Genomic DNA, 45,255 nt, shown 5'->3' on the forward strand with positions numbered 1-45,255 from the left:
GCGAAAAAAGCGCGCGCGGATCGCTTATCGGCCGCCCTCGAACGGCTGGGCCCATCGTACATCAAGCTTGGACAGTTCCTGGCCACGCGCCCCGATCTGGTTGGCATGTCCGTCGCCCGCGATCTGGAGAAGCTCCAGGACTCGCTGCCCTCTATCCCGTTCGAACAGGCGCGGGCGCGCATAGCTGAGACCTTGGGGCAACCGGTTGACCAGATTTTCGAGAGCCTTGATCCAGCCTTGTCTGCAGCCTCGATTGCACAGGTCCATAAGGCCATGGTGCGCGATGCCGAGACGGGCGATCTGAAGCCGGTCGCTGTCAAGGTGTTGCGGCCTGGGGTCGATGTGCGCTTCGCACGTGATCTCAGCACCTTCTACATTGCCGCGCGGCTGCTGGAGACAACAACGCCGAAACTCCGGCGCCTGCGTCCAATCGCCGTTGTCGACACACTGGCAGAAAGCATGCGCCTTGAGCTCGATTTGCGCATGGAAGCGGCCGCACTCGCCGAAATGGGCGAGAACACTCGCAATGACGACGGGTTTCGGGTGCCTAAAGTCGATTGGGACCGCTCAGCCGCGCAGGTAATGACCATCGAATGGATCGACGGGCGCAAGCTATCGGACATAGACGGAATAAAGGCGGATGGTCATGATCTGGAGGCGCTTGGCGCGCTGGTCATGCAGTCCTTCCTGCGGCACGCGATGCGCGACGGCTTCTTTCACGCCGACATGCATCCCGGTAATCTGTTCGTTGAACCCGATGGCACGCTTGTCGCGGTCGATTTGGGGATTACCGGGCGGCTTGGGACGGCAGAGCGGCGCTTCCTCGCAGAGATCTTGTTCGGCTTCATCAGCCGCAACTACAAAAGGACAGCCGAAGTGCATTTCGAGGCCGGTTACGTGCCGGCCCACCATGATGTGGAGAGTTTCGCGCAGGCGCTTCGCGCGATCGGCGAGCCCATCCATGGCCGCAACGCCTCCCAGATCTCCATGGGGCGCCTGCTGACCCAGCTGTTTGAGGTGACCGATCTGTTCGACATGCGCACCCAGCCGCAGCTTATCCTGCTGCAGAAGACCATGGTGGTGGTCGAAGGCGTCGCGCGCACGCTCAATCCCAACCTCGATATCTGGAAAACCGCCGACCCAGTGGTGTCCGATTGGATCCGGGGCAATCTTTCACCCGTCCGCCAAGTCCAGGATGTGGCGCAGTCAGTGGTCACAGCCGGGCGGCTCCTGTCGGAAGCGCCGGATATGATGCTCAAGCTGCAACGCATCGCCAACGAGTTCGATCCGGAAAACCCTCAGGGCCTGGATGCCAAACAACGGACCGGCCAATGGCTCTGGCCGGCAGCCTTTGTGCTGTCAGCGGTGGTTGTCGCTGTGGCGATTGTGGTCAGGTGATGGGCGGCATTGTTTCTAAGCCCATGAACCGTCACCCTCGGGCTTGTCCCGGGAGCCTATGCAGTGCTTGCCAACGCATCACTCGCTTCGAGATCGCATGGATCCTCGCCATAGGGGCGAGGATGATACCCGGTGGATAGCGCACACCCTTAGCCGCTGATGACACCCAGCCAACTTCCCCCTAAAACCCCTCCATGCTGATCGAACAAACCCTCTCTGGCCGTACCATTCTGCTGATCATCACTGGTGGGATTGCGGCCTACAAAACGCCTGATCTTGTCCGGCGTCTGCGCGAGCGCGGCGCGCGTGTCCGGGTGGTCATGACGAAAGGTGCGCAGAGTTTCATCAGCGCGATGACGTTGGGTGCGGTTTCGGGCCAACCGGTCTTCACAGAACTCTGGGATCGCGATGCCGAGCAGGATATCGGCCATATCCGCCTCGCCCGAGAAGCCGATCTGATCGTGATCGCCCCTGCGACCGCCGACTTCCTTGCCAAGATGGCGAACGGGCTCGCGGACGATCTCGCGTCAACGGTCTATCTGGCGGCAAAAGCACCCGTCATGGTCGCGCCGGCCATGAACCCGGCGATGTGGGCCCATTCGGCGACGCAGCGCAACGTCCGGACCCTTCGAGGCGATGACATTCATTTCATTGGGCCGGAATCCGGGGAAATGGCGGAGTCCGGCGAAACGGGCCTTGGTCGGATGGCTGAGCCGATGGATATTGCCCTAGGTGTCGAGGCGCATTTCGCAAAGCCACGCGAAGAAAGCCCCTTGTGGGGCCAGCATGTGTTGATTACCGCCGGTCCGACGTATGAGCCGATTGATCCGGTCCGCACGATCGTCAATCGCTCGTCGGGCAAGCAGGGTTACGCGCTGGCTCAGGCCGCTTATGCGGCGGGCGCGACGGTAACGCTGGTATCCGGTCCCACCAGCCTCGACGCGCCCCACGGCGTGACCGTGCGAAGCGTGCAGACAGCGCGCGAGATGCTCGTGGCGGTGGAAGAAACGCTTCCCGCCGATATCGGGATTTTTGCAGCGGCGGTTGCCGATTGGCGGGTCGCCGAAGCGAGCTCCAGCAAGATCAAGAAGGATGGGTCTGGCACACCGCCAACGCTGACGCTTGCCGAAAACCCCGATATTCTGGCGTCGGTCGCCAAGTCCGCGCAGCGCCCGAAGCTGTTGATTGGTTTCGCCGCAGAAACGGACGATGTTGAGGCCAACGCTATGGCCAAGCTCAAACGCAAGGGCTGCGACATGATCGTCGCCAACGATGTGTCTCCGGATACGGGAATCATGGGCGGGGACGCCAACACCATATCCCTCATCACGCCTGACGGCGTCGAACGCTGGCCGACCATGGGAAAATTGGATGTGGCCGAGAAACTGATCGGCATCATGGCGGGTCAGATTGCCCATGGTTGAGGTCCGTCTCAAAAGACTGGCGCACGCTGAGGGCTTGCCTGTGCCCAGCTACGAATCTGACGGCGCTGCGGGGGCCGATTTGCGCGCCGCCATCGACGGCGACTTATCAATCGATCCTGGAACGCATACGCTGGTGCCAACCGGTTTGCAGATCGCGCTACCGCCTGGTTACGAGGCGCAAGTTCGGCCCCGGTCAGGGCTCGCCGCAAAACACGCTGTCACCGTGCTCAACACGCCGGGCACCATCGATGCCGACTATCGTGGTGAGATACACGTCATCCTGATCAATCATGGTGCGCAGGCATTTATGGTCACCCGCGGTATGCGCATCGCCCAACTGATCGTCGCGCCCGTGACCCGAGCGCAGTTCTCGGAATCGGACAGGTTAGACGAAACGGCCCGTGGAGCCGGTGGCTTCGGCTCGACGGGTCAGACATAGCGCCTAACAGCAGAGATAAAGTTGCGCGCCGACCGCCAATATGCCGGAGTGCGCGCAAGTTGATGCGACACTTAAGCTGTATCTAAGAATGAGATTGGCCGTATGCGCCGTTTCACAAAATGCCATACCTCGATCTCATCGTTCGGCGAGCGTATGATTTTTGCAAATTCCTCATTCGCCTAAGGATACTGCTATGACCGCTTTTGAAGCCATTCAGACCAAGGACCAGCGCACGCCCGGCCGGGGCCAAATCTTTGGATCGATCACCGATACCATTGGTGATACGCCGCTTGTGCGCCTCGACAAGCTTGCCAAGACGGAAGGCGTCCACGCCAATCTGATCGCCAAACTGGAGTTCTTTAATCCCATCGCGTCGGTCAAGGACCGGATCGGGGTAGCGATGCTGAACGCGCTCGATTCTCAAGGAAAGCTGAACGACGACACCGTCCTCGTAGAGCCGACCTCCGGCAACACCGGTATCGCGCTGGCGTTTGCCGCCGCGCAACGGGGCGTTCGTTTGATCCTGGTGATGCCCGAGAGCATGTCCATTGAGCGCCGCAAGATGCTCGCGCTTTTGGGTGCCGAGCTTGAACTCACCGAAGCTGCGAAGGGCATGAAGGGCGCGATCGCACGCGCCGATGAGTTGGCAGCATCTATTCCCGGAGCGATTATCCCGCAGCAGTTCGAGAACCCTGCCAACCCGCAGATACACCGCGATACGACCGCAGAGGAAATCTGGAACGATACGCGCGGCGAGATCGATATCCTGGTCTCCGGCATCGGTACCGGGGGTACGATCACCGGCGTATCGGAAGTTCTCAAAACGCGCCTTCCGAACCTCCACGTTGTTGCGGTTGAGCCGGAAGATTCGCCCGTGCTGTCAGGTGGCAACCCTGGTCCGCATAAAATCCAAGGGATCGGCGCTGGTTTCGTGCCGGGCGTTTTGAATACCAGCGTCTACGATGAAGTTGCACAGGTCTCGAACGATGAGGCGCTCGAAGCTGCGCGCAAGATAGCGCGCCTGGAAGGTGTTCCGGTTGGAATTTCATCGGGCGCGGCGTTGGTTGCGGCGATCCGCCAAGGTCAGAAGCCAGAAAATGCGGGCAAAAACATCGTAGTGATTATCCCGAGTTTTGCCGAGCGGTACCTGTCGACAGCGCTTTTCGAAGGGCTTGCGTAAGGTTGATGCGACCACTTCAACCCCAATCTGGGGTTGACGCGCGATGGCCTATACGTAATTTTGCGATCCTACCAAGCGTAGCCGTATCATTGTAACGCGCTTGCGCCCTTTATGGGATGCTTTCCCGTTGAGGGAATACACAAGACGGCGTCAAGCCGCATCAGGGAGGCCGCGCGCATTTCGCGCGATGCAGCCGTTTAACTGGAAAGCCCGCGTAGCTTCTGGCTGCCGCGGGTTTTTTATTGTCCGATCGGGTGTGGTGACACGGTCGGAACGGCGCGCTGACCGGTGTTTAATCACCCCATCTGCCCCATCAGCCAAAAGCCTGCAGGAACCGGCGCTACGGCAACGCACACGGTGGCGATGAATGCCACGGGGCTGACAACCCGGCTCATGCCAGCGGCAAGGGCGATCCCGCCACCTCCGCCGACGAGTGTGCTACCGGGCGCGTTGATGATAAGACCGAGCGCGACGCAACGATAGCGCCATAGCGGTGCCAGCCAGCGAACATGCGCGGTACCCTCAAATGACAAGCGGCAAGCCGTGGCCTCGTCGGAGGTTGCGAGCTTTTCGGCAATTCGTGCGGCCTTCTGGAGACCGCAACCGCGTAGGAACGTGGTAAGCGTTGCCGTCGGGACGGCCCGTCCGGTCATGTACGACACGGTCATACCGCCGACCGTTGCGCCATAGACCGCCGGGGCGACATCAGAACCGAGCAAGACAAGCAGCAACAGTCCAAGCTCTGCGCCCGGCACAAACGGGATGGCGAGCAGGAGCATGTAGGCAAGCAAAACAATCAGCAGCATCGGGTGCGCCATCAGGAACGCGGCGGCGTTTTCCTGCATCTCGATGAAGCTCGCCAGCAGGTCGATCGCGTGATGACCCGAAAAAAGCACCGCAGCGGCGATGGCTGCCAAGGCGAGAGCAAGCGCAAGCCCCTTGCCGGACGGGCGGCTATCGCCTGGGCCGCTCCGACCATCCTTGGCGTCTGTGCTGGCCTTTGCCCTTGCCGACCCGTTGGACCGCGTGCTGTCCGATGAACTCATTGAAAAGATCATGCGCCCTGCCTCCATTTCCTGCAGGATGCGAGCGTGGGCAATGTGAGGCTGTGTTGCGGGTCACAAAACCGCCGCAACGCCCGTAAGTTGTCCCTCCATGATCATCGACATAAAGATATCTTTATATCCGCATTGCATCCGTCGAGCGTCAGTGCTACGGAGCGAGCAGGATCGGCGCATGCGCAAGGCTGCCCCGCCGGTCAAACCGTTTCGCAGACCGCGCAGCCCTGCCTTTCGAACACTGACATCCGGATTGTTAGGCGAGCCGCGGCTTCCAGAACATGCCAAGGAACCCTCAAAGGAACCCCTATGACCGATTACGTCGTCGCCGATATCAACCTGGCCGATTGGGGCCGTACAGAGCTCGATATCGCCGAAACCGAAATGCCGGGCCTGATGGCCTGCCGCGATGAGTACGCTGACGCCAAGCCGCTCAAAGGCGCGCGCATCTCCGGCTCGCTTCACATGACCATCCAGACTGCGGTTTTGATCGAAACGCTTGTTGCGCTTGGTGCCGAAGTCCGCTGGGCCTCATGCAACATCTTTTCGACCCAGGATCACGCAGCCGCCGCCATTGCTGCCAAGGGCATCCCCGTCTTTGCCAAGAAAGGCGAGTCGCTCGAGGAATATTGGGATTATTGTGACCGCATCCTCGACTGGGGTAATGGCGAAACCTGCAACATGATCCTCGACGATGGCGGCGATGCCACCATGCTGGTTCTGCTTGGTTCCAAGGCCGAAACAGATCCTTCGGTGCTTGATAATCCGGGTAGTGAAGAGGAGGAATTCCTTTTCGCGCAGATCAAGAAGCGCCTCGCCAAGGAGCCGGGCTTCTACTCCAAATGTAAGGCAAACATCAAAGGCGTCTCCGAAGAGACCACCACCGGTGTCATGCGCCTTTATCAGTTGCAGGAGCGCGGTGAACTGCCGTTCCCGGCCATCAACGTCAACGACTCGGTCACCAAGTCGAAATTCGACAATAAGTATGGCTGCCGAGAAAGCCTCGTGGATGCGATCCGCCGCGGTACCGATGTGATGCTTGCCGGCAAGGTTGCCATCGTGTGTGGTTATGGCGATGTCGGCAAGGGGTCGGCAGATTCGCTTGCTGGCGCCGGTGCCCGTGTTCTGGTCACCGAGGTTGATCCGATCTGCGCCCTGCAGGCGGCCATGGACGGCTTCGAAGTCGTTACCATGGAAGATGCCGCCCCGCGGGCTGACATCGTGGTCACGGCGACCGGCAACAAGGACGTGCTGACGGTCGACCATATGCGCGACCTCAAGGACATGGCCATCGTCTGCAACATCGGCCACTTCGACAATGAGATTCAGGTCGCGGGCCTTAAGAACTTCAAATGGAAGAACGTCAAGCCGCAGGTCGACCTCATCGAGTTCCCCGATGAAAAGCGTATGATTCTGCTGTCCGAAGGTCGTCTGGTGAACCTTGGCAACGCAACAGGTCACCCATCCTTCGTTATGTCCGCAAGCTTCGCCAACCAGACGCTGGCGCAGATCGAGCTGTGGACCCGCGGCGACCAGTACGAGAACAAGGTCTATGTCTTGCCCAAGCATCTCGATGAAAAAGTTGCCATGCTGCATCTGGGCAAACTCAACGCCGAGCTTACCAAGCTCTCCGAGGAGCAGGCCGCTTATATCGGCGTCAGCCAAAAAGGTCCGTTCAAGGGCGAGGCTTACCGCTACTAAAGCTGCGGCTTTGCCCAGATATTGAGGCCCAAGACGAGGGCGGCCACGAAATGTCGTGGGCGCCCTTTTTGTCTTTCTGAAGCCTCGACGGAGGATTGCCACTGGCACGATATGACAAGGAAGGCGCTGCGCGGTCCTTTACCATCCACTGTCCTCAAAATGCTGTGTGACTTTTGAATCAGCATTCTCAATGTTGCCGTTTCGTTCACTTTCATCGCGACTCCGCGTCCCTCTATGGTGCCGGTGATTCGGTGCGCCGGTCCCGCGTATTCGGGCCGCCACCCTCAGCGCTCGCTCGCGCTGTGCTCCGCCGCTTCCCATCTGCGTCTTGCGTGGGTTCGGGAAAGCGGCAGTTTCAACGTTTCAAGTGCGTCATTGTTCGGCCCCACTGTCCTCGCTTGTGGATGAGGCGGAGCCGCGGGAATCAACACGAGTTTGGGCGGGCAGGAGCATGTGCACGTGACGGAGCGGTATGGCGCACATGAACGGCCTTGCGACTACACGCTGAAACCGGGCGTGTCTGCTGCCTCCGGGCCACGCGCTGTTTCGCTCCTCAGCTTCCCGTTCAAGCCTGCCTTTGCAAGCGCCGGGCTTGTGTTGGGGACCGCGAGCGCTCACGCCCAGACGGCGTTGCCCGCTCAAGCATCGGTACAGGGTCTTATCGATGGCGTATCGGCACCAACACTGATTGTCGCCTCCTCCGTTGTGGCCGGTGTTTGCATGGTCGCGCTGACGGGCATGGTCCTTGCGCTTGCGGCGCTGCGCAGGCTGACCCGTAAGACCGCGGACGTTCAGCAGGCAGCAAGTGTCTTGCGCAACGACCTCGACTTGGCAGAAGCAATGGTGGAAACGTCCGGCGATGGTCTGCTGGAACTCGTGGACGATGGCGCGCTGCGCGTTGTGCACGGTCCGGTCGATCGCACCGCGCTTCCGGCCGACCCTGCCGTTCTGCGTGATTTCTCCCGCTGGATCGAGCCCGCGGACGGCCGAGCCTTGCGGGATGCTATCGCCGAACTTCGCGGTTCGGGCAAAGGTTTCAGCACTGACGCGCGGACCCTGTCAGGAACATTAATCCACGCCGAAGGGCGGCCCGTCGGAGCGCGGCTTGTTGTGCGGTTGCGCGATCTTTCGCGGCTCCAGCGTGACTTTGCGGAGGCGCTGCATCTGAGCGCCAATCTTGAGGCGGAAAGCCAGCGGCTCAAGCAGCTTCTGAACGCGGTTGATTTTCCCATATGGACGGCAGATGCGTCCGGGCTTGTTTCCTGGTCTAACGAGGCCTTCAAGGCTCGTGGCGCAGGCACCGATGGCAATTCAAGCGGCTTGGTCAAGGCGCATGCGGTCGTCGGCCAACAGGCGCAATGGTCAGATGTCGAGGCGATGCATGCCGACGGGCAGGCCCTTGTTCAAATCACCCCGCCTGTCCCCGGCGGTCGCGACGAATTGGGTGATGTCGAACCGGCGGGCGATCAGCTTGTTCATCTTCGCCTCGACGGTGGTGACGGCAGCGTTCTGACCGCTGGCTTCGCGCGGCCCGTCTCCGAGAAAGCGCGCTTTGAGACTGCCCTTGAGCAGGTTCACCGCAATCAAGCGCAGATCCTCAACACGATGCGCACAGCCGTCATTGGGTTTTCAGCGGAAAGGCATGTCAGTTTCTACAATGAAGCCTTTGCGCAGCTGTTCGGCTTCCAGCGTCGCGTTCTCGACGAGAAACCCCATGAATCCACCGTTCTTACCTACATCAAGTCCACCCGCCAGATGCCCGAAAGTGGCCACCATCGCGGCTGGCGAGACCCGTTTGCGGCGGTGTATCGTGCGGAGAGGCCGCTTACGGAGGACTGGGAACTGCACGATGGCCGCTATCTGCGCGTCATCCTTGCCCCCAGCGGTGACGGCGGTGCGATCTGGCTGTTTGAAAATGAAACTGAAAAGTATGATCTGACCAGCCGTTTCGCCGCTGAAACGCAAGCAAGAAAAGCCTCGCTCGAGGCGTTGCGTGAGGGCGTTGCGGTGTTTGGCTCCGACGGGTGCCTTCAGCTCATCAATCCCGCATTCGGCGCGCTTTGGAGCTTGTCGGACGGAGAAATGGCGGTTGGTAGCCATGCCAAGGTCACGACGACGCCGATCCGTGAGGCTGTGCGTGATCGCCATGTCGTCGACCGGATCGTCGGGATGATCGGCTCGCTGGGTCATGCGCGCGAAGAGTTCTCAACGCGTATGCAGCTCACCGATGATCGTGTTGTTGATCTGCTGGTCACGCCATTGCCGGGCGGTGCAACCATGCTGACCGCTGATGATGTGACCGCAGCGATTGCCGTTGAGGACACGCTGCGCGAATCAAATGCTGCGCTTGAGGAAGCCGCCCGGATCAAGACCGCTTTCATCAAGCATGTCTCCTACGAGCTTCGGTCGCCGCTGACCCCGATTGTTGGGTTCACCGAACTTCTTCTGACCCCTGATACCGGGCCACTGAACGAGCGTCAGAGTGAGTATCTGGGCTACGTCCGGGCGTCGACCAACACGCTCAAGGTGCTTGTTGATTCGATCCTCGATCTCGCAACCGTTGACGCGGGCATGTTGGCGCTGTCGTTCGACAAGGTCGATCCTGATGCGTTGATCGATGAAGCCATGGCAGGCATTGAGACGCGCATCTCCGATGGCCGTATGCACGTTGACCGCAAGCTTGATCCCTCGGTGCCACACCTTATGGGTGACCGGACACGTTTGCGCCAGGTGCTGTACAACCTGATGTCCAACGCGATCAGCTTTTCCAAACCTGGCAGCGGTATCCGTGTGCGCACGCGCGCGCTGGCGCGTGAAGATGGGCAGTGGATCGAGTTGTTGGTGATCGATCACGGCCCGGGCATGAACGCCAAGCAAGCCGCGGCAGCGTTTGAGCCTTTCGAGACCGGCAGCAACCGTCATGGAACCGGAGCCGGGCTGGGGCTGACCTTGTCGCGCGCTCTCGTCGAGCTTCACGGTGGTTCCGTGGAGTTGTGGTCTCGCGAAGGCCTGGGCACCGTCGTGCGGTGTCTTCTGCCCGGTCCCGCGCGGGTCAAGAGCGCCGCCGAATAGGGCAGGCGAGTTGATGCTGTCTGTAGCTGATCGTCCACGCTTTGAATTTGACCTGCCAGACGAAGGCGCGACGGAGCGTTTCGCGCAGGATATGGCCATGGTGGCAAAGCCGGGCTGGACCATCGCCCTGCATGGCGACCTTGGGGTCGGAAAAACCAGCTTCGCCCGTGCCTTCATCCGATCGCTGGCGCGCGACCCGGTCCTGGAGGTCCCCTCGCCAACCTATACGCTGGTTCAGCCCTATTCCGAGCCCGTACCCTCCGTCATCCATGCAGACCTTTATCGTCTCAGTGATCCCTCCGAACTGCAGGAACTGGGTCTTGATGACCCGGATGATCCTGCCATTCGGCTTATCGAGTGGCCGGATCGCGCAGGGGACGACGCGTTTGTCGGCGCACTGCACCTGACACTGTCCATTTCGCCATCCGGTGGCAGACTGGCGCGTCTTCATGGTCCTGATCCCATGCTCGAGGCGTTGGCGCATTCCGCCCGTGTCCGGGCTTTTCTCGACGGTTCAGGCTACGCCCATGCTGACCGCGTTCGGCTTGCGGGGGACGCATCCGCCCGACGCTATGAATGCCTTGGTTGGACGCCAGACGCACCAATCGTGATGGACGCGCCGCGGCGCCCTGACGGGCCACCGGTCAGGGTCGATCTCGGTCCGGCGGGCATTGTCGAAAAGCCTTACAGCCAACTTGTTCATCTCGCCGAGGACGTGGACGCATTCATTGCAGTCGGAACCGCCCTTCGCGCTAACGGTCTGGCCGCACCCGCCATCCACGCTGCGGACCGCGATCACGGTCTGCTGGTCATCGAGAACCTTGGCAGCGACGGCGTTCTTGATTCCGACGGTAAGCCCATTGCCGAGCGCTATTGTGCTGCTGCCGATGCGCTCGCCGAGATGCATGCAAAGGACTGGCACGCTGAACTGCCGATCTCGACCGATGCGTGGCCCGGCCATGACGGTTCCAATTCGCGACAAAAACCCGGACGAGGGCTCGATGGGTCGGCCATAAGGGCGGACGTGTCGAAACCGCACCAAAAAGGCGACTGGCATACCGTGCACGCCTACGACACGGAGGTATTTCTGACCGAGATATCGCTGTGCCCCGACTGGTACATCCGGCACCGTGCCAGCGCAGGCGCACCGATCGAAGCTTTTGATCGCCATGCGTTTTTTGCATCGTGGCAGGCGCTTCTCGACCCCCTCGAAACGGCGCAAAGAACGCTGGTTCTCCGCGATTACCACTCGCCCAACATCATCTGGCGTGGTGAACAAGAGGGCGTTTCCTGTATTGGTATCATCGACCACCAGGACGCTTTGATGGGTCCGCCAGCTTATGACCTTGCCTCCCTGATCCATGACGCACGGGTCACCATAAGCCCAGCACTGCAGGACACTATGTTGTCTCACTACAGGACAATGCGGCAAGCGCTTGAGCATGGGTTTGATGAAACAGCTTTGAGACAATCCCTCGCGCTCATGCAGGCCCAGCGCGGAACCAAGATTTTGGGAATCTTTGCTCGACTGAATGAGCGCGACGGCAAACCGCAATATCTGGCGCATCTGCCGCGCATCGAAACCTATCTGCGACAAGCGCTTACCCATCCAGCCCTTGCGCCCTTGCGCCCGCATTATGAAGCGCTTCTGCCCGGCGACGTTGATTAATGTCCAGCCAGACCATGCCGCCTGTGATGGTTCTTGCAGCGGGTTTGGGAACCCGCATGCGCCCTTTAACCGACACAATCCCGAAGCCTTTGGTTCGCGTGGGTAACCAGACCATGCTTGACCGTGTGCTTGATACGTTTGCGGATGCTGGCGTAACGCGAGCGGTCATCAACACCCATCATCTGCCTGACCAGATTGAAGAACACATTGCGCGGCGTCCCGCGCCCCCGACCGTGGCGATCTCTACCGAAATCAGCGAACGCCTTGAGACCGGCGGCGGCGTCAAGCGAGCGCTGCCCCTTTTGCGGAAGCATGGCGATGTCTTTTTTACCACCAACGCCGATAGCTTCTGGGTCGGAGACGCAACCGCTTTGCGGCGGCTCCATGACACCTACGATCCCACACGCATGGACCTTCTGCTCCTGCTCTCCCGGCGCGAGCAATCCATCGGATTAGGCGGGCACCCCGGCGATTTTACGATGGATGATGAAGGGCTGCTGAGACGCCGGTCGGAGGCTCCCGCGCCCTACAACTACACCGGAACGGCCATCATGCGCGCCGATCTGTTCGAGGGCACGCCGGATACGGCGTTCTCTCTCAACCTGCTGTTCGACCGCGCCCTCGAACGGAAGCGGCTTTTCGGCCTGCTTCTTGAAGGCTTATGGCTGACCGTTGGAACAGCCGAAGCCATTGAAACAGCTGAACTGGCGCTCGCGAAGGCTGGACACTGGTAACGTCGCCCGCCACCCTGCAGCTATGGATGATGTGGCGCCCAGTCTCTTCACAATCGCTCCCAGCACGCCTTTTTTGCGCCAATTGGCCAAGAGTTGGCTGTCCGGCGATCTGTCACAGGACGGAGCGGACCCGCGCAGCGATCCGCTAACGCAGCTCGATACCATCTTTTACTTGCCCACGCGCCGGGCAGCCCGTGCGTTCGCCGAAACCCTTACGGCCGAAATGGGTGGAACTGCGCTGCTGCCACGTATTCGCACCCTTGCCGATATGGATGAAGATGAGCAGTTCACCGACCTCAGCGATGAGCCTCAACGCGATCCCATTACCGTCCCACAGGGCGCAACCCCCCGCGCGATGTCGACGCTCCGCCGCAGGCTGCTCCTGACGCGCATGATCGATAAAGCTGGTGCAGCGCTCGCGGGCGCGATGCGCAACGCTTCGGTTGCCGACTACCCGGTTTTCCCTCAGTCAAGCGTCGAAAGCACCCATTTAGCTAGGGCATTGGCGGCCTTAATCGATCAGGTGGCGACCGAGGAAAGCGACTGGCAGAAACTGTTTGATCTTGTTCCGGAGGACCATGCTGCCTACTGGCAGGTCACCTCGACCTTGTTGACGGTGGTCACGCAGAACTGGCCGGCTCTGCTTGCCGAGGAGGGTGCTGTTGATGCCGCGACACACCGGCGCCTGATCCTCGATGCGCGAACACATCACCTCATTGGTCATCCACCAGACGCGCCGGTGATCGCAGCTGGTTCGACCGGGTCAATTCCGGCTACAGCCAGGTTTTTGGCGGCGATCGCGCGTGCGCCCGGAGGTGCCGTTGTGTTGCCCGGGCTAGACCTATCTTTAAGCGACGAGCTGTTCCGACAATTGGCCGATGACGGACCGGCATGCGCCAGCCATCCACAGCATGGCCTCGCGCGGTTGCTCAAAACAATGCGCGCGCGCGCAGATGAAGTTGTGCAGCTCGGTCCAGCCCCAATGGCTCGGCGGGCAACCGTCTCGCATGCGCTGCTTCCTGCGTCGGCCACCCACACATGGTCAGACGATCGGCCATCCGCAGAACCGGCTGCCGCTGCGATCAATGGCGTCCAATTTATCGAAGCGCCCACTGAAGGGGTGGAAAGCCTTGCGATCGCGATGCAGATGAAGGCGAGCGTGACGCAGGGGCAAAGGGTTGCCCTGGTAACACCCGACCGGGATTTGGCCTTACGCGTTCAATACGATCTGCAGCGCTTCGGCATGACAGCTGACGATTCCGCCGGAACTCCGCTTCGCGAAACCATGCCAAGCCGACTGATGCTGGCCGCAGCTGAGGCGCTCAGCAGCGGATTTGCAGCGGTTCCATTGCTGGCGTTGCTCAAGCATCCTTTGTGTTCGCTGGGGCAGGAACGGTCGCAAACCCGTGCTGATGCCCGCTTGCTGGAGCGCCTGGCGCTGCGCGGCCCGGCCCTGCCGCCCGGTTTGGATGCCATCCGGCAGGTGATCGCGCAGCGCGCCGCCGAACGATCGGAGGCACAGGATGACGGCAAACATCATATCCCATCGCTTCGTAAGCGCACGGATCCGCAGGATGATAGACGAGCGCTGAACCTGTTGAAGCGTCTCGAGGAGGCGTTTGCGCCGCTCGCCACCTCTGTTGAAGCCGGCTCACCAATCAACATCGCTGTGTTTGGCAGGGCACTGTTTGCTTGCTGTGAGAGCCTGTGTGAAGGCCCTGACCCTGAAGCGCCTAACCCACTGTACTATGGACCAGCGGGAGAAGCGCTCGCCGATCATCACCTGGCATTGGCTGAGACGGAAGACATCGCGCTCGCGCTTGATCCCTACGAGGCGAGCGCCGTCTTTGAAGCGTTGCTGGACGAGCGCACGGTGCGGCCACGTGGTATCGGAAGTGCCCTCGCGGTTATCTGGGGGCCGCTTGAGGCGCGTTTACAGCCGGTGGACCACATCATCCTCGGCGGTCTGAATGAGAACAATTGGCCGAGCCTTCCGCGTGCGAACCCGTTTGTCTCCCGTGCCATGATGGCAGGGATGGAGCTAGCGCTTCCCGAACGCCGCATCGGGCTGTCGGCCCACGATTTCGAGCAGGCGCTGGGAACGCCCGAAGTCACGTTAACCCGTGCCCTTAAGGTGGATGGAGCACCGACCGTTGCATCACGCTGGCTTCAACGGTTGCTGGCGTACCTGCCAGAAGCTGCCAACGAGACATTGCGCGCCGAAGCAGCGCCGCTGCTGGAGATGGCAAGCCGATGGGACGACGCCGACGGTTTTCAGCCCGAGGAGCGCCCCGCACCGCGCCCCAATAAACCGCCGACGCGTCTGTCGATCACCGACGTTGAAACACTGATCCGGGACCCGTACGCGATCTTTGCCAAACGCGTTTTGCGACTGGAATCTGCGCCAGGTCTTGCTGAGCCCCCAGGCGGTCGCGAACGCGGCGAAATTGTCCATGCTCTCCTGCAACGACTGGCCCACGATCTGGATCGTCTGCCCGTCAGTGCATGGCCGCAGGCTTACGAAAGGCACGCGCGCTCGCTGCTTGAGCAGGTTCAGGCGTTTCCAGCCATTGCAGCCTTTTGGCAGCGTCGCTTGGCCCTGATGGAGCGCGCTTATCTTGATCATGAAGAAACCGAACAGCCGGACATTGCCCGCCGGTTTGCGGAGGTGTCAGGGCGAATGGAACTGGCGTTCGTGGGCCACGACTGTGTCCTGAGCGGTCGGGCCGACCGGATCGACCTGCACCATGACGGCAGCGCGGTACTGACCGACTTCAAGACCGGTGATGCACCGAGCGAAAAGCAGGTTGATGCCGGGCTGGCGCCCCAATTGCCGCTGTCGGCAGCGATGCTTCAAGCCGGTGGTTTCGAGCAGCTGGCCTCACCGCCGGTCGCGGTTGGGCGCTACTTGCTTCTGGGCAAAGCCAAAGAGGCTCTGAAGCCGAGGGCGTTTGACGCGGACCGGCTGCGACCTGCTTACGCGCTGGAACAACTGGAGGCACTGTGGTCATCGTTCTTGCTGGGCGCGCCGTTCAGGCCCCTGGTTCGCCCGATGACCACGCGCTTTGAGGGCGACTATCATCACCTGTCCCGCGCCAAGGCCTGGCAAGTGTCGGTGGACGTTGAGATGGATGGGGCAGGGCGGCGATGACCGACGTTGCAAACCACGAGCTCCCGCACGCCTCCCGCGACCCGAGCGCGCTTTACCAGGCTCGCGCATCGGACCCCCGTGCATCCGCCTGGGTGAGCGCAAACGCCGGTTCAGGCAAGACCACCGTTCTGACGACCCGCGTGCTGCGCCTGTTACTGGCGGGTAACGATCCATCCAACATCTTGTGCCTGACCTTCACAAAGGCCGCCGCTGCTGAAATGGCAAAGCGCGTGTTCGACGCACTGGCAGCCTGGACCCGGCTTGATGATAAGGCGCTGGCAGCCGAACTTGCCGCCTTGGACCCGTTACAAAAGAGGCTCTCGAACACCGATTTGCGGAGCGCACGCACGCTTTTCGCACGCGCTTTAGAAACGCCGGGCGGTTTGAAAATCCAGACGATCCACGCATTCTGTGAAAGTCTGCTGCACCAGTTTCCGCTTGAAGCTGATGTCTCAGCGTCTTTTACCGTTCTTGATGACCGCGACGCGGACGAGTTGAAAGCGCAGGCGCGCGACGCTGTGATTATGCGTGCGGCGCGCGGTACCGACCCCGCGCTGACCGCTGCGTTTGAAGCGGCTTTGGAAACCCGCGCCGAAACCACCCTTGAGGAGCAGCTCGACGCTGTTTTGGCCGAGCGTCACGCGCTCCTGCGAGCATTTGATGAGGCCAGTCTGCAGACCAAGGGCCAAAGGCTGGAGACAAAGGACCAAAGGCTAGAATTTCTGCTCAATGCCCATGGCGCACATGTGGCTCTATCAGACGCCGACATCGGAGGAATGCCGCTTGAAGCGCCGCTCAACGCCTCACCGCATTTGCCAGAAAACTACGTCGAAGCGCTCTTTGAGTTTGCGGAGGTCGGTGGAACAGATACCGATCGCAAAAACGCGGCTCACTTGCATGACGCGAGGCACTCACAGGGTGCTGCTGGCCGGCTATCGGCTTACCAGGCAGCCTTGTTCAAGAAGAACGGTGAGGCCCGCAAATTCGGCAAGTATTTCGGTAAGGATTTGCAAGCACGCTTCCCCGACGTTCTTGAGCGGTTGGAGCGCGAGCAGCAGCGCGCGTCGGCTTTGTTTGCGCAGAAGGGGTATGCCGAGCTCATGACGCTTGCCCTGGAGGCATTAGCGGCTTTCGAAGCGCTCAAGGTACGCGCGGGCGCGCTGGATTTTGATGACCTGATTGCGCGAACGGTCGGTTTGTTGAAGCGTTCTGAAGCGCGCGACTGGGTGCGGTACAAGATGGACCAGCGTATCGACCACATATTGGTCGATGAAGCTCAAGATACCTCGCCCCAGCAATGGTCCATCATCAATGCGCTTGCTGACGAGTTTTTCGCGGGCGAAGGCGCTCGGCAGGGCATGCCGCCGACCTTCTTTGCCGTCGGCGATGAAAAACAGTCCATCTTCTCGTTTCAGGGGGCGGACCCCCGGCATTTTGACGGGACGCGCCGCGCGCTTGAGCGCAAAGCTGCCGCGACGGGTGCAGCTTTTCACGACCGGGTGCCGCTGCGCAGGTCCTACCGGTCGTCGCCCGATATTCTCGGAGCTGTCGATTGTGTTTTCGAACAGTCAGACGCCCGCGACGGGGTCGGCGGAGCTGATCAGCTTATCCATGAGGCCAACCGGCATGATCCCGGACTGGTGGAACTCTGGCCGGTTATTGTGGGTACCGACAGCGATGAGCCTGAGGACTGGACGCAACCGCTCGACCTTCCCGATCCGCCCAACCAATTGCTTGCACACGCAATCGCGAGCCGCATCAAAGAGCAAATTTCGGCCGGTGCCGAGCCGTCTGACGTCCTGATCCTGCTACGCCGTCGCGGCGATATGCTCGACACCCTCAACCGCGCTCTGAAACGTGTGGGCATCCCGGTTGCAGGTGCCGATCGTCTGACCTTGACCGACCACATTGCCGTTGAAGATGTCATAGCGCTCATGCGCGCGGTACTCCTGCCTGAGGATGATCTGACGCTCGCGACGCTGCTGAAGAGCCCCTTGCTTGGGCTTGACGACAAGCATCTAGAAGCCTTGTGCGCCGAGCGAACCGGCTTCGTCATTGATGCGCTGAACGGACCCAGCGACGATCCAAATATCCGGGAGGCGGCCGAACGATTCGCGCGCTGGCGCGCGATGGCCGACCAGGCCACACCATTCGCTTTTCTCAGCCTTGTCCTGGGCCGAGACGGTGGTATGCGAGCCTTCATGCGGCGGCTCGGTGAAGACGCTCGCGACCCCCTCGAAGAGGTTCTTCGGTTGGCACGATCCCAAGAGGCGCGCGCAGGAACTGGGCTCGCCAGTCTTCAGTCCTTCACAGATGACCTCGCCCGGTCGGAGATCACCATCAAGCGAGACATGGAAGCCCAAGGACGCTCCGTGCGCATCATGACGGTGCATGGCTCGAAGGGGCTGGAGGCAAAGTGCGTGTATCTTGTTGATACGTGCACCTTGCCCAAGGCGCCGACTGGTGTTGTCAGGTTCGACGAGGAACCGGCATCGGCTGGCAACAACCGCAAGTCGCCCCCGATACTTGCGCTTAGCGGCGGTGCTGCGGGTTTGGCGTATGCAGACGACAAGGCCCGCCTATCGCTGCTGCAGATGCAAGAGTACCGGCGTCTCCTTTACGTGGCCATGACCCGTGCTCGCGACCAACTGATCGTCACTGGGCACTTGAGCGGCAAGAAAGGAAACACGGAGCCGCCGCTCGAAAGTTGGTATGCGCTGGTGGACCGTGCTCTCGGCGAGGATGCGCGCGATGTCGGCCCGTTGATCGAGGGTAAGGACGGTTCGATCAGGTTATGGCGCGCATCGCCCTGGCCGGCAGAGACGACAACCCTTGATGAAGCGCTGCGCTTGATACCCGTGGCGTCGGAAAAGTCCGCTGTCGCGCGTCTGCCCGACAAAAAAAAGATGGCGGCGCTGCGCGCGGAGATGGATGCGCCATTCCAACCCCTCAATCCAAGTGCGCCGCTGCGCCCGTCGTCTGCACGGCGCGACGCACAGACGGGTGCGGATGCGTGGCTGACGACCAATGAAGCCGACCGTCACATCACCACCATTTCGCGCGTCGAACCCGCGAGATGGGGCGATGCGCTGGCCTTCGGAACTCTTGTTCACAGTTTGCTGGAAAGCTCATCATTACCCACAAGAGGGCGTGCCCGATCCCTGGCAGAAACACTTTCAGGGGACCAAATCGATGGGTCTGCGGCCCTAAGCGAGGCGCGGGTGGGTGAAGCGTTGGCTCAAGCCCTTGGTGTGCGTGCCATGCCGGATGCGTCCCAATTGTATCCGACCGGAACCACCGCCGTTGCACGCAGCGAGGTTCCGTTGCGCGGGCAGCTTCGCGATGCCGAAGGCGCAATCCGCACGATTTCCGGATCTATCGATCGGCTGGTGATTGTGCCCGATCGTGTCTTGGCTGTGGACTTTAAAACCAACGCAAACGTGCCTCCGGCGGATCAGCTTGGGGATGCGGCGCCTGATTACGTGGCTCAAATGGCCGTGTACGCCGCTCTGCTGTCTGGCCTCTATCCAGATAGATCGGTGCAATGCGGACTGCTTTGGACAGCAGCGCCGCGGATCGACTGGCTACCGAACCATTTGCTGCGGTCAGCTTTTCAGGCACTCAAACTTCAGGCACCAAACACAGCTGCGTGAGGGGGTGGGGAAAGCGCCCGACTTTGCTTGACGGCTCTCGCTGCCATTCCTACTTTCGCGTCAACTGACGAAACCCTGGCGCGCCCGTGCGTAGAAGCTTGTTGCGCGCCGTTCTTGGAGAACTGGCATGGCCACCGTTACCGTTACCGATGCAACCTTCGAAGCAGAAGTGCTGCAGTCCGACGTACCCGTTATTGTTGATTTCTGGGCCGAATGGTGCGGCCCCTGTAAGATGATCGCCCCGCATCTGGAGGCAATTGCCGAGGAGATGGGCGACAAGGTAAAGATTGCGAAAGTCGACGTCGACACCAATCAACAGACCGCTCAAGCACTTCGGATCATGTCGATGCCAACGCTTGTCGCCTTCAAGGGTGGTCAACCTGTTGCTCAAAAGGTTGGGGCCGGATCGAAGACAGATCTTTCCAACTGGATTTCGAGCGCCGTTTAACGATTGAGGGCATTCAGCTTGAAGTTACGAACGCCGACACGCCCGTGTCGGCGTTTTTTGTATGACACAAACCGCCTATTCCACCGAGCGCTGTCGTCGCGTAACGCACTGGAAATTCTGAGGAATCGGCTTTCGCATTGACCGTTACTAACGCTCTCCTAACGTAACGGACAATTCGTGATCCCAATCGATAAGATTTTATAAGTTTTCCGGTTCAGTGTGCCGAGCTGATTGTCCCCACGCGGGGCCACGCACAAGGCACCGAACCATGACCGTTCTTCGTCGTCTCTACGAATCCACCACCGCACTTTCGAGCGCCGCCATTGGCGTGACACGGCGCGCTATCGACCGGATGGCTGGCGATCGCTCCGGCGCAGTTGCCGTGATCTTTGGTCTTGCGATGATCCCCATCGTCGGCCTTGCTGGCTCCGCTGTCGATTACACCCGCGTCAGCCAGGATCGATCAACCACACTCGCCGCAGCGGATTCTGCCGCTCTCGCGGCGGTGCGATCGCTGCGTTTGTCGGATGCACAGGTCAACCAAGTTGTCCGTGACTATCTCGATGCCAACTTGCCCACGGACCTGCGGGGTATCCCTTTCACATTGACGATCAACGCAGACCGCTCCGGCGTACGGGTGGATGTCAACGGCGAGACGGATACGACCGTCTTGCCGATTATTGGCATTGATAAGCTGAATTGGGCCGTCACGTCCGAAGCGGTCAACAACTCGATCTTCACCGATATTGCGCTTGTTCTTGACGTTACGGGGTCGATGCGCCCGAACATTGGTGCGTTGCGAACAGCAGCAAATGACTTCGTCGATATCATCTTTGACGGTCGGAACCGCATCGACGATGCCCGCATTGCGTTGGTGCCCTACCGCTATACGGTCAACATCGGTAACGGCCCGACGCAGCTTAGCTGGATGGACACCGCCGGGAACGCGCGCCATCACGGCGAGAACTTTGAAGGCCGGACTTGGAACGCAGGCTGCAGGCCGCCGCCCCCTCCGCCGGGGCCGCCGCCACCCCCGCCGCCGCCGCCAGGCCCGCCGTCGCCACCACCACCTCCGCCGCCGCCGGGGCCACCGCCACCGCCACCCCCGCCGCCGTCACCACCACCTCCTCCTCCGCCACCGCCACCTCCGCCAAGTTCGGATTGGGGTTACATGGGTGCGCCGGTTGAAGGCGAGGTATTGACCGCGCAGCACGATGAAACGGTTGCATCGTCCAACGCGTCCGTCCTCGACATGGTGATCGACCGCTCGCAGATGGTTGGCGAGATCGTCGGTGAATTGATCGGTGTTGGACAGGCCCACGCTGTTGGTCGCTGGCCCTATGGTAATGGGCCGCGTCCGGGCGACCCCCGACCGGCTTGGGGTGATCCCGAATGCAATGGGCAGACACCGAACCAGGTGAACCACTTCGATCTTTTCAACGCGATGGGCGAAGCATGGGAGGGGTGTGTTGAAGCACGGCCGGAACCATTCGACACCCGCGACACGCCACCAGGCGCCAACCCCGATAGCCGCTGGGTGCCTTACCTGTGGCCGGATGAGCGCGATGATGCTGGCGGTCAGACAAACCCGCTTGCGCACTCGCGTAACGACTACCTGCAGACCAACTTGCCGAACTGGCTGAGCTGGCCAAACGCCAACGATCGCGAGGATGGTCGTCACCAGGCTTGGGTTTGGAAGTATCGCGACGAGGCGCTTGATTCCGACTATGGCTCGTTTATCGAACAGGGTCCAAACGCGGCCTGTCCCAACCCGATCGTCGCTCTGACCGGTGACATAGGGCCACTCAATGCGGGCATTGCTGCCCTTGAGGCAAAGGGTGCCGCCGGAACCAATGCCGCGTTTGGGATGGCTTGGGGTTGGCGCGTTCTGTCACCCGCAGTTCCGTTCACCCAGGGTCTTCCCTACGACCCCGACAACAGTCGCAAGATCATCATCTTGATGACCGATGGCATCAACGACGTTCAGCCTCAGGACAATGATTACAACGAGGCCGATTTTGGAGCGTATGGCTATCTGGGTCGAGGACGTCTGGGCGGCACGCGATTGGCAGCCATCAACCGGCTTGACAGCAAGTTGCGCGAAGTCTGCAACTCGGTGAAGGCCAATGGTCGTGAGATCATTGTGTACACGGTGATGTTCGATCCTGGTGGTGGCATTCCAGCCAGCCTGCGCAATCTCTACCGCAATTGCGCGACCGAGGCGGACATGTACTTCGAGCCAAGCGACGCCGACGCACTTGTTGAAAGCTTCAACGATATCGCTGCCGATATCCGACGTTTGCGCTTGACCCGATAAGAACGTGTCCATCTGACAGCAAAACCCGCCTCCCCAGCAGGAGGCGGGTTTTCTCGTTGGGCGTTTGCAACCTTTACAGGCTCTTGGGCGCCTTCAGCTTGCGTTTGGTTGCATGCTTGACCGGCGCGGGCGCGCCATCAAGCATGCGGCCGTGCATGTAGTTGCGCTGCCAGCCCTGTTTCATGGCTTCCGGTTCCCGAGCGTGCAGCTTGGCATTGAAATCGGCCCGCGCTTCGGACCAGCCCTCGTATTCCGCGCGCAAATGCGGATCGCTGTCGAGAGGCACCATCGTTGGCTCGATGGCCTCAAGCGCGTGATGCGGCGTAGGGGTCACGAAACAGTAGACGTCGCCCTCGTTAAAGGTGACGATTCCGGGCCGCGTGAATTTCCAGTTCATCGTGAAAGGAAACGGTAGCCAATCGGTTTCGATGAGCCCGTCGAGCGCCGCGATACCATCTTTCAAGGTGTTTGGCGCGCCTCGCGCCCACAAACCCCAACCTTCTGACGTCCGCATAACATAGCCCGTATGGAAGGTCAGAACACCGGACCCAAAATGTGACCCTGCGAGCCGATCAACGCGCGGCTGCTCCTCCGGTTTCAGCGCTTCGACGCGCATATCGTCGATTTTATCACCGCCGTTCCAACTGACGCGCAGCCCTACGGGCACCGATACTTCCCAACCGGTGGCGTTGGCGATCGACAGCGGCAAGCACCGATACGCAAAGCGGTCGGGCGTGTTGTCCATCCAGAGACGCGGCGCCCGTGCAGGTCGGATTTCAGGCGCATCGCTATGGATGCGGTAAAAGGTCAATCCGCAGGGCGCAGTCCCGCTGGACGCAGGCAAAGGAAAATCTTCACTGCGCATGGTGCGGGCCGTTTCCCCGACTGGCGTGTTGGCGTGAGCGGGGCAGGTGTCGGGTTTATTCATCACCAAAGCTGTCTGTGTGAGAGCGCTTACGATGCGGCCGGGCCCGCAAGGTGCTTTCAAAGAGAATCACAACCGAAACAATGGTGGCGCGGCTGCCAAAGGCCGTCAATTGCCCGCTGCAAGCAGCGGTCGTCGGACGGACCTCACAACGGTTCAGATCGCGCAGGTTGGCCGCTGATACGCCATTGAACGGCAACCTTAACTCCGCTACACCACCTTGGCTCGCACCCGTAGCTCAGCTGGATAGAGCGCTGCCCTCCGAAGGCAGAGGTCACAGGTTCGAATCCTGTCGGGTGCGCCAATGATTTCAATAACTTGGATGCTTTCCAGCGGACGCGAGGCTATTCTTGTCCGCAGAATGTCCGCGCTACGCCCATTCTCGCTGGGTGTGGGGTGGCGTAATGCTTTCGGAAATCAACACCCTTGCTGCGCACATGATGCTTGGCTTGCACCCCGAACTGAGTGCTGCTGACAAGCGGGTCGGCATTGCAATCATTGAGCACTTCAACCGGAAAGACGGTCGGTGCAATCCCAGTATCGCGCGGCTGTCAAAGCTCTTGGATCTGCCGGACAAGACGGTCCGCCGCGCCACGGCGAAGCTCCACAGCCTGAAGCTGATCTTGAAAGTCAGCCATGGAGGGCGATCTGGGACCGCTAGATATATCCCGCAATGGGATGTTTTCGCGTCTCTGAAGGCGGACTGGGAAGCGAAGTTTAGCAGCAAACCAGCTCGTACTGACCGGACAAAATTGACCGGTACAACCGGACAAGAATGTCCGAAACAACCGGACAAAAATGTCCGACAAACCCAGAGAACTAACCCAAAGAAAGAACCCAAGCCCACGAATGTGGAGAAACGGGCGCGACCCCGCATACGCCAAGCCCAAGGTCACTTCCTTCTTCCTGTCGATGGAGGTCTCTCGATCAGGCGGGAACAGCAAGCAAGCAATCAAGCCCTGAAGCGCGTCGATGCTTACCTTCAGCGCATAGCTGGCGCTTATGAGGCTTTCGCAATGCTGCCGACACAGGACCAACAAAGTGCTTACGACGCTGAGCGCCATAAGTCTGGTGAAGGATGTGCCTTGGCTTTGCGCCTCATCCAAGAGCAGCCTCACAACCAGGCAATCGCGGTGGCTTCGAGATGAGAACTTCATCGACCGTTTTACCGCTACCCGAACGGCAACGAGCGTTGTCTCGGGTAACCAGGGCCGACGCCTGCGCGCTCAAGCAATCACTCATTGCCATCGCTGACCGTTTGGCACGGCTTCGCCCAAGCCATTCGAACCCGGAAGCATTTCACGAAGAGAAGTCCGAGCTTGTCTATGAGCTGATGGACGCAGCGAGGCGGCTACCATGATCAGGGACTTTGGGTCCTTCCGCACGCCTGCCATGCGGGTAATTCGCGCCCCTACGGTTTGTTAGCGGGGGCGAAAATGGACGCTAAACTTTTTGACGAAAGCATCGACTGCGGAACCGCCGAAACCCTTTCTAAGCGCGGGTTTGCCGAGCAGTTGGGGATCTCAGCGACACGGGTTTCACAGATGATTGCTGATGGGCTTCCAACCGAACCAAATGGCCGGATCAGCCTTGAACGCGGAAGGCAATGGTACGCTCAAAACGTCGATCCGAACCGCAAGAGGCTACTGGGATCCTCCGGCGATCAGATGCCCTACAAGTCGCAGCGTGCCGAGGCAGAGGCGAAGATAGCAAAGCTTAAAGCGGACCGGCTGGAAGGCACCTTGATTGATCGCCAGGCGGCCTTGCTGGCGATCGAAGCTCAAGCGCGGACCGAGCGTGATGCATGGATAGGATGGGTGAACCGCGTTGCACCGGAGATTGCCCGCGAGACGGATTCCGAACTCGCTGCCGTTGTCGGCATCTTGGGCAGGTTGGTTCGTGAACAGCTGGTGTCGATCGCAAATCTGTCGAAGGTGGTGACCGATGAGTGATCTCGCATTGCGGACAGAGCAGCTGGTGCGCGAGGCGAGGCTGCGAGGCCTTCGACCAGAACCACAAATGACCGTGTCTGAATGGTCGGATCGCAATCGTTTGCTCCCCGCATCAAATGCAGAACCCAGGCCATGGCGAACCGATCGTGTGCCCTACCTTCGCGAAATCATGGACGCGGCATCTACCGGCTCGCGGATTGAGCGAATTGCTTTTATGAAAGGCGCCCAAATCGGCGCAACCGAGGCTGGTTTGAACGCCATCGGTTATTGGATCGACCATGCGCCTGGCTTGATCCTCGGCGTCTGGCCATCGATCGATATGGTACGGCGGAACTCGAAAACCCGCATTGATCCATTGATCGAAGATACGCCAGCGATCAGCGGAAAGATTGCACCGCCGCGATCGAGAGACAGCGGAAACACTGTTGCGCTGAAAGAGTTTCCCGGGGGTGCCTTGATTCTTACCGGCGCCAACTCTGCCACAGGACTTCGATCAACGGCAGCGCGGTATCTCCTGCTCGATGAGGTGGATGCCTTCCCTCATGACGTCGGCGACGAAGGCGACCCTGTGGCTTTGGCCATACAGCGCACCGTTACGTTTGCCGGCAGGCGGAAGATCCTCATGATCTCGACACCAACCATTGCAGGCGTCAGCCGTATTGAGAAAGCCTACCTTGAGAGTGATCAGAGGCGCTTCTATGTCCCGTGTCCCCAATGTGGAACGCACCAAACGCTGAAATGGTCGGGCGTGGCATGGCCAGAAGGACAGCCCTCAAAGGCCCACTACGTTTGCCAGAACGGTTGCGTCATTGAGGAACGGGACAAACCTGAAATGCTGCGCCGTGGCGAATGGCGCGCGACGGCGGAGGGTGATGGCCGAACAGCGGGTTTCCATCTTTCAGCGCTTTACAGTCCCTTTGAGCCTTGGTCTGAGATTGCCGCTGACTTCCTCGCATCTAAGCGAGATCCAGAGCGGCTGAAAACTTGGACCAACCTCAAGCTAGGCGAAGCATTTGAGGATCGCGATACAGCTCCTTTATCAGCGGAATCGATCGCATTGCGGGCAGAAGAGCCGGATACGCCTTGGTTCGATTTGCTGCCTGATGGTGTTGCGCTCATCACGGCTGGCGTGGACGTGCAGGATGATCGGTTGGAACTCGAGGTCGTGGGTTGGGGTATAGGCGAAGAAAGCTGGTCACTAGACTACCAGATTATCGCTGGCGATACCTCAAAACCTGGTGTTTGGGATGCGCTTGACCGGCATCTGTTACGGCGGTTCCGCCACCTGCGAGATGTGCCAGAATTGCCGATAGCCGCAACGGCAATCGATAGTGGAGGGCACCGAACAGGCGAGGTGATGTCGTTCTCAGCTGCGCGTCTCAACCGACGTGTGTGGGCGATTAAGGGCCGCGGCGGCTCTGGTGTTCCGCCATGGCCGCGCCGTCCTCCAAAAGCACGCAGGGCGTCGGTTGCGCCAATCCATATCGTTGGAGTGGACAACTTAAAGCACACCCTCATGGGACGCCTTAGGATGGAGGAAGGTGTCGGGCCGGGCGTCGTTCATGTGCCAGTCACAAGAGATCATGACTGGTTCGCTGGTCTGGTCGCAGAGCGAGCGGTGCGCAAGTACGTCAAGGGTGTGGCGCGCCTTGAGTGGATCCATGATCGGGGGGTGAGAAACGAGCCCTTAGACTGTCGCGTGTACGCCATGGCAGCGCTAGCTGGCTTGCGTGCGCATGGCGCAGACTTGAGATTGCTTTGCGAACAGATTTCCGGAAAGAAACTCAGACTTCCGTCCGATAGCGACAGAACTTCAGCGCCAGCAAACTCTCAAAGAACAAGGAATCGTGTACCCTCGCGGTGGATGACCGATAAGAGCTGAGCAGAGATTTGTATTTCCTGTACATTGATGATTCCACAGATCGCCCAACAAACGTTTTTTCAGCGCTACTTGTTCCACATGACAAATGGAATGAAGCTTTCGCCTACATAAAGCTGTGGCGGGGTCACCTCCGGGATACTCATCGAATCCCTTTATATGCGGAGCTCCACGCAACCGAGTTTCTAAGCGGGCGCGGATCCCGCGGGGTGCTTGGACATCTGTCTCGTCGGATACGTTCGCAGATTTTTCACAAGCACTTTGAGGTGGTCGAGCACATGAAGACCAAATTCGGTGTTCGGATGATCAACGTCTGCAACGATGATGATGATCAGTTTCGTGCGTTTGAACGAATGCTGAACCGCGTTAACCGCACGATGCAGAGTTGGAATAGCTACGCCTACCTGATCTGCGATGAGGGAAAAGAGCTTCAATACACGCGCATGGTTCGGCGCATGCGGGTCCATAATTATATTCCAAGCGATCGCGGCGTTTGGGATTCCGGTCTCGCAACAAAGAACATCCCTATTGACCGCATCATTGAAGACCCGAGGTTCAAATCCTCCGTTGGAAGCTATTTTATTCAGCTTAGTGACTTCAACGCGCACGGCTTGTTGCGAATGCACAAGCCAACACCACGCGCCAGACAGTTTCGCTATCACCGCTCGTTCAATCAGCTTGAAAATGTATTGGTAAAAGAATGCAATCGACGTGATCCCAAAGGGATCATCAGATGACGAGGGGCGGGGTGATACCCCGCCCCTTAAGCAGGACCTACCCTGGCTCATACCACCAGCTCAGTCTAGCAATGAAACAATAGCGAAATTGAAGAAAAAATTCAAGTGAATCATGATCTTAAAGAGCTTTGCAAAGCTAAGTGATTGATCTTGATTCGCTTTTGCCTTCCGGTTGGGAAAACCGAACTCCGGCCCCACCACCATTCTCCGCAATGAAACGAATGCCTGCTTCTTCGAGCGCATTTCTCAGTGCGCCCATTGTGGCTGCGTCGCCGGCGTATCGCCCGGTTTCAATGTTTGAGATCGTGTTTCGATGCACCCCAGCCTTTTTGGCGAGAGCTTCAAGGGTGAGACGTAGCGCGCCTCTCGCCATCCTTAGTTGTGCAGGGTTCACAGGTCACCTTTGTTGTGATAATTTCACAAGTGCAAAAATCACCTGTGACAATAGCACAAGGAGGCCTAACAATGAATTGCCACGTGAACCCGGACGCTTTGACCCATGATCTTTCCGACGATCTGCCGACGGAGGATGCGAACTGCCCAAGCGCCGCGATAGCGGAAGAGATCCTGCTGCTCGAGGACTGCCTGGACGGCTTATCCGAGGCTCGCCTTGCTAAATCATGCAATCTGGCGTGGTTGGATTCGGCCGAGAGGCACATCTACGACAAGTTGGATGCAAGACGATTGCAGCTATCGTTCTCTCACCCAACATCCCTACGCGGTGCTATCGCGTGTCTGGATCAGGCCTATCGCTTCACTGAGAGCGCTCAGTCTACTGAGGAACCCAGCATGGCCGACGAACGTGCAAGCAAACGTTGTCATTTTGCGGCTGTCCGTTTTTTGAGTCAGGTGCCCGGTTCAGTCGTCCACAAAGACACGCTCCGGCTCGATCCATTCCGATATTTGGACTTAGCGGAGAGCGCTGCCGACATCGTTGCGCTCATTGAGCGCGAGGTCCCTGTGAAACGAGTCGAGATCCACGGACCAGTTTTGGCGGCCTGCGACTGATGAATTCGTTGCATTTTTGAAGTGCGATGAGCCTTGGAATTCAAAGCCAGTTTAGCAGCGTTGTGAATTATTGCGATACAGGCGTAACGCTAAGATTGACTTCGGAGCGATACGTCTGTATCGGTAGCTGAACATTCACCGTCATAAGCGTCCCAATGGCAAAACATTCAAAATACGATGCGTCTGTTCTCTGTGCCGTTGCTGGTATCAAGCCCGTAACTTGGAGGGCGTGGCGCAACCGCCATGGGTTCATGGCGGACGCGGAGGTCAGGGACGGTGCCACCGCACAAGGCCAACGCTCTCTGTATACCGCCAAGGAGATCATGGTCGCCCGGATGGCCGTCGACCTTACAACCATGGGCATACCGGCGGCCGATGCCATTTGGTTTGCGGATTCACACGGCCATTTCTTCTTCGAAAATTGGCTCGACTGGTGTCAATCAGAAGAGAGTGGTGGAGGCTCCAACGCCGACAAACGTCCGACGACTGTAGTCGCCGTACGGTTCGGTCATGGCGAGAAGCCGATGATGAGCATGCACTTTGCAGAAGATGCGATTGGACACCTGTTCAATACCGACAATAGGCCGGCTGCCGTCATCTACATCCCAATCATCGCACAAGAGGTATTCGCAGCTCTCAAAGAGCTGGGATGGCCATCGATAGCCACGGCTGAAGATGCAAAAGCGATCATGCTTGATGCGCTTGTGAAGGGCCTGCGTGGCGAAGGCGAGGGCCCTGAAGATGCTTGAGCGCTTGAAACAAGCACTAGGGTTATCGAAGAGGTCGCTCGATGCGGCCGGTGGTGGTCGAAGGTGGGCTGATGACCGGCGCATCAACAGCGTCGGTGATCTGCACCGCGAAGCCGCGACGATCAGTGCACGGGCAACCCACTTCGCCCTGAACACGCCAACCGGCTCTCGCATCATTGATAGCCTGACGGCAAACCTTGTCGGTGCCGGCATCGTGCCGCGTTCTGAGCATCCGACAGAGCGGACGAGGCAGCGCTTACAGGTCGCTTTCAAAGCTTGGACCGATAAAGCAGATGCCGATGGTCGATCCGACTTCTATGGCCTTCAGGCGCATGCGGTCCGCGATCTCGTGACCCACGGCGAATTTCTTTTCAACGTTGTTGTCAGCGAGGATCAAACACCGCGATTGCGTCGGCTACATCCTGACCAACTCGATCGCAGCTATACCCGCAACACAGCGACTTCCATTATTCACCAAGGCGTTGAGCTCGACCGCGACGGTCGCGTGAGTGCTTATTGGATACGCCCTGACCTCCAGGGTGTAGCGTTGGCCGGGGTGTCGATCACGCCCGTTCGTATCCCGGCCAGCGATATCATCCACGGCTTTAGGCAGCTGGTACCCGGCCAGCTTCGCGGGATTTCTTGGTTCGCGCCGGTTCTGCTTGCAGCAAAAGAATTGGATGCGCTCGCTGATGCTATGTTGGTTCGCGCCAAGGTGGCCGCACTTCATGCTGGCTTTGTCCGTGATGCGCGCGGCGAGACGCCCTACACCGGTACACAAACGCAGACCGAGCTCAACGCGGGCCTTGAGCCTGGCGCTCTTATTGTCTTGCCAGAGGGGAAGGACGTTGAGCTTCCCGCCGTACCCGATCAGGGCGGTGCAAATGAACTCATGATGGCCAGTTACCGATTAATTGCGGCCGGTGTTGGCGTTCCCTACGCCGCTGCAACGGGTGACTACTCGCAAGCCAATTATTCAAGCGAGCGGGCTTCGCAACTCGAATACCGCCGTTTCCTAGAGATGGTTCAGCACCACGTCCTGGTATTTCTCTTTTGCCGGCCAGTTTGGGCGCGCTTTATCCGGTGGCAGGTGCTGCAGGGAACCATCACGGCGCGGTCCTATTTGACGGATCGGAGTGCGGTACAAGCGGTGAAATGGCTACCACCAGCATGGCCGTGGGTTGATCCGCAAAAAGACCTTAAGGCGGTTGAGACCGAGCTGTCTCTTGGTCTGTCCTCCAGAGCTCAGAAGGTTGCTGAGCGCGGATATGACATCGAAGACGTTGATCGCGAGCGCGCTGCTGATCAGGCAAGGTCACTCGAGCTGGGCTTGGCGCCACAAGTTGAGCTAGCCGTGGCGCCGTCCGATCCGGTCAGTGATGATGACGAAGTAAACCGCACGCGGGACGCTGCGGCAACCATTGTACGGGCTGCGTTCCGTCCGTCGACCGCCAATGACGATGACCGCACGGTTGATCTGGTCGCCAGTGCTGGGGCCGATGTTCCGCGAATGGACTTTGATGGCCCCTACCTCGAGCGCTTGGTGGTCAGCAAAGATGCCGTCGACCTTTCGCGTCTTGATGGCATGCCGCTGCTCGATACGCATCGGCAGGATGGTTTGGAACGCGTTCTGGGCGTCGTGCTCTCGGCCCGCGTACAGCGCGGGAAGATCCTCGTGTCTGTTCAGGTTTCCCAGCGTCACACAGCGATCTGGGAAGACATTCGATCCGGAATTATCGGCAACGTTTCCGTCGGCTACGTGGCTCTCCAGTGGCAGGACAAGGACGACCCGCGAACGGGCGTGCGGGTCCGAACTGTCACGAAATGGGAGTTGCGTGAGGTTTCTCTTGTTCCAGTGGGTGCCGACCCCGCTGGCAAAGTCCGATCAGGAAAGGAAGCGGCATGAGCCGTAACAAAGAAGCGGTGGCCCGACCGCAAATGACCCGGGCCGACGACAGCGTCGCGACGACGCAGGCACCTCCGACCAACAACCGAGCGGAGGCTGAAACAAGCGTCACGGAAACGCCGCCGCTTGTCACCCCGATCCCAGACCGCACGGCGGTCAACGCTGAGATCCGCTCGCTTGCCACGGTGCATGACCTGGGCTCGGATTGGGCAAACGGTCTTATTGATCGCGGCGCAACGGAAAACGAGGCGCGCACGGCAGCTTTGCAAGCCTTGAGCCAGCGCCAGGCACCGACGAAACCACTGACGCCCCGCCTACAGGTATTGGCCAACAATGATGATCCGCAGGTGATCACGGCGCGGATGGCTGAAGCCCTCTATGCAACACGCGCCAATCCCAGGCACGAGCTTTCCGAAGCGGCGCGGCCCTACGCCGGCATGACGACGCTGGACATGGCGCGCGATTGCCTAAGCCGGAGCGGGGTATCGATCACCGGGATGCAACCGCACCAAGTGATTACGCGAGCCCTGCACACCACATCTGATTTTCCGACGATTTTTGCCGACACAGCAAACCGGGTTTTGCGTGATGCTTATGCGGCGGCGCCCGCTGTTCTGCGGACCGTGGCACGGCAGACAACCATGCGCGACTTCCGAGCACGCACCCATGTTCAGGCCGCCGATCTCGCAAAGCTCGAAAAGGTCAACGAGTCTGGCGAGTACAAGTATTCCGGCTTCGTGGAAGCGAAGGAAAGCTACGCGATCGGGACCTATGGCACGATTATCGGACTTACCCGACAAGCCATCATCAATGACGATCTTGGTGCCTTCAACGACGTTGCTGGCCAGTTAGGGCGAGCATCAACCGAGTTTGAAGCGCAATTCATGGTCGACTTGGTGGTCAGCAACGCTGGATCTGGGCCGATCATGGATGACGGCGACGCCTTGTTTCATGCCAACCATGGAAACCTGGCGGCAAGCGCATCCGAGATGACGGTTACATCGATTTCGAGCGCTCGATTGGCCATGCGTCGCCAAAAAGGTATCAACGGCCGCGTCATAGCCGCGACCCCGAAGTACCTGCTGGTACCGCCGGAGCTGGAGACTAGGGCGGAATCGCTTGTGACCATCGTGACGCCCACCCGTACCGATGACGTAAACCCGTTTGGGGGCCGTCTCGAAGTGCTTGTCGAGCCCCGACTGACCGATGCCGAGCGTTGGTACCTCGTCGCAGACCCAACGCAGGTTGAGGGCCTTGAGTATGCCTATCTTCAGGGTGCTGAGGGTCCGCAAACGGAAAGCCGGGCAGGCTTTGAGGTTGATGGTGTCGAAATCAAAGTTCGCGTGGACTTCGGTGCTGCATTCCTCGACTGGCGTGGCTGGTATGCGAACGATGGGTCCTGATGATGCCCGAAACGGTTCAGCAGCTTGAAACTCAGCTTTCTGCTCTTCGCGCCGCCCGAGCCGGCGGCGTGAAGTCGGTCTCTTACGGCGATCGAACAATCGAATACCGGTCCGACCGCGAGCTCGCCGCTGCTATCGCAGACGTCGAACATCGCCTCACCGGTCTGGTAGGGCCAGGGCCTACCAGGACCGTCTACATCACCTCTTCGAAAGGGACTTAGGATCCATGAAGAACTTTGTTCAGCAAGGCAATGTCATCACAACTGAAACCCCAGTTGGTGGGATCTTAAGCGGCCAGGGATTGCTCTCTGGCTACTTGTTTGGCGTGGCTGCGACCACCCAAACCGAAGGAGATCACGTTGCTCTGCACACGCAGGGTGTCTTTGATCTCGCGAAAACCAGCGGGCAGTCATACGCATTCGGAGACCGGATCTATTGGGATGCGACGGCTAGAGCGGTGACGTCAACATCGAGTGGTAACCGGAGAATTGGCATTGCTGTTGAGGCAGCCGCCGCCGGCGCAACAACCGCCCGCGTTCGGCTCGACGGACACGCCGTTTAAGGCATTTGCGCCAGCCTCCTTCGGGGTGAGCGGCCCACCCTCAAGATCGTCTAGCGCTGGCGCAATGGCCTGCTTGGCGATTCGGCCGCATACAACCTGGAGCGAATGCCATGTCTGATGATGCCTTGAGACTGCTGACCGTTCGAGAGTTCGCGGAACAGGTAAATCTCAAGAGATCGCAGGTTGACCGGCTGATCCGTGATGGCCAGCTCGCGTATGTCAGGGTCGGCCAGAGGAAGATGGTTCATCGTCAAGCGTGGGAGCGGTTCCTTTCAGAGAATACGGAGACAGCATGCCCCGTCGAAACCAAGGCCCCCGTCTACACTTCCTCGAGAAGCGAGGCGTCTACTACATCGTCTGGACGCAAAGCGGTCGAAGCAAACAGCGCAGCACGGGCACTGCAGACCGCCAGCAGGCTGAAATCGCGCTCGCGGAGTTCTTGCACCAACGGCAGCGAAAGGCTGGTCCACGTGCTCCCGATGAAGTCCTGATTACAGACCTTCTGGTTGACTACGCCGAAGCGAAGGCCGCCACCGTCGTCGCGGTCGATCGCATAGCCTACGCGCTTGTGCCACTTGCCGAGTTCTGGGAGGGCCGGACAGCCGCGAACGTAACAAGCGAAACCACAGCTGCCTACGATAGGTGGCGCGGTCGATCTGCGGGAACGGTGCGGCGCGAGTTGGGCGTGTTGCGTGCTGCCATCAACCATGCCCATCAGGAGGGCAGACTCACGCGGACCATCCATGTCAAGCTTCCGGACCGACCAGAACCGAAGGATCGATGGCTCACAAAGCGTGAAGCGGCCCGTCTATTGAATGCTGCCCTGCGAGAGCCGACGGTGCGCCTATATCTGCCGCTGTTTATCGTGCTCGGGTTGCGTACTGGCGCGCGCAAAGAGGCCATCCTGAGTCTTCGCTGGTCACAAGTTGACCTCGAGAGCGGACGCATCGACTTCAACCAGCCAGGGCGCAAACGCACCAACAAGCGTCGATCGCGAATACCCATTCCGCGAAAGGTGCTGCACCAGCTTCGCCGCGCCAGGCTGCGCGGAAGCGAACTGGGGTTCGTAATTAACCGAGATGGCAAGCGCATCAAGGACATCAAAAAGGGCTTCGCCGCTGCATGCCGACGGGCTGGCCTGCAAGACGTGAGTCCCCACACCTTGAGGCACACCTGCGCGACATGGCTCATGCAAAACGGCGTTTCCATGTACGAGGCAAGCGGCTTCCTTGGCATGTCACTTGAGACGCTTGAGCGCACCTACGCCCACCAGCATCCCGATTTCCTAAGAAGCGCTTCGGAGGGGACCTGATGTTGTCCGCAGATTGTCCGCGCAATCATGGCGTCGGAGGGGTAAAACCGGGTGGAAGAATGATAGGTAATCCAATGAAATCAGACTACTTAGAGCCTGTCCGCTCTTCTCCGAAGGCAGAGGCCAGAGGTTCGAATCCTCTCGGGTGCGCCAGACCTTCGAGCGCGGCAACCAAATTCAAAAGTGGGTCCGAGCGTTGTTCGAACCGTTGCGTCATTATATCAATGACCTAAGGGAACTCGGTCTCGGGGCAGAGCTACGGAAACAACCATACAGTAACCACCGATCAGGTCACTTTGACACCGGTCGCGCCTGCTTCGGGTGAGACTTGACCTCGATCATCACTCCGCCTTCGATCCTTCGCACTGCTTCATCAATCGAGGCAAGCGGAACCAGAAACCATTCGCGCGGACTGACGGGAGGGCGAAACCGGTCCTTAACTTTGATGTCAAGACACGCGGGCTCAACCACCCGAAGGATGAGCATCTCTAACTTGCTTCGGCCGATATTAAAGAGCTCGTGACGGGTAACGGTCTCGACATCAGCTAGAAGAAAAGTCGGATCATTCCTGGCGTTGGCAATCCGCCTTTCGACCTTGCCACTGGCGATGCCAACCTTGTGCAGCACGTCGCGGTGCTCAGTGACAACCCGTCGAACGGCCTTGCTGTGCAGAACGCAGATCGTGCCGCTGGCCTGATCATCTTGATCCGCCGCATGATGCGCAAGCCTCTAACCAGCTCGTCCTCGACCTGATCAAAAAGCGGTTTGAAGGTCTCGAAATCCTCGCGGTAGTCGTGGTTGGCCATTTCCTCGACGTCTTGAAGCAAGCCCATACGATCAAGTTGCATGACGAGATCGCGGCATTCTTCAAGCTGGCGGATACGGTCCAGGCGCAGCATAAAGGCGCTCAAAGGAATCGCGAACTTCACCGTGTTGCGGTGGGCGCCCATGTTCCACTGACCCCGCTCATTGGATCCGTTCTTGCAAGGGCGATCCCGGATAGATGAGGACCGGTTTGATGCCCGCCTGTCGAAGCCAGTTCTGCATCGCTTCTGCAGCATACTCATGCGGCGGCTTACGCGGCCTTCGGCCACGGTCCCCCTCCTCAGTGTCTGAACGGATGAATGTGGGCGAACCATGCTTGAGCAGCGGCGGCTGGAGGACTTTGAGGACGTCGTCCGCTCCGATCTTGAGGCGAACGGTCACTGCCAAGGCCTGCCGGGTGTACTCATCGAGAACCGTGAGTATCTTACAGCTGCGACCATTGCTGGGCTTGTCGTGGACGATGCCGATGGCCTGACGCCTTTCCTGTGTGGTCAGGCCCCGGGCTTTTGGTGGCAGAGGGTTTGCTTGAGGATCAACTTGTCCAGTTCGAGCTCCGCAACGATCGTCTTCATTCGTGCGTTCTCTTTCTCGAGGCTCTTCATCATGGACAGCTGAGACCGCCCCATCCCGCCAAACCTCTTGCTCTATATTTAAGACGTCGCGTCGCTGATCCGGACGCTCCGGCAACCTGAGGTCACCTCATCGCCGGCTGGCAGCTGCAGCTCAATTTCGCGCAGCAGCTTCAGAACGCTCTCCGCCGAATGTCGCTTCCTCGCCCTGGCAAAGTTCCCTCTCGCTGCCAGTGTCATGGCCCAGTTCTAAGCGGGGGAGGGAGAGCTGTTTAGCAGAGTAGCCTACGCACCCCCACCTCAAAAAACACGTGCCAAAAAACCATTCTTGGTGCTTCCAAAGCTGTGGGGTCAGGGAGCGTTCCGCGACGCTGCGAACGTAGGCTCTGAGCCCATTTTTGCTGAATGCTTTGGACCGTGCGAATGTCTGGTAAATGGCGAAGCAAAGAGTGCGTATGGGCTTGAAAGTTGCTAGGTTGGAACTCTGAAGATGGATGGCAGTTCAGCACTCTCGGCGCAATTCTAGTGGTCGGCGTTATCGCCTTCACGCTCTATCGCAACCGGGTCCGTCGCAAATCACTCCGCAAACGAGAAGATGGAACTTACGTCTGGGTCGAATGGCATGGGGGCGTGCGCACTTCAGACCGAGACCCTCGGGAACCAGGTGGTGAGTGGGCTAGCGACGGCGATGGGGACGGTGGCGACTGAACCAGTTGCCTAAACAGCGGTCTTCAAAATCTAATAATCTAAGGCAGCTTCGTCCGCATAGGCGACCTTCGGCTATGCCCGCTTTGCTACCAGTTCTCTTGTCGCTCGATAGACGCCGGTGAGAAGCACGGCGCCGAGAACGTACATCCCGGCTACAGCGAGGTAGCTGGCGTCGTCACCAAAAGTACGGCCAAGGAACAGAAGCAGCGGCGTACCAAGCAAATTGCCAATGTTGCCGGTTTGCGCGAGGCACCCATAGCTTAAGGCACGGTCCGGCACGCTCTCATTGAGCTCAGGAACCGCGGCGAAGCTTGCGCCCTGGACAAGGCCTAGAATGGCGAACAACCCGACCGCAAATGCGAGCTGCAGATCAAGCGCCACGTTCGCCACGATGAACGCCGCCGCAAGCGCGAAGCCCAGTGCAACGACGAGAAGGCTCGAGACGAGCCTGAGAAGTATGGGCACGAAGAACAGCGATACACCAATGCTGACCAGCGGCATCAAGCCAGCCGCGAGGTTGGCAACGTCACTGGGCAACTGCGCAGGTAGCACCGCGATGATCGAGACGAATGTCAGCGTGTAAATCAGCCAACCGAGGCCCGGACCGCTCAGCTTGACGGAGCTGTAGACCCGTCGATGCAACTCGAGGATTGGTGAACGTGCAGCCGTGGCGGTCGTGTTGGATTGAATTGGGTTCCGCACACTCACGACAATCAGAGCAGCGATAAGGAGCATCAAGACCCCATGACCGACGAACAGCGCTGAAAGAGAGCCAGCGCCAATCAGCGGGAGTACGATCCAAGCAACAATGGCAAAGGCAACGCCGAAAAATGTGCTCCACAGCGTCATGGCAGCGCCCATGAAGCGCGGATGCGTGAGCTGGCTGATCAAGGTGGGGGCGGAAACCACAATCGCCAGGTGAGAACCGCCTTCCAGCAACCGGCTAATCAGCATCGGGGCGAACGCAGGAATGGACGCCTGCCAAAGTGACAGGCCGCTGCCGAGGACGAGACCGCCAAGCAACAGACGCCGGGCCCCAAGGCGGTTAACCAGGTTGCCGGCAACGATACCGAACACTGCACCGACCAAGCTGATGAGAGACAGCAGCCAGCCAACCTCGCTACCGGCGTCCGGGTAGAGGTCCTGGAAGGATGCAAAAGGGATGGCGATTTTGGCGAACTGCGATGCAGCTGCGATCCCGGCCAAATAAAGCAGCAGGACCCTGTAAATCGCAAACAGTGAGACCATCATTCGGTTGGAGTACCGCCCGACGACCTCGCAGGCGACGCATAAATTATGCGCGGTGCTAGATGCCCGTCACCAGGCGGGCTGGTGTGCCGTCAGACAGGTAAATGCGCTCCCACATGATCCCGCCAGCACTGATGTTGATTTCAGGGTAGCTGCGGCCTGACGTCTTGAATGACTTGGGTTGCGGCATCAATTCATCCCACCAGCCAGTCTCGTTGAGTTCCCTCTCCGCCTCGCGGATTTCATCTGTGGCGAACTGCCAAAGCGAAACCCCAAGAAGTTCTCGCTGGTTGGCCCTCCAGTCTTCAGCGCGGGACATCGAGTAGGCCAGACAGACATGGCTTGCTTCATCAACGAGATGCACGCAATCACGTGTGTTTTCGACTAGCCTCTTCAGTGCGGCATCGTCAGCGCGCAGGTTTGCAAGTTCCTCAAAGACACGTACCTGCGTTTCCCAGTCGGGAAGTTGCATGCCCTGTTCCCAGCGCGAGACTGTTGTCTGGTTGATACCGATGGCTGTCGCCAGAGCGTCTTGCTTCAATCCAGCCGCAACGCGCTGGCGTTTCAGGCGCTTCCCAAAAAAGGGAAACGGCTCCGACTTAGCTGAAGGGACCGGACACCGCCCATCGGTCTGACGCTTCAATGCGGCGCCTGTGCATCCGCCAGTAGGTGCATCTGTCGGTTTCATGCGATCTCCAAGTCGCCTGTTAGGCCTTTTTGCGGTGTTCCATCCAGTCAGGGTGAAAGCGTTGATTCCACGATGACACACGCGCTTTATCGCGGCCTTCATAGATGGAAACCATGTCGTGTAGGTCGCGAGCGTCCTTCAATGGGGTTCCGGCTGCCAAATGGGTCATGCCCATCGTGTACCAGGCAGTGACGCCGCCTTCCGGGGGATCAGCGAAGCGTGGAAACGTCGGGCCTCCTGTCCGCCCGGCCCGCCATTTGTTTGGCAGCTGGGGATCAAGGATCAGCGCCCGAGCGAGGCCGATGGCATCAACGCCCAAACCGATGGCATCGCGAGCCTGCTCGAAGCTCTTGAAGCCGCCCGTCGCCATGATTGGGATCGATGTTCTTTTTCGCGCCTCAAGCGCGAACGCGAGGAAGTAAGCCCCTGAGCTTTGCGTATCGGACGCGGAGCGCGCACCTGGGAAATAGGTTCCCCCACTGACATCGACGAGATCGACACCGCTTCCGTCGATTGCCGTAATCACCTCCAATGCTTCGCTTTCCGTGAAGCCACCGACGAGATTATCTGTCGCGTTGAGCTTCAGCCCAATTGAGAAGCTCGCCGGAACGGCATCACGGATGGCCGCTATCACGTCCATCAACAGCCGCATTCGGTTGGCCAGCGAGCCGCCATAGGCATCGGCCCTCTTGTTGAAGAGCGGCGACAGGAACTGGCTGAGCAAGAACCCGTGGGCGGCGTGTACCTCGACACCTTCAAAGCCAAGCGTACTCGCGAGCCTCGCGGTCTGCGCAAACGCTGCCGGGAGCTTTTTTACTTCTGCAATCGAGAGCGCATCACAGGCGAGGCCAGGTATGTCGAGTACGCTTGGTCCCTTGGGCGTGCTAATTGGCGGGTGCGCCAGCGCGCCAGCATGACCCAGTTGCAACCAAAGCTGGCAGCCATCAGCGGACCCTGCCGCTGCAAGTTTTCGGAAGCGGTCAAGATCGGCGTCAGCCCTCAGAACCAGATTGCCTGGTTTCTCAGCAAAGTTCGGATCCCCCTGAACCTCGCCTATGATGCATAGTCCAACCCCGCCGAGGGCCCACGTTTCATAGAGACTGAGTTGCTCGTCGGAGGGGTTGCCGCAACCGTCGCCAAGGGAGTCCGACATCGCAGACTTGGCGATGCGGTTTTTCAACTTTGCACCGCTCGGTAGTTCAAGCGGCGAGAAGAGTGTCTTGGGTGGATGGCTCATCGTTCGTCCCTCTACGCAGGGTTGCCAGATAGGGGCGGTGAAGCAAGAAGAAAGTGAGGTACTTCTGACTCAAGCACCGATCGACTGAACCTCGGAGCAGGCGCTGTCTAGAGGGCTTCGCGCAGCGTTTTCGAGCATTGCTGGAGATTTGCTCGGCGGTATCGTGGTGATGGCGGTCGCCTATGCGGGTCTGGGCTGATGGCGACGAACTGAGTTCATCAGCCCTATGCGTGCAGGCCTGATGCCAAGCCAAGCATGCCCTCACGAAACGATACGTTATCGAGTTAGCCCGACCATCACGGCTGGACAAAACGCGTTTTTTATTAGATAGACCGATATGTCTAAAACTGTCAAATCTACGCCCCAAGATCGCCTCCTCGCGACAGCCCGACAGCTTTTCTTGGCACAAGGCATCCCTCAGACCGGCATAAACACCGTGACGGCGAAGGCCGATATTGCGCGGATGACGCTCTACAACAACTTCGCCTCCAAAGAGGAGCTGATCCTGGCGGTGTTCGAGAAGGAAACAGAACTGCGGCGCGCCGCGATTGAGAACGCGCAAAACGCTTCCCATGAGCCGCTGGATAAGGTGAGGGCGCTCTTTGCGGTCGCGTTGGAGCAGGCATCAAAAGCGGGCTTTCGAGGGTGTGCTTTTGTCAACCTCGCGATCGAAACGGCGGCGCCTGATAGCAAGCTGCACCACCTTGCGCGGCAACACAAAGACTGGATCGCGCAGAACATTCAGGACGCTTTGGGTGAAGGGTACTGCGACGATCCCAAGACCCTGTCCCAACAAATTGCGCTGCTGTGGGATGGAGGGGTCGTCGGGGCATACATCCATCAATCTGACAAACCTATCCATCTGGCCCAAAGCGCGGCGGAATCCCTTGTGAAGTCGAGCCGTCGGTGACGGTGTCGCGCAATTGGTGGATCGTCCTTGGCTTGGCTCTTGGGGTAACCGTTAGCAACGCCTTCGCCCGCTTCGCCTACGGGTTGATCCTTCCTGCCATGCAAACTGATCTTGGATGGAGCTACACGCAGTCCGGCTGGATCAACACGGCAAACGCGCTGGGCTACATTGGCGGTGCGTTGCTGGCCTTCGCAATCATTGGTCGAGTTTCTGAGCGCCGGATGTTTGCGGCCGGGCTCCTTGTCACTAGTACGAGCCTGTTGATGTGCGGCTTGAGTGATGGGTTCTGGTACCTGACTTTTTGGCGCTTTTTTGCTGGCGTTTCGGGCGCCCCGGTATTCATTGCGGGTGGTGCCATGGCCGCAACGCTCTTCCCCGATGATGCAAGGAAGAACGCCGTGGCCATAGCGGGTTACTTTGGCGGGGCTGGCCTTGGTATGGTTCTCAGCGGCGGATTATTGCCCGGCCTTTTTCACCTTCACGGTCCCGCCCTGTGGCCGTTGGTTTGGATCGGTCTTGGCGTGATCAGCCTTGGTTTGGCGCCGGTCTCTATCTGGGCAGCGAGCCAGGCGCATGTTTCATCGCACATGGTTGACTGCAAAGCGCGTCTCCCGACCAGAGAAATGCTGTTCGAGTTGCTCAGTTACGGCCTGTTTGCCACCGGTCACACTGTTTACCTGACCTTCGTCATCGCCTGGGCGCAATCCATCGGCTTAAGCGTGGCAGTCCTTTCATTGGGCTGGGTTTTGATCGGTCTGGGTATCATCTTTTCGCCCTTCGCATGGCGTCCAATCCTGGCTCAGAACGCGTCTGGGTTACCATTAGCCATGGCCTGCGCCATCACGGGATTGGCAACTCTCGGTCCGGTAATGATGCCTGACGCTCTTGGATTTGTGCTTTCCAGCTTTTTGTTTGGACTGGCGGTTTTTGTCGGGCCTGCCGCGGTGACTGCCTTCAGTCGAAAGAACTTGCCAGAGCCGCAATGGAGAAAGGCGGTTAGCCTGTTCACCCTGGTCTTTGCAGTCGGGCAGACGATCGGCCCGGTCGCAGCGGGTCTTATTGGAGATGCCACCGGTACACTCAGCTCTGGCATTGTGGCTGCAGGGATTATCCTTTTGGGCGCTTGTCTGTTGGCTTCCTTTCAGAAGCCCTTGGCGGGAAAAGTGGCTCGCTGATCGGTCCCGCTGAGCGAAACGATCCATCTTGTCATTCGATCCGCTGTGGAAGCCCCTTACCGTTGTTCCACCAACGGTTTGGGTTGTCGCTGCGGGCGTTGTAGGCAGCCCTGCTCGCCCAATCCTCTCGAACAAAGATAACGGGCTCTTCATAATGGTGAGCATGGATGATCGCATCCATCACTTTGCCAAGTGCGGTCAGATCCCGCTCAATCGAGATTTTGAGCTCCACCATGGGGTAGGTCTCAGTGGCACCCGCTTCAAAACCATCCACATGTGTCGTCGTGGTTGAGTCTGGCTCCGGCTGGGAAGTCTCTTTGCCAACAGCGGAGATGCTGGCGTTTCGTTGGTACCGGCCAAAGTTCAGAAGATGGACCTTCATCACCTCATCAAGGATGCGATTGGTGTCCTCCGGCAAGGTTTGTACTTCGATTGTAAAGACCGGTACCAGAGTGCCGGAATTTGCGTTGTACTTGCTTAGATCGGTCATCTCCGCCTCAATCTGGTGTGGGCCCCGTAATTGGACAGCAGCCGGCATTTTCCGAACTGGTTGCAGGGCTTAGGGCAGCGGATCGTGCGCGTCTTGGCTGTCTATTGGGGCCTGTGTCCGGTCGAACATCCCATAGTCCCGGACAACACTGGCAATGCGCAGCTTGTAATCGTCGAACACACCGCGCCGACCCTTGTCTTGGGCACCCCGATGGGCCTTGAGATTGCGCCACTCTTCGATGGCGCGCTCATCTTCGAAGAACGATAGTGACAAGATCTTGGAAGGGTCGGACAAGCTCTGGAAGCGCTCGACGGAGATGAACCCGCTGATATGATCCAATAGGGGCCTCATCTGGGCTGCGATGTCCAGATAGTCACTCTTTCGGCCGTCTGCCGGTATCACTTCGAAGATCACTGCGATCATGGCCGCCCCCCGTGCGGCGCAGAGGCTAGTTTGAGGAACGTGCGGTCTTCGCGGAGCAGGAATTTCTCCCGCTGCGCAAGGGCATAGTTCTCCTGTCCTATTGGGTCTGAAGCCAGCCTATCACGGTAGGCCTCATAGGCAGCTAAGCTGGCGATGTTGTAGACGCCATAGGCAAGGGTGGAGGATCCCTCGTGTGGTGCGAAATAGCCAACCAGATCGGCGCCGCAGCGGGGGATCGCTTGCCCCCAGTTGCGCGCGTACTGCTCGAACTGCGATTTTTTGGTCGGGTCGATCTGATAGCGGATGATACACGTCAGCATGAAGACCTCCTACTCATGTGATTTTGCGAACTTACCCGTTTGTTCTGCGCTGATGTTTCGATTACGGTCGAACTATGAAAGAAGGTCCCAACATTGCCCATGTTGCCGCGCTGATCGGCGATCCGGCGCGCGCAAACATGCTGACCGCTTTGATGAGCGGGAAAGCGCTCACCGCCAGTGAGCTTGCGGGAGAGGCTTGCGTCACAATGCAGACGGCAAGCTCGCACCTTTCCAAGCTCGCCAATGCTTCGCTTTTGCGGGTGCGAAAGCAGGGGCGGCACAAATATTTCAGCCTTGCAAGTGAGGACGTCGCCCACGTCTTAGAGGGGTTGATGGGCCTTGCGGCTGGAGCAGGGCATCTTCGCAAGCGAACCGGCCCAAAAGACGCCGCGCTGCGCCGAGCCCGGGTCTGCTACAATCATTTGGCCGGCGATATGGGGACGCAGATGTTCGACAGCATGATTGCTCGCGAGCATCTTATCATCGTGGCTGGAGAATTGGCGTTGACGGAAGCCGGGACGGCTTTTGTTCGTGAGTTTGGCATCGATATCGACCGGTTGCGGAATGCCCGGTCTCCGGTGTGCCGCGAGTGCTTGGACTGGAGTGAGCGCAGGTCGCATCTCGCAGGCAGTCTTGGCCGCGTTTTTCTTGCGAGGTTTGAAGAGCTCTCATGGGCCAAGCGAGAAGAGACGAGCCGCGTTGTGACGTTCTCAAAGCAGGGCGCAGATGCCTTCGCTGAACTTTTCGCGCTCTAGACGTCTGAACGCGCCAAGATGGCGGTGACATGCACCTGCGCCGCGTCGACCACAGGATAGTCAGTCGCTTCACCCTTGAAGGCTAGGAACAGGTCGGTGCCGCCAAGCAAGACCGCGTCGGCACCATTTGCAGCTAGCTCTTGAGCAGCGTTCACGAAAACCGTTCGTTGTTCATCGGTGTATACGCCGGTTCGCGCCAACTCCGCATAGGCTTCGCCGACACGCGATAATTGCTCTCCCGCGGGCACGATGAGCTCGGTTGAGGTCACCTTGCCGAACAGTCGGCTTTCCATCGCCAGCCGATTGCCAAGTAGTCCAACGCGCTGGTAGCCAAGCTTTGAGAGGTGAGCGTCTATGCTGTCCAGTATGCTCACCACCGGAAGCGACGCGTGGTCCAAAAGCTCGTCGATGCAAAAATGGCCCGCGACGGATGTGACCGCGGCGACCGTCGCCCCCGCCGCCCTTAGACAGTCGATATGATCGGCGAAGACAGCCGCGTGCTCCTTCGCCGCGCCACGCTTCAAGTTATCGCTCAAGAGCGTCAACTGGGCATGATCGATGGTGAGCCTCATGCCTTCCGACGCTGAAGTTATGAGGCGGTAATAGTGCTCTGTTGCGGCCGTTCCGATCCCGCCGATGAGACCTATGTGCATGGTAGGCAGCCTTCCCTTGGCAAAATCAGTCGTTCACCGAGGGGAGCCGGATTAGGCAGCTTCACGCTGTATCAAGCGAGTCTCTCCGATAATGCGAACCGGGCTGTGCGGAGTGTCCTCGAACTCGGCCAGAATACGGGACGGTTGGCCCATGTCTTCCCCCTGCAAAATCTCAACTTCGCCATGCGTCAGCCAACCCATGTCACGCAGATAGCCAATCATGGCCGCCGCCGCCGCGCCGGTTGCGGGATCTTCGTAAACCCCACCCGCCGCAAACGGGTTTCTTACATGAAACGTCGATTGGTCGGCGGCGTAAGCAATACAGAAGGTGGCGAGGTCTTCGCGATTTTGCAGCTCGCGCCCTTCATCGAAATTGTAGCCAAGCTGCGACAGCCTGCGTCTTGAGTTGACGAAAACAACAAAGTGGTTGGCACCAGCGTTGGCGAAGTCGTCCGGCAGCTTGGAGTGACGCAGGTGACGTACTACCGATGGCGCAAGGAGTATGGCGGCATGAAGGTTGATCAGGCGAAGCGCCTGAAAGATCTGGAGAAGGAGAATGCCAGGCTGAAGCGCCTTC

General features: G+C 59.2%; 40 protein-coding genes, 1 tRNA gene and 1 pseudogene (1 of these 42 cut by a window edge). 29 read left to right on the forward strand and 13 right to left on the reverse strand.

Annotated elements, in window-relative coordinates; all coding sequences use genetic code 11:
• From ubiB to cysK, 4 genes are all read left to right on the forward strand, one after another.
• A protein-coding gene (gene ubiB / locus AAF739_12180; GenBank protein ID MEM6383426.1) for a 2-polyprenylphenol 6-hydroxylase crosses the window boundary here: on the forward strand, nucleotides 1-1,398 show its 3' portion. Its footprint begins 153 nt before the window's first position; only the last 1,398 of its 1,551 coding nucleotides appear in the window; its start codon lies off the left edge, out of view; the stop codon is at nucleotides 1,396-1,398.
• Nucleotides 1,399-1,592: 194 nt separating this feature from the next.
• Nucleotides 1,593-2,822: a bifunctional phosphopantothenoylcysteine decarboxylase/phosphopantothenate--cysteine ligase CoaBC gene (gene coaBC / locus AAF739_12185; protein ID MEM6383427.1), complete on the forward strand. Its 1,230-nt coding sequence runs from the start codon at nucleotides 1,593-1,595 to the stop codon at nucleotides 2,820-2,822.
• Nucleotides 2,815-3,261 carry a dUTP diphosphatase gene (gene dut, locus AAF739_12190; protein MEM6383428.1) on the forward strand — a complete coding sequence of 149 codons (447 nt, stop codon included), beginning with the start codon at nucleotides 2,815-2,817 and terminating at the stop codon, nucleotides 3,259-3,261. The genes coaBC and dut overlap by 8 nt, the downstream gene beginning before the upstream one ends.
• Nucleotides 3,262-3,454: 193 nt before the next feature.
• Complete coding sequence (gene cysK / locus AAF739_12195) at nucleotides 3,455-4,441, forward strand: cysteine synthase A (GenBank protein MEM6383429.1); 987 nt, start codon at nucleotides 3,455-3,457, stop codon at nucleotides 4,439-4,441.
• Between the two features lie 296 nt (nucleotides 4,442-4,737).
• Here the strand turns inward: cysK and AAF739_12200 are convergent, their stop codons facing one another.
• A complete protein-coding gene (locus tag AAF739_12200; GenBank protein ID MEM6383430.1) occupies nucleotides 4,738-5,499 on the reverse strand; it encodes a hypothetical protein in 762 nt (253 codons plus the stop codon).
• A gap of 309 nt (nucleotides 5,500-5,808) precedes the next feature.
• Between AAF739_12200 and ahcY the strand changes: the two genes are divergently transcribed.
• From ahcY to AAF739_12240, 8 genes are all read left to right on the forward strand, one after another.
• Nucleotides 5,809-7,200, forward strand: coding sequence for an adenosylhomocysteinase (gene ahcY / locus AAF739_12205; GenBank protein ID MEM6383431.1), 1,392 nt, complete (start codon nucleotides 5,809-5,811; stop codon nucleotides 7,198-7,200).
• A gap of 459 nt (nucleotides 7,201-7,659) precedes the next feature.
• Complete coding sequence (locus tag AAF739_12210) at nucleotides 7,660-10,272, forward strand: ATP-binding protein (protein MEM6383432.1); 2,613 nt, start codon at nucleotides 7,660-7,662, stop codon at nucleotides 10,270-10,272.
• A gap of 13 nt (nucleotides 10,273-10,285) precedes the next feature.
• Nucleotides 10,286-11,941, forward strand: coding sequence for a tRNA (adenosine(37)-N6)-threonylcarbamoyltransferase complex ATPase subunit type 1 TsaE (gene tsaE / locus AAF739_12215; protein ID MEM6383433.1), 1,656 nt, complete (start codon nucleotides 10,286-10,288; stop codon nucleotides 11,939-11,941).
• Nucleotides 11,942-11,967: 26 nt separating this feature from the next.
• Entirely contained in the window at nucleotides 11,968-12,675 is a 708-nt protein-coding gene (locus AAF739_12220; protein MEM6383434.1) for a nucleotidyltransferase family protein, read from the forward strand.
• A gap of 31 nt (nucleotides 12,676-12,706) precedes the next feature.
• On the forward strand, nucleotides 12,707-15,826 hold the full coding sequence (addB, locus tag AAF739_12225; protein ID MEM6383435.1) for a double-strand break repair protein AddB: 3,120 nt from the start codon (nucleotides 12,707-12,709) through the stop codon (nucleotides 15,824-15,826).
• Nucleotides 15,823-19,479: a double-strand break repair helicase AddA gene (gene addA, locus AAF739_12230; protein ID MEM6383436.1), complete on the forward strand. Its 3,657-nt coding sequence runs from the start codon at nucleotides 15,823-15,825 to the stop codon at nucleotides 19,477-19,479. Before addB ends, addA begins: the two co-directional genes overlap by 4 nt.
• Before the next feature lie 127 nt (nucleotides 19,480-19,606).
• On the forward strand, nucleotides 19,607-19,927 hold the full coding sequence (gene trxA / locus AAF739_12235) for a thioredoxin (GenBank protein MEM6383437.1): 321 nt from the start codon (nucleotides 19,607-19,609) through the stop codon (nucleotides 19,925-19,927).
• 268 nt (nucleotides 19,928-20,195) lie between these two features.
• The gene (locus AAF739_12240) at nucleotides 20,196-22,244 is read left to right on the forward strand and encodes a pilus assembly protein (GenBank protein ID MEM6383438.1); all 2,049 of its coding nucleotides are present in this window, start codon (nucleotides 20,196-20,198) and stop codon (nucleotides 22,242-22,244) included.
• A 73-nt stretch (nucleotides 22,245-22,317) separates the two neighbouring features.
• Here AAF739_12240 and AAF739_12245 read toward each other — a convergent pair whose 3' ends face one another.
• The gene (locus AAF739_12245; GenBank protein ID MEM6383439.1) at nucleotides 22,318-23,172 is read right to left on the reverse strand and encodes a DUF6065 family protein; all 855 of its coding nucleotides are present in this window, start codon (nucleotides 23,170-23,172) and stop codon (nucleotides 22,318-22,320) included.
• Between the two features lie 224 nt (nucleotides 23,173-23,396).
• Here AAF739_12245 and AAF739_12250 point away from each other — a divergent pair.
• The 5 genes from AAF739_12250 (at nucleotide 23,397) to AAF739_12270 (ending at nucleotide 27,737) form a co-directional block, all read left to right on the forward strand.
• Nucleotides 23,397-23,473, forward strand: a tRNA-Arg gene (locus tag AAF739_12250).
• A 100-nt stretch (nucleotides 23,474-23,573) separates the two neighbouring features.
• Entirely contained in the window at nucleotides 23,574-24,317 is a 744-nt protein-coding gene (locus AAF739_12255; GenBank protein ID MEM6383440.1) for a helix-turn-helix domain-containing protein, read from the forward strand.
• Nucleotides 24,318-24,605: 288 nt separating this feature from the next.
• Nucleotides 24,606-25,121, forward strand: coding sequence for a hypothetical protein (locus AAF739_12260; protein ID MEM6383441.1), 516 nt, complete (start codon nucleotides 24,606-24,608; stop codon nucleotides 25,119-25,121).
• Nucleotides 25,114-27,003: a phage terminase large subunit family protein gene (locus tag AAF739_12265; protein MEM6383442.1), complete on the forward strand. Its 1,890-nt coding sequence runs from the start codon at nucleotides 25,114-25,116 to the stop codon at nucleotides 27,001-27,003. The genes AAF739_12260 and AAF739_12265 overlap by 8 nt, the downstream gene beginning before the upstream one ends.
• An 8-nt stretch (nucleotides 27,004-27,011) precedes the next feature.
• Nucleotides 27,012-27,737, forward strand: a complete 726-nt coding sequence (locus AAF739_12270) for a DUF3800 domain-containing protein (protein ID MEM6383443.1) — start codon at nucleotides 27,012-27,014, stop codon at nucleotides 27,735-27,737.
• 136 nt (nucleotides 27,738-27,873) lie between these two features.
• On the opposite strand, the gene AAF739_12275 is transcribed toward AAF739_12270, so the two are convergent.
• Nucleotides 27,874-28,110 (reverse strand): helix-turn-helix transcriptional regulator, encoded by a 237-nt coding sequence (locus tag AAF739_12275; GenBank protein MEM6383444.1) that lies wholly within the window; start codon nucleotides 28,108-28,110, stop codon nucleotides 27,874-27,876.
• Between the two features lie 92 nt (nucleotides 28,111-28,202).
• Between AAF739_12275 and AAF739_12280 the strand changes: the two genes are divergently transcribed.
• The 7 genes from AAF739_12280 to AAF739_12310 all read left to right on the forward strand — a co-directional run bounded on the left by AAF739_12280 (nucleotide 28,203) and on the right by AAF739_12310 (nucleotide 34,677).
• The gene (locus tag AAF739_12280; protein ID MEM6383445.1) at nucleotides 28,203-28,745 is read left to right on the forward strand and encodes a hypothetical protein; all 543 of its coding nucleotides are present in this window, start codon (nucleotides 28,203-28,205) and stop codon (nucleotides 28,743-28,745) included.
• 155 nt (nucleotides 28,746-28,900) lie between these two features.
• Nucleotides 28,901-29,494, forward strand: a complete 594-nt coding sequence (locus AAF739_12285) for a hypothetical protein (protein ID MEM6383446.1) — start codon at nucleotides 28,901-28,903, stop codon at nucleotides 29,492-29,494.
• Complete coding sequence (locus AAF739_12290; protein ID MEM6383447.1) at nucleotides 29,487-31,400, forward strand: phage portal protein; 1,914 nt, start codon at nucleotides 29,487-29,489, stop codon at nucleotides 31,398-31,400. The genes AAF739_12285 and AAF739_12290 overlap by 8 nt, the downstream gene beginning before the upstream one ends.
• Complete coding sequence (locus tag AAF739_12295) at nucleotides 31,397-32,803, forward strand: prohead protease/major capsid protein fusion protein (protein MEM6383448.1); 1,407 nt, start codon at nucleotides 31,397-31,399, stop codon at nucleotides 32,801-32,803. The genes AAF739_12290 and AAF739_12295 overlap by 4 nt, the downstream gene beginning before the upstream one ends.
• Complete coding sequence (locus AAF739_12300; protein MEM6383449.1) at nucleotides 32,803-33,024, forward strand: hypothetical protein; 222 nt, start codon at nucleotides 32,803-32,805, stop codon at nucleotides 33,022-33,024. The genes AAF739_12295 and AAF739_12300 overlap by 1 nt, the downstream gene beginning before the upstream one ends.
• 5 nt (nucleotides 33,025-33,029) lie before the next feature.
• A complete protein-coding gene (locus tag AAF739_12305; GenBank protein ID MEM6383450.1) occupies nucleotides 33,030-33,365 on the forward strand; it encodes a DUF2190 family protein in 336 nt (111 codons plus the stop codon).
• A 292-nt stretch (nucleotides 33,366-33,657) separates the two neighbouring features.
• Complete coding sequence (locus AAF739_12310) at nucleotides 33,658-34,677, forward strand: site-specific integrase (protein MEM6383451.1); 1,020 nt, start codon at nucleotides 33,658-33,660, stop codon at nucleotides 34,675-34,677.
• Between the two features lie 291 nt (nucleotides 34,678-34,968).
• On the opposite strand, the gene AAF739_12315 is transcribed toward AAF739_12310, so the two are convergent.
• Both AAF739_12315 and AAF739_12320 read right to left on the reverse strand, forming a co-directional pair.
• Nucleotides 34,969-35,304, reverse strand: coding sequence for a GIY-YIG nuclease family protein (locus tag AAF739_12315; protein MEM6383452.1), 336 nt, complete (start codon nucleotides 35,302-35,304; stop codon nucleotides 34,969-34,971).
• Complete coding sequence (locus tag AAF739_12320) at nucleotides 35,223-35,576, reverse strand: hypothetical protein (GenBank protein ID MEM6383453.1); 354 nt, start codon at nucleotides 35,574-35,576, stop codon at nucleotides 35,223-35,225. The genes AAF739_12315 and AAF739_12320 overlap by 82 nt, the downstream gene beginning before the upstream one ends.
• A 238-nt stretch (nucleotides 35,577-35,814) precedes the next feature.
• On the opposite strand from AAF739_12320, the gene AAF739_12325 reads away from it, so the two are divergent.
• Nucleotides 35,815-36,117 (forward strand): hypothetical protein, encoded by a 303-nt coding sequence (locus AAF739_12325; GenBank protein MEM6383454.1) that lies wholly within the window; start codon nucleotides 35,815-35,817, stop codon nucleotides 36,115-36,117.
• A 734-nt stretch (nucleotides 36,118-36,851) separates the two neighbouring features.
• On the opposite strand, the gene AAF739_12330 is transcribed toward AAF739_12325, so the two are convergent.
• Genes AAF739_12330 through AAF739_12340 form a run of 3 tightly spaced genes read right to left on the reverse strand, consistent with a single transcriptional unit; the run spans nucleotide 36,852 to nucleotide 39,952 of the window.
• Nucleotides 36,852-38,030: an MFS transporter gene (locus AAF739_12330; protein MEM6383455.1), complete on the reverse strand. Its 1,179-nt coding sequence runs from the start codon at nucleotides 38,028-38,030 to the stop codon at nucleotides 36,852-36,854.
• A 55-nt stretch (nucleotides 38,031-38,085) separates the two neighbouring features.
• Nucleotides 38,086-38,715: a helix-turn-helix transcriptional regulator gene (locus AAF739_12335; protein MEM6383456.1), complete on the reverse strand. Its 630-nt coding sequence runs from the start codon at nucleotides 38,713-38,715 to the stop codon at nucleotides 38,086-38,088.
• Nucleotides 38,716-38,734: 19 nt separating this feature from the next.
• The gene (locus AAF739_12340; protein ID MEM6383457.1) at nucleotides 38,735-39,952 is read right to left on the reverse strand and encodes an oxidoreductase; all 1,218 of its coding nucleotides are present in this window, start codon (nucleotides 39,950-39,952) and stop codon (nucleotides 38,735-38,737) included.
• A 337-nt stretch (nucleotides 39,953-40,289) separates the two neighbouring features.
• Here AAF739_12340 and AAF739_12345 point away from each other — a divergent pair, with 337 nt between their 5' ends.
• A complete protein-coding gene (locus tag AAF739_12345; GenBank protein ID MEM6383458.1) occupies nucleotides 40,290-40,862 on the forward strand; it encodes a TetR/AcrR family transcriptional regulator in 573 nt (190 codons plus the stop codon).
• Nucleotides 40,859-42,037: a YbfB/YjiJ family MFS transporter gene (locus AAF739_12350; protein ID MEM6383459.1), complete on the forward strand. Its 1,179-nt coding sequence runs from the start codon at nucleotides 40,859-40,861 to the stop codon at nucleotides 42,035-42,037. Before AAF739_12345 ends, AAF739_12350 begins: the two co-directional genes overlap by 4 nt.
• A 31-nt stretch (nucleotides 42,038-42,068) precedes the next feature.
• Here the strand turns inward: AAF739_12350 and AAF739_12355 are convergent, their stop codons facing one another.
• The 3 genes from AAF739_12355 to AAF739_12365 all read right to left on the reverse strand — a co-directional run bounded on the left by AAF739_12355 (nucleotide 42,069) and on the right by AAF739_12365 (nucleotide 43,270).
• A complete protein-coding gene (locus tag AAF739_12355; GenBank protein ID MEM6383460.1) occupies nucleotides 42,069-42,527 on the reverse strand; it encodes a hypothetical protein in 459 nt (152 codons plus the stop codon).
• 69 nt (nucleotides 42,528-42,596) lie between these two features.
• Complete coding sequence (locus AAF739_12360) at nucleotides 42,597-42,950, reverse strand: antibiotic biosynthesis monooxygenase (protein MEM6383461.1); 354 nt, start codon at nucleotides 42,948-42,950, stop codon at nucleotides 42,597-42,599.
• Nucleotides 42,947-43,270, reverse strand: coding sequence for an NIPSNAP family protein (locus AAF739_12365; protein ID MEM6383462.1), 324 nt, complete (start codon nucleotides 43,268-43,270; stop codon nucleotides 42,947-42,949). The genes AAF739_12360 and AAF739_12365 overlap by 4 nt, the downstream gene beginning before the upstream one ends.
• A gap of 74 nt (nucleotides 43,271-43,344) precedes the next feature.
• On the opposite strand from AAF739_12365, the gene AAF739_12370 reads away from it, so the two are divergent.
• A complete protein-coding gene (locus AAF739_12370; protein MEM6383463.1) occupies nucleotides 43,345-44,025 on the forward strand; it encodes a winged helix-turn-helix domain-containing protein in 681 nt (226 codons plus the stop codon).
• Here AAF739_12370 and AAF739_12375 read toward each other — a convergent pair.
• Together AAF739_12375 and AAF739_12380 are read right to left on the reverse strand one after the other, a co-directional pair.
• A complete protein-coding gene (locus AAF739_12375) occupies nucleotides 44,022-44,678 on the reverse strand; it encodes an aspartate/glutamate racemase family protein (protein MEM6383464.1) in 657 nt (218 codons plus the stop codon). The genes AAF739_12370 and AAF739_12375 overlap by 4 nt on opposite strands.
• A gap of 51 nt (nucleotides 44,679-44,729) precedes the next feature.
• Nucleotides 44,730-45,182 (reverse strand): PhzF family phenazine biosynthesis protein, encoded by a 453-nt coding sequence (locus AAF739_12380; protein MEM6383465.1) that lies wholly within the window; start codon nucleotides 45,180-45,182, stop codon nucleotides 44,730-44,732.
• Here AAF739_12380 and AAF739_12385 point away from each other — a divergent pair.
• A pseudogene (locus tag AAF739_12385) lies at nucleotides 45,132-45,255 on the forward strand (transposase). The gene AAF739_12380 and the pseudogene AAF739_12385 overlap by 51 nt on opposite strands.

The sequence above is a fragment of the Pseudomonadota bacterium genome (assembly GCA_039024915.1).
GTDB lineage: Bacteria > Pseudomonadota > Alphaproteobacteria > Rhizobiales > MH13 > MH13.

Coding starts and splice junctions, on each gene's coding strand:
- coaBC (MEM6383427.1), top strand. CDS start 1,593: ATGCTGATCGAACAAACCCTCTCTGGCCGTACCATTCTGCTGATCATC.
- dut (MEM6383428.1), top strand. CDS start 2,815: ATGGTTGAGGTCCGTCTCAAAAGACTGGCGCACGCTGAGGGCTTGCCT.
- cysK (MEM6383429.1), top strand. CDS start 3,455: ATGACCGCTTTTGAAGCCATTCAGACCAAGGACCAGCGCACGCCCGGC.
- AAF739_12200 (MEM6383430.1), bottom strand. CDS start 5,499: ATGATCTTTTCAATGAGTTCATCGGACAGCACGCGGTCCAACGGGTCG.
- ahcY (MEM6383431.1), top strand. CDS start 5,809: ATGACCGATTACGTCGTCGCCGATATCAACCTGGCCGATTGGGGCCGT.
- tsaE (MEM6383433.1), top strand. CDS start 10,286: ATGCTGTCTGTAGCTGATCGTCCACGCTTTGAATTTGACCTGCCAGAC.
- AAF739_12220 (MEM6383434.1), top strand. CDS start 11,968: ATGGTTCTTGCAGCGGGTTTGGGAACCCGCATGCGCCCTTTAACCGAC.
- addA (MEM6383436.1), top strand. CDS start 15,823: ATGACCGACGTTGCAAACCACGAGCTCCCGCACGCCTCCCGCGACCCG.
- trxA (MEM6383437.1), top strand. CDS start 19,607: ATGGCCACCGTTACCGTTACCGATGCAACCTTCGAAGCAGAAGTGCTG.
- AAF739_12240 (MEM6383438.1), top strand. CDS start 20,196: ATGACCGTTCTTCGTCGTCTCTACGAATCCACCACCGCACTTTCGAGC.
- AAF739_12245 (MEM6383439.1), bottom strand. CDS start 23,172: ATGAATAAACCCGACACCTGCCCCGCTCACGCCAACACGCCAGTCGGG.
- AAF739_12255 (MEM6383440.1), top strand. CDS start 23,574: ATGCTTTCGGAAATCAACACCCTTGCTGCGCACATGATGCTTGGCTTG.
- AAF739_12260 (MEM6383441.1), top strand. CDS start 24,606: ATGGACGCTAAACTTTTTGACGAAAGCATCGACTGCGGAACCGCCGAA.
- AAF739_12265 (MEM6383442.1), top strand. CDS start 25,114: ATGAGTGATCTCGCATTGCGGACAGAGCAGCTGGTGCGCGAGGCGAGG.
- AAF739_12275 (MEM6383444.1), bottom strand. CDS start 28,110: ATGGCGAGAGGCGCGCTACGTCTCACCCTTGAAGCTCTCGCCAAAAAG.
- AAF739_12280 (MEM6383445.1), top strand. CDS start 28,203: ATGAATTGCCACGTGAACCCGGACGCTTTGACCCATGATCTTTCCGAC.
- AAF739_12285 (MEM6383446.1), top strand. CDS start 28,901: ATGGCAAAACATTCAAAATACGATGCGTCTGTTCTCTGTGCCGTTGCT.
- AAF739_12290 (MEM6383447.1), top strand. CDS start 29,487: ATGCTTGAGCGCTTGAAACAAGCACTAGGGTTATCGAAGAGGTCGCTC.
- AAF739_12295 (MEM6383448.1), top strand. CDS start 31,397: ATGAGCCGTAACAAAGAAGCGGTGGCCCGACCGCAAATGACCCGGGCC.
- AAF739_12300 (MEM6383449.1), top strand. CDS start 32,803: ATGATGCCCGAAACGGTTCAGCAGCTTGAAACTCAGCTTTCTGCTCTT.
- AAF739_12305 (MEM6383450.1), top strand. CDS start 33,030: ATGAAGAACTTTGTTCAGCAAGGCAATGTCATCACAACTGAAACCCCA.
- AAF739_12310 (MEM6383451.1), top strand. CDS start 33,658: ATGCCCCGTCGAAACCAAGGCCCCCGTCTACACTTCCTCGAGAAGCGA.
- AAF739_12320 (MEM6383453.1), bottom strand. CDS start 35,576: ATGCTGCGCCTGGACCGTATCCGCCAGCTTGAAGAATGCCGCGATCTC.
- AAF739_12325 (MEM6383454.1), top strand. CDS start 35,815: ATGCTTGAGCAGCGGCGGCTGGAGGACTTTGAGGACGTCGTCCGCTCC.
- AAF739_12330 (MEM6383455.1), bottom strand. CDS start 38,030: ATGATGGTCTCACTGTTTGCGATTTACAGGGTCCTGCTGCTTTATTTG.
- AAF739_12335 (MEM6383456.1), bottom strand. CDS start 38,715: ATGAAACCGACAGATGCACCTACTGGCGGATGCACAGGCGCCGCATTG.
- AAF739_12340 (MEM6383457.1), bottom strand. CDS start 39,952: ATGAGCCATCCACCCAAGACACTCTTCTCGCCGCTTGAACTACCGAGC.
- AAF739_12345 (MEM6383458.1), top strand. CDS start 40,290: ATGTCTAAAACTGTCAAATCTACGCCCCAAGATCGCCTCCTCGCGACA.
- AAF739_12355 (MEM6383460.1), bottom strand. CDS start 42,527: ATGACCGATCTAAGCAAGTACAACGCAAATTCCGGCACTCTGGTACCG.
- AAF739_12360 (MEM6383461.1), bottom strand. CDS start 42,950: ATGATCGCAGTGATCTTCGAAGTGATACCGGCAGACGGCCGAAAGAGT.
- AAF739_12365 (MEM6383462.1), bottom strand. CDS start 43,270: ATGCTGACGTGTATCATCCGCTATCAGATCGACCCGACCAAAAAATCG.
- AAF739_12370 (MEM6383463.1), top strand. CDS start 43,345: ATGAAAGAAGGTCCCAACATTGCCCATGTTGCCGCGCTGATCGGCGAT.
- AAF739_12375 (MEM6383464.1), bottom strand. CDS start 44,678: ATGCACATAGGTCTCATCGGCGGGATCGGAACGGCCGCAACAGAGCAC.